Origin of the sequence: Kitasatospora sp. NPDC048715 (assembly GCF_043198905.1) — a bacterium.
GTDB classification, from domain to species: domain Bacteria; phylum Actinomycetota; class Actinomycetes; order Streptomycetales; family Streptomycetaceae; genus Kitasatospora; species Kitasatospora lactacystinica.
Window position 1 is genome coordinate 111,648 of record NZ_JBICVH010000009.1, and the last position, 55,795, is coordinate 167,442.

A 55,795-nucleotide genomic window follows, 5' to 3' on the forward strand; every position below is an offset into this window, starting at 1 on the left:
GTGGCGAGCCAGGGCGGCATCCCGGCCCGGCCGACCAGGTGGGCGTGCAGGTCGGACGGGCTCAGGTCGAGGTAGCGGACCGGCCGGCCGAGCAGCTCGCCCAGCAGTGCGGTGAGCTCCGGATAGCTGTAGGCCCGCCCGCCGGTGAGCGGGTAGGTGCCGCCGGCCAGCTCGGGACAGGTGAGCACCTCGGCCGCGGCGTCCCCGATGTCCCGGGCGTCCACGTAGTTGCACCGCGCCTGGCCCATCACGCCGTGCACCACCCCGGCGGCGGCGATGCCGGGCGCCAGGAGCAGCAGCTTCTGCATGAACGCGTACGGCCGCAGGACGGTGGTGGTGATGCCGCAGGAGCGCAGCCGCTCCTCGATCAGGTGGTGGCCGCGCGAGACGGCGACGGGGGAGTCCGGCTCGGCGGCGGGTGCGGAGACCTTGACGATGTGCTCCACGCCGCAGTCCACCGCGGCCTCGATCGCGTTCAGCTCGTACCGGACCTGCTGCGGGCCGTTGGCCATGGTGAGGAAGAGCTGGTGCGCACCGCGGAACGCCGTACGAAGGGAGGCCGGGTCGGCGGCGTCGGCCGGGAGGGTGGCGGTCCGGGCGAGCGTGTGCTCGTCGAGGCCGGCGGCCAACCGGGCGGGGTCGCGGCTGAGGGCGCGGCTCGGTGCGCCGAGGGCGGCGAGGCTGCGCAGGGTGGCGCCGCCGGTGGCGCCACCGGCGCCCATGATGACGATCATGACGTCTGCCTTTCGGGGTGGAGTGTGTTTTCGGGGCGGGGCGCGTTTCCGGGCTGGGACGCGGTTCCGGCTTGGGGTGCGGCGGGGAGTCGGTGCTGCGCCGTGCGGACCGGGCGGCTGCCGCGCCAGTGCCAGGTGGTGATGGTGGCGGCGATCGCCGAGGAGACCGGCAGGTCGATCGGCAGCCGGCGCGGCCAGGGGCTGTCGGCGAGGGCCGGGACGTGCGGCAGCCAGCGGGCGGCGGCGAGGCCGACCGCCAGGCCGAGGGCGGCGGCGACCAGGCCGAGGGCGGCGGCCGCGAGCGGGCGAGGGGTCCGGGCGGGCCGGGTGCGGACGGGGCGGCGGCGCAGCACGGCGCCGAGTGCGGCGGCCACCAGGGCGGAGGTGCCGCCGATGGTGGTGAGTGCGGCGGCCACCAGCTGCGGCTGGCCGGTGACGGCTCCGCCGGTCCCGGCCATGGCGGCGGGCATGACGTAGACGACCAGGACCTCGCGCCACAGGACGAAGGGCGGGGGAGCGCCCGGGGCCTTCTTGCTCATGGGGTCGGTTCTTCCTCTCGCTTTTGGTTAGGTGCCTAAGTATTTGTGCTTAGGTGCCTAACTATTGGGGCTGAAGGGAGGTGGACCGCCATTCGGCGGCCCGCCGGGGGGTGGATCAGTCCTCGGTGAGTGCGTCCATGCCCGCGACCACCCGGGCCAGCAGGTCCAGGAAGGTGGCGCGCTCCTCGACGGAGAGGCCCCCGACCAGTGCCTGCATCCGGGTGAAATGCGCGGGGGCCAGCTCCCGCAGCTTGTCGGCGCCCCGCGCGGTGAGGATCACCACGTTGCCGCGGCCGTCCTCGGCGGACGGCCGGCGGGCCACCAGGCCCTCCCGCTCCAGGCCGTCGACCAGGCCGGTCACGGTCGCCCGGGAGACGCCGAGACTCGCCGCGAGCTGGGAGGGCGACTTCTCGCCGCCGTGGTCCTCCAGGTCCGCCAGCAGTCGGTAGCGGCCGGTGGAGAGGCCGAAGCGGCCGAAGTGCACCTCGCCGGCCTGGCCGATCCTGGCGCCCGCCGCCATCAGCCGGGCCGCGACCAGGACCGCCTGCGGGTCGGCCGCGAGGCCGTAGCGGGCGATCTGGCGGCGGGCCTGATCGAGGCTGGGGGCCGTGGGGCCACCCTCGGGGTGCTGGGTCACAAGAAGTAATATGGTGCCTAACCTGATTCCCGGTCAAGTCGAACCACGGACTGATGGCTAAAGGCTGTCCCGTAACTGCTGGCCTGCTCCCGCGTTGGTCACGGCATGGGTGGGGTGATCTCGGCGAGCGATCCGATGTGGATCGAGCCGTTCTCGGGGTTGAGCGAGTCGCAGGTCCGCAAGCTGGTCGCGTTGGTACGCCGTCGTGGCGGTGGCGTCCAGCGCGGCCGGCCGTGGCGGCTACGCCTGGAGGACCGGGTGCTGTGGTCGCCGCTTACTGGCGGACCAACCTGACCTTGCGGCAGGTCGCCCCATTGTTCGGGATCTCGAAGTCCGCTGCGGACCGGGTGCTGGACCACCTCGCACCACTGCTGGCAATCCCGCCCGCCCGCCGGCCGCGGCGGGACACCGTACTGATCGTGGACGGCGCCCTGGTGCCCACCCGCGACCGAACGATCGCGGCCTCCGGCAAGAACTACCGGTACTCGACCAAGCAGCAGGTGGTGATCGACGCCAACAGCCGATTGGTCGTCGCCGTCGGCCTGTCCCTGCCGGGCAACCGCAACGACTGCCGGGCCTTCGCCGAGTCGGGCGTCGACCGTGCCTGCCGGGACGCGCCGGTCCTGGCGGGCGGCGGCTACCAGGGGACCGGCGCCCTGATTCCGCACCGGCGCCGTCGCGGACAGGAGCACCTCACGCCCGAGCGGGAAGCCGACAACGCCGTCCACCGCAGGGCCCGGGCCCGGGTCGAGCACGTCTTCTCCCGGATGAAGAACTGGAAGGTTCTTCGCGACTGCCGCCTGCGCGGAGCCGGCGTGCACCACGCGATGCCGGGCATCGCACGGCTCCACAACCGTGCGCTCAGCGGATGAGCTGGTCCCGCCGCACCGTGAACTCCTCAAGTCCGTTCGGCGTCGTGACGCCGTGCACTGAGGTGGAGACGGTGACAAACTCGTCATCCCCTGCCAGACCATGGCCCTGGGTGATCGCGCAGGCGACGGTGACCTCCACCGGATACGGAGTATCCGGGCCGAGCTCGCCCATCGCCGCGAAGATCGGGGCCTTGTCGAACAGCGACCAGCGCCGTCCCGCCGCATCCGTGAACTGAACCTCGACCACCCCGGGCCACGGCTCATCGTCCACCCAGCGGACCGCCTCACACTGCAGCTCAAGCACGAACGCCCCCACAGCTGACCAAGGTCATCAACAAGCGCCAGTATGCCGCGAGACGTCAGGCCCCGGTTACGGGACAACCTTTAGGCGGCACGGGGAGCGATCCTGGGCGGCGTCCAGTCGGCGTGCCGCAGGGCGGTCCGGACCATCGCGCCGGGCGGGGTGAGCCGGATCGCGGCGTTGCGCAGGCCGACCGCCAGCGGGTGGGCGAGCTGCTGGCCCATCCGGCCGGCCCGGCGGGCATCGCGGGCCACGGTCTGGCTGCGCGGGCGGCGGGCCGCGTCGTAACGCGCGAGCGCGCCCTCGACCGTCCGGGTCCCGGTGAGTGCCGCCGCCAGGGTCACCGCGTCCTCCAGCGCCTGGCAGGCGCCCTGGCCGAGGTGGGGCGTCATGGCGTGCGCCGCGTCGCCGAGCAGCGCGATCCGGCCCGATACGTAGGACGGCAGCGGCGTGGCCAGCTCGTTGACGTCGTGGTGCAGTACCGCCTCCGGCCGGGTCGCGGTCAGCAGCGAGGGGATCGGCTCGTGCCAGCGTGCGAAGCGGCGGCGGACCTCGGCCAGCGGGTCCCGGTAGCGGACCCCGGCCGGGGCGTTCAGGACCGCGTGCCACTCGGCGGTGCCGTCCGGGAAGGCGATGTGGCCGAACTCGGCGCCGTGGCCCCAGGTCAGCTCGAAGTCGGCCTTCAGGCCGTCGACCGGACGCTCGGTGATCGCCCGCAGCACCGTCGAACCGCTGTAGGCGGCGCCGGGGTGGTCGGGGAAGAGGCGGCGCCGGAGACGGCTGTTGACACCGTCGGCCGCCACCAGGAGGTCGGCCTCCAGGGTCGTGCCGCCGAAGCCGGCCCGGACCCGGAACGGCCGGGTGGTGTCCACCTCCGTCACCTCGGAGCCGACGATCAGGGTGGCGGCGGGCAGCGCCTCGCGCAGGACGCGGTGCAGGGCCGCGCGGCGGATCCCGACGATCGGGGCGCCCAGCTCGCGCTCCAGCGCCGCGCCGTCCATCGCGGCGAGCCGGCGGCCGTCCGGGGTCCGGGTGCCGCCGGTGTACTGGCGGCGGGCGGCCGCCTCGACGGCCTCGCCGACCCCCAGGGCCGCGAGCGCGCGCATCCCGTTGGCGGCCAGCGAGATGCCGGCGCCCGCATCCTCCAGGACGTCCGACCGCTCGACCACGGTCACGTCCCACCCCGCCAGCCGGAGCCCGATGGCGGACGCCAGCCCGCCGATGCCGCCCCCGACCACCACCGCGCTGTTGCTGCTCATGCCCGGTCCTTCCCGTGTCGTCGCGCTGTCTTCTACAGCTGTAGAAGGAGCGTACTACGGGGCTGTCGGTGGACGGAGGCGGGCCGGGGTGGTGGGCCGGGGTGGCGCGTTGGCCGCCCGGCCGCCCGGCCGCCCGGCTGGTTGGCCGTGGGGGTGGCGAGGGCCAGCGGTCGGCGGTGGGTGGCCGGAGGTCGGTGGTTGACGGCCGGCCCGGACCGAGGCGGTGCGCGGCGGGCGCCCCGGCCCCGGTAGAAAGGAGGGATGCGGCGAAACGAGGACCAGAAGCGGGACGATGCGGGGCGGCCGGACCGGCGCACGGTACTGGCAGACGCCGCGATCGGCGTGCTGGCGGACCTCGGCGTGCGCGGACTGACCCACCGGGCGGTCGACGCGGCGGCCGGGCTGCCGCTCGGGACCACCTCGGCCTACCTGCGGACCCGGCAGGCCCTGCTCACCGCGCTGGTGCGACGGCTGGTGGAGCTGGATCAGGGCGAGCTGCACGCCATGGGGGAGCAGGTGCCGGTCCGTTCGGCGGCGGAGCTGTCCGACGGGATCGCGGAGTTGGCGCGGCGCCGCCTGTCCGGGGGCGGGCGGCGGCGCTCGCTCGCCAGGTACGCCTGCGCGGTGGAGAGCGTCCGCGATCCCGAGCTGCGCGAGATCCTCGTCCCGCGGGAGAACGCCGGGCGCGCCGCCGTCCGTGACTTCCTCGCCGCTCAGGGCGTGGCCGACCCCGACGGGCGGACGGCCGTGCTGCTGGCCTGCATCGACGGCCTGGTCTTCGAGCACCTGGTGGGCGGCGGCGAGCCCGGGGCGGACGCGATCCAGGGGCTGGTGGCGGCCGCCCTGCGGGGAGCGGTCGCGAGCTGAGCCTCGCCGGCCCAGCTCGTGCGACTCGCCCTGTCCGCCCGGCCCGTGTCGGCCGGGCGGACAAGGCGGACAGGGCGGGGCCGCCGGGGGCGTGTCCGGCGGTCCGTCGCCCGATCAGGAATCGGGCCTGTGCGGGTTCCTCAGCTCGGAGGCGTAGCCGGCGAGCAGGATGCGCAGCGTGCGGTGGAAGCACTGCTCGGAGTCGAGACCCTCTCCGGTGGCGAAGGCCTGCGCGAGGTGGGGGTAGACCTCCAGGTCCAGGGCGGCGAACTGTTCGGGCCGGAGCTCGGCGCACTCGTGGTGGGGCGTCTCACCGGCCTCGCCCAGCGTGTGCCCGATGGTCCACCGGACGACGGAGTTGAGCACGTCGAGCGCGTCTCCGAGTGGGACGCCGTCCTTGTGGAGCACGGCGATGCCGCGCTCCAGCAGGGCGAGGGCGACCGGCGTGGCGACCGGCCGGGTGGCCAGCACGGTGAGTATGGCCGGATGGTCGAGCAGCAGTCGGCGCAGCTCGACGGCGAAGTCCCGGACCACCTCCGTCCACCGGCCGTCGGGCTCGCCGAACAGGCTTCCCGCCGACAGCTCCAGCAGGCGCTCCACCATGCCGTCGAGCAGGGCCGTCCTGCTGGGGACGTAGTAGTAGAGCGTCATCCCCTCGACGCCGAGCGCCGCACCGAGCTTGCGGTTGGAGAGCGCGGCGAGGCCGTGTTCGTCCACGTAGGCGAGTGCGGCGTCGATGACCTTCTCGCGGGTCAGCCCCGTCCGTGGGCGGGTGCGCCGGGTCGGCATCGGTTCCTCCTTCACCCCAATGGGCTCCACCGGGGCTGTGCGGTCCGGGCCTTGACGAGTCTTGCACTGCAAGAGAACCACATCCGACCTCGGCTTCTTGCGCTGCAAGAAGTCTCTGGGGAGGGTGTCGTGCAGCTTGTCGTCGTCATGGTCCGCAGGCTCAACGGGGACGTGGAGTGCGGAGGGTTCCGCAGGGCGTGGATCCCGGAGGGCCCGTCGCGGCCGGTCGCACAATAGCGGCGCTCCGAGGGAGGTGGTCGCCCGGGGCGTCCGAGCCTCTGTTCGGCTCCGCCGAACCCGGGCCGACCGACGACTTCGAGTGACATGGCATCAGGTCAATCAACCGTCAAGTTGGTTCATTCACAGAATATTTCGCGAGGAGTTCTGTGTCGGGTGGATGATTTACGCCGCTCTAAGGTCTTCCCACGGAGATCTCCGGCTGACAGGCTGGGGCCGCCCTTTCAGTACGGAGGAGGTTCCTTGTCCCGCATATCCACGCTGGCCGGAGCGGTCACCTGCGCTCTCGCACTTGTCACCGGCACCGCCGTCGCCGCGTCGGCGGCGCCCATCGACCAGGCCCCGGGTCTGGCCGAGGCGAAGGTCGACCCTGTCGCCTGGACGCCGTGCAACCCCGACCCGACCAAGCCGGACCCCGGCATCTACGACTGCGCCGTTTACCCCGTGCCGCTGGACTACGACAAGCCGAAGGGTGAGAAGGTCGGCATCGCCATGATGCGGCGGCGGGCGAGCGACCCGTCGAAGCGGATCGGCTCGCTGTTCCTCAACCCCGGCGGCCCGGGCGGCAGTGGTTACCTGTGGGCGACGACCGCCCGCTTCGGTGCCGAGGTGCAGTCGAAGTTCGACCTGGTCGGCTTCGACCCGCGCGGTGTGGCCCGGAGCAACCCGCTCAAGTGCTTCAAGACCCAGGAGGACGCCGACGCGGTCACCAACCGCATGGTCGGCGTGCCGGTCACCAAGGCCGAGATCAACGAGACGCTCGACGCGGACCAGGACTACACCGACGCCTGCAGCAAGAACGCCGGCCCGCTGATCGAGCACATGTCGACCATCAACGTGGTGCGCGACCTGGACCGGATGCGCCGCGCCGTCGGTGACTCCCAGCTCACCTTCGCCGGGTTCTCCTACGGCACCCTGATCGGTTCGACGTACGCCAACATGTACCCGAACAAGGTGCGCGCGATCATCGTCGACGGCAACGTCGACCCGGACCTGCGCCTGCACAACGGCCTGGAGTACGACCGCCAGCGGGCGAACGGCTTCGAGATCGCCCTGGACGAGTTCCTCAAGCGCTGCCAGGCCGCCGGCGCCCCGCGCTGCGCCTTCGGCGACGGCGACACCCGGGCCAAGTTCGACCAGCTCCGCGACCACCTGCGGACCAGCCCGATCACGCTGCCGAACGGCTCCAAGGTGACCCTGAGCACCTTCACCGGGGAGGTGGCCAGCGCCCTGTACTCGCAGGCCAAGCTGGCCCCGCTGGCCAAGTCGCTCCAGGCGACCTACCAGGTCTTCCAGAAGCCGGCCGGGAACGCCCTGCTGGCCCCGCAGGCGAACGTCTCGGACGAGGACGCCAACCTGCTCTCGGTGGACGTCCCGCGGGCGGCCCTGCGGGAGGCCCCGGTCGACTCCGAGTACACCGCGGACGACTCCTACCTGGCCGTCAACTGCCAGGACAAGCCGTACCCCTCCAACGACCGGGTGTTCGCGAACGCGGCCAAGGCCTGGGAGAAGGACATGCCGACCTTCGGTCGCTACCAGGCCTTCGACGCGCCGGCGTGCGCGAGCTGGCCGGCCCCGGCCCGGGACGCCGAGCGCTTCTCCGGCCCGTGGAACAAGAAGACCTCCAACACCGTGATGGTGATCGGCAACCTCTACGACCCGGCCACCCAGTACAAGTTCGCCCAGCGGATGCAGCAGGAGCTGAGCAACGCGGTGCTGGTCAGCGTCGACTCGATCGAGCACTGCGCCGTGGGTCGCAGCCAGGCGCTGAACAAGCTGGTCACCCGCTACCTGGTGGACGGCACCGCGCCGGCCGCCGGCCAGCTGCTGAAGCCGGACGCGGAGATCTTCCCGGCGGTCTGACGGAACGGCCCCCGGTGACCCGGGGGAGGAGTTGACGGTCGTGGTGGTCGGCGGTGCTGCCGGCCACCACGACCGTGCTTTACGGGCGATTTCCCGGAGCGCCCGGAAGGCCCGGGGAATGCGGCAGTGGATCGTCATCGAACCTCCGGTGGAGCGGATTCCTGCGAGTCTTCGGCGACCGTAGCCCATGCCACTGACAATCGGCTTCCGGTGCGACGGCGAAGGTCACGGCCGGTAAGGGCCACGGAAAATGACGTACTGTCACACTATTCAATAACCAATTCCCGCGCCCGGGTATCCGTGTTAGCGTGCGGGCCGCCGACTTCTCTCGAACTCGGGAAAGTGAGGGCGGGCCATGCAGGACGAATTCTCCCGACGGGGTTTCCTGGGCGGTGCCGGCGCGGCGGCCGCCGGGATCACCGTCGCTTCCACTGGCGCGGCGGCAGGCGCGGCGGCGGCCGGGGACGCGCACCGGGAGCTGCCGCAGGGGCGGTCGGTGCTGCCGGGCGATCCCCGGTACCGGACCCTCGCCCAGGGCTTCAACCAGCGGTGGAGCAGCACCCCCGCGTACATCCGGCTGGTGGGCAACGAGGCGGACGCGGTCGCCGAGCTGAACCGCGCGCTGGACGCCGGGCTACGGCCGACGGTCCGCGGCGGCGGGCACTGCTACGAGGGTTTCGTCGACAACGACGGGGGCGTCATCCTCGACCTCGGCACGATGCGCGGCGTCGCCGCCTCGACCGACAAGTTCGGCCGGCCCACGTACGGGGTCGAGGGCGGCGCGACCAACTGGGACGTCTGCACCACGCTGTTCCGCGAGTACGCCGTCGCCCTGCCCGCCGGGTCCTGCTACTCGGTCGGCGCGGGCGGGCACGTCTGCGGCGGCGGGTACGGCCTGCTCTCCCGACGACACGGGCTCACCGTGGACCACCTCGTCCAGGTCGACGTGGTCACCGTCCGGGGCGGTCGCGCGGTGGTGACGCAGGCGCACCGCGAGGACGCGCAGGGCTCGCCCGAGCAGGACCTCTTCTGGGCCCACACCGGCGGCGGGGGCGGGAACTTCGGGGTGGTGCTGCGGTACCACTTCGCCTCGGACGTGCCCCGGCCGCCGCCCCGGGTCTGGTTGAGCAGCGTGGCCTGGCCCTGGGCCGAACTGCTCGCCCGGCCCGAGGACTTCGAGACCCTGGTGGCCAACTTCGGCGCCTTCATGGCCGAGCACAGCGGCCCGCGGGAGCCGGTGTACCAGGGGCTGTTCGCGATCCTCAAGCTCACCCACCACTCCAACGGGAACGTCGTCCTGTTCAGCCAGTGGGACGGCGAGGACCCGGGCCCGCTCGACGCGTTCGTGGCGGCGGTCGAACGAGGGATGACGACGCGATCGACGGTGCAGACCCGGGCGGCCGGCGGGCTGTTCCTGCCCTACCCGGACAAGCGGCGCCAGATGCCCTGGTTCCAGGCGACCATGACGCTCAACCCCTCGGGCGACAACCAGCGCGGCAAGTACAAGTCGGCCTACCACCGCGAGCCGTTCGCACCGGAGCAGATCGCCGCCTTCCGGGACTGGTTGGTGCGCGACATCGAAGGGGCGGACCTCTCGAACACGCTGGTCCAGATCGACTCCTACGGTTGCCGGATCAACGCCCGCAGTCCCGAGGAGACGGCCGTCCCGCAGCGCGACTCGATCATGAAGCTGCAGTACCAGACGTACTGGACGGACCCGGCCGAGGACGAGAAGCACCTGGCCTACCTGAGCGGGCTGTACCGCGACGTCTACCGGGGGACGGGCGGGGTCCCGGAGGTCGACACCGCGACGGACGGCGCCTACGTCAACTACCCGGACAACGACCTGGGTACCGCCGACCAACCCGACCCTGCCTACCCGCGCCTCTATTACAAGGGCAACTATCCACGGCTGCAGCGCGCCAAGGCCCACTGGGACGGGAAGGAGGTGTTCCACCATGCCCAGTCCATCATCCCGGCCGAGTCCTGAGCAGTGAGCCCTGAGCAGTGAGCCCTGAGCAGTGGGCCCAGAGCCCAGAGTCCTGAGCCTTGAGCGCTGAGCCCGAAAGCCGGTGCCCCGAAGGCGTGGGGAGGCGCCCCCGCAACCCCACGCCCGTGACACGACCCGGGCCCGCTCCGCTACGCGGCCCGCTCCGTCTCCTCCTCGACGATCCGTCCGTCCCGGACCTCGATCACCCGGTCGGCGAGCCCCATCAGCGTCGGGTCGTGGGTGGCGACCAGCACCGTGACGCCCTCGCTGCGCACCACCGCGCGCAGCAGCTCCATGATCGAGCGGCCGGTCTCGGAGTCCAGCTGACCGGTCGGCTCGTCGGCGATGATCAGGCTGGGCTCGTTGGCCAGCGCACGGGCGATGGCGACGCGCTGCTGCTGGCCGCCGGACAGCTCGCCGGGGCGCTGGTTGGCGTGGTCGGCGAGCCCGACCAGGGCGAGCAGGGTGTGGGCGCGCTCCTCGCGTTCGGCGGCCGGGGCCTTGCGCAGTCGCATGGGCACGCCGACGTTCTCGGCGGCGGTGAGCATCGGGATCAGCCCGAAGGACTGGAAGACGAAGCCGATCCGCTCCCGCCGCAGGGCGAGTCGACCGTCCTCGTCCAGCCCGGCGAGGTCGATGCCGTCCAGCGCGATGCTGCCGCCGGTCGGCGTGTCCAGGCCGCCGACCAGGTTGAGCAGGGTGGTCTTGCCGGAGCCGGACCGGCCCTTGAGTGCGGCCAGTTCTCCGCGGCCGACGGTGAACGACACGCCGCGCAGGGCGTGCACGGTCCGCTCGCCGGTGCCGAAGCTGCGGCGGAGATCGGTCACGGCCACCATCGGCTGGGTGGTGGCGGTGTCGGCGGTGTCGGCGGTGGCGGCCTGATGCTGCGTCATGCGACGTCCCCCCTGTGGGCGTGGCGGCCCGGTTGTAGCCGGGTCCCGTCCGGGTCTACGGATATGTCTGTTCCGGTGGTTCACCTTCCCGGGCGGGAATCCGAGAAGAGGGCGTCCCGGGCCAAAAGGGCGCGCCGAAGCCGGAGTTGTGAAGTGTGCATGGCATTCAAGTGGGGGCATCCCCGGCCGGGATGCTATCAATGAAAGGAATTTGCTCACTGGTTACTTGATTCGCGCAAGTCCCTTCCGTTCCTGGATCGAATCTGACAGCATCGTCCGCTATCCGGCGACCGATTGCCGGTGATCAATGCGCCGGTGTGCTCGCGATGTGTCCGTCTGTGGCCGATTTGTACTCGGGCCGGATCGATGAGCGGGGCCCGGGGATGCAACCGGGGACGTAATCCGGGGGAGGAACTTGATGCTCGGCTTCGTCGTGCGCCGACTGCGCGGGCGAGTGCCGCTGGCTGCCGCTGTCCTGTTTGCGGTGCTGATCACCACGTCTGTGCTGACCGCCTTGGTGGCCTTCAACAGCAGCGTCGGTGAGGCCGGCCTGCGGCAGGCGCTCCAAGGGTCCGGTCACGCCCGGACCACGGTGGCGGTGACCGGTGAGCACGGGCTCGACCAGCGGTCCAAGGACGAGGCGGCGCTCGCCGCCTACCGGCAGAAGCTCTTCGGAGACCTGCCCGTCCACACCGACAGCCTGACGCGCAGCCGTTCCTACAGCCTGCCGGTCTCCGGCGCCGCTGCTGACGGCACACCCGTGACCGGCACGCCCGCGACCGGAACGCCCGCAACCGGCACGCCCGCGACCACCACGCCCGCGACGGGCAGCGGCGCGGGCAGCGCCCCCGGCGCCCCGCTCGACCTCACGGTCCTCGCCGACCTCGACCGCGGCCGGGTCCAACTGGTGGCCGGCGCCTGGCCGGGTGCCGCCACCGTGCCGGTGCAGTCCGCCGCCCCGGAGGCCGCCGTCCCGCAGAGCCTGCTGCGCCGGCTCGGTCTGACCGAGCAGGCCCTGCCCGCCGAGGTCCGGCTCGTCGACCGGAACGACGGCAAGCCGCTGACCGTCCGGATCACCGGCGTCTACCGGGCCACCGACCCGACCGCCCCGTACTGGCGGATCGACCCGGTCGGCGGCCACGAGATCGAGGTCGGCGGCTTCACCACCTTCGGCCCGATGATGGTCGACCGGAGCGCCTTCGCCACGGCCGGCCTGGTCCAGGGCGGCGTCGGCTGGTCGCTGGACGCCGACTTCTCCGGCGCCGACCGGGCCGCCGCGCAGGCCGTCGGCAACCGCGCCCAGCACCTCTCCGAGGAACTGCGCGGCACCGCCTCGCTCGGCGCGACGACCGACCTGCCGGACATCATGCGCGAGCTGTCCGACAGCATGGTGGTCGCCCGGTCCACCCTGCTGATCGGCGCCCTCCAGCTGGCGGTGCTCGCCGCGGCGGCCCTGCTGCTGGTCGTCCACCTGATCGCCGCGCGGCAGGAGTCCGAGAACGAGATCCTCGCCGCGCGCGGCGCCTCGGCCTTCAGGCTCGGCTCCTTCACCGCCCTGGAGTCGCTGCTGCTGGCCCTGCCCGCAGCGGTCTTCGCACCACTGCTGACCCCGTTCCTGGTCCGCGCGCTGGCCGGCCTCGGCAGTTCCCGCCAGGTCGCCCTGGACACCGGCATCAGCTGGTCGCTCTGGCCGGTGGCCGTGATCTGCGCGTTCGCCTGCATCCTGCTGGCCACCGTGCCCAGCGTGGTGCGCGGCGTCGGTGCCGCGCTGCGCCGCCGGGCCGGACGCCGTCAGGCCGTGGTCTCCGGCGTCGCCCGCAACGGCGGCGACCTCGCCGTGCTCGCCCTGGCCGTGCTCGCCTACCAGCAGCTCGACCAGTACGGCGGCGGGCTGTCCCCCGACTCCACCGGCCGGCTCGACGTGGACCTGCTGCTGGTCGCCACCCCGACCCTCGCACTGTGCGCCGGGACCCTGGTGGTGCTGCGGCTGCTCCCGCTCGTCGCCCGGATCGGCGCCCGCGCGGCGGCCCGCGGCCGCGGCCTCGGGCCCGCGATGGTCGGCTGGCAGCTGGCCCGCCGGCCCGGCCGCGCCACCGGACCCGTCCTGCTGCTCGTCATGGCCGTGGCCACCGGTGTCCTGGCGCTCGGTCAGCACGCCACCTGGACCTCCTCCCAGCGCGACCAGGCCGCCTTCGCCACAGGCGGGGGCCTGCGCATCTCCGGTTCGCACAACGCGCCGATGGGCCAGGGCGGCCGCTACGGCAGCCTTCCCGGCGGCGACCGACTGGTCGCGGTGGTGCGCGACGAGCAGCCGCTGCAGGGCGGTGCCGGCCAGCTGATGGCCGTGGACGCCGCCGCCTTCGCCGACCGCGTCCCGGTCCGCTCCGACCTGCTCGACGGCCACACCGGCAAGGAGGTCTTCGGCACGCTCGCGGCCCCGGCCCCCGTCGGCATCCCGCTGCCCGGCTCCCCGCTGCGGATCGACGCCGACATCGCGGTGAGCCAGCAGGACGCGACCAAGTGGATCAGCAGTGCGGTCCACCCCGAGGTCCGGCTGCTGCTGCGCGACCGCTTCGGTCTGGTCCACAAGGTCCCGTTCGGCGATCTCCCGCTGAAGGGCGATGTCCGCTCCTCGATCCGGCTCGACGCGCTGGTCGACGCCCCGGTGGGCTCGGTCGCCTCCCCGCTGACCGTGGTCGGCGCGACCGTCGCCTTCAGCGACCGCAGCGACGGCGAGGTCGCGGTGCGGAACCTGGCCGTCGCGGAGACCGCCGACGGACCCTCCACCGCCGTCGCGTTGCCGGCCGGCACCGGGTGGAACATCAAGCCCCCGGCCTCCCGCAACCCCGCGGACAACTCGCCGGTGGCCGCGCTCGCCTCCGAAGCGGCCGCCGCCGACAACCTGTTCACGGTCCGCTACCACTCCGCCCGCGGCATCGGCGACTCCGTGCGCGCCGTGCTGCTCCCGACCGGGTCGGCCCAGCCCGCCGCCGTCAACGGCGTCGCCACCCGCGACTACCTGAAGGCCGTCGGAGCCTCGGTCGGCGACACCCTCCAGGTGCCGCTCAGCGGGGTCGTCGTCCCGGTGAAGGTGACCGGCGCGATCGAGGCCATGCCGGTGGCCGGCCGGCGGGCGCTGGTGATGGACCTCGACTCGGCCGCCCGGATGCTGTCCGCCCAGGACCGCAACCTGCCGACCCGCACCGAGTGGTGGCTGCCCGCCACCGGGCCGGGCGACCGCGCCCCGGCCGAGGCCGCCGCCGCCCTGCGCGCCGCTCCCGGAAGCCAGGACCTCGCGCTCTACGACGAGGTCTCCGACGGGCTCCTCGGCGACCCGGTCGGCGCCGCCCCGCAGAGCGCGCTGATGGCCATCGCGATCGTCACCGCCGTGCTCGCCGCGATCGGCTTCGCCGCCGCGGTGGCCGGCTCCGCCCACGAGCGCTCCCGGGACTCCGCGCTGCTGCTCGCCCTGGGCGCCCCGCGCAAGCAGGTCACCCGCACCGTCGCCGCCGAGAACGCGGTGCTGGTCGGCCTCGGCGGGATCGTCGGCCTCGCCCTGGGCGCCCTGCTCGTCCGCCTGATCGTGCCCTTCGTGGTGCTGACCCCGGCCGCCCGCCGCCCGGTGCCCGAGGCCCTGGTCGAGCTGCCGTACGGTCAGGCGCTGCTGTTCGCGGCCGCGATCGCCGCCGTTCCGCTGCTGTCGGCCTTCCTGCTCGGGCGCCGGCGTCGAGACGTGGCTTCCCGGCTGCGCCACGTGGAGGAGATGTGACCACCAAGGCCGGCACCACCGTGCCCACCCCCGCGCCGGGGCCCGTGTCCGGGCCCGGGCGCGCCCACCGGCCCGCGCCCTGGGTCCGCACCCGGCTGCGCGCGATGCCGCTGGCCGCGCTGCTCACGGCGGCCCTCGCCTTCGTCACCGTGTTCCTGGCGGCGGCCTTCCCGCGGGTCGCGGACCGGAGCGCGGACACCGCGCTCCAGGAGTTCACCCGAAGCCTGGGCACCGGCGTCACCAACCTGGAGTTCACCGCCGAAACGGGCCGCGCGGACTCCGGGGCGGACCTCGACGCCATCCAGCGGAAGCTGGGCGAGCGGATCGGACGGGACCTCCCGCTGGGCTCGTCGGCCCAGGCCTACGGCACCCGGGTCAAGACCGGGCGTCAGATGTTCAACCCGGGGTACACCCGGCTCTCCGAAAGAGCCACCCCGGCGCTCGGCCTGTACTACCTGCACGGACTCGCCGACCGGGCGACCCTGACCGCGGGCACCTGGCCGGGCCCGGCCCCGGCCGACGGCCCGCTGCCGATCGTGCTGAGCCAGCAGGCCGCCGAGGCCGTCAACATCAAGGTCGGCGACGTCATCGAGAGCGGCACCGACGGACCCGTCGCGCTGCGCAGCACCGTGGTCGGCCTCTACCGGGTCAACGATCCCCAGGACCCGTTCTGGGAGGGGCTCGGCTGTCCGGCCAGGGCCTGCCTGGGCCTCAAGGGCGATGACGCCTGGTACTGGACCAGCGGCTTCGTCGACGGCGGCAGCCTGACCGCGCTGGCCCGCTGGGGTTCGAGCGGACAGAACTTCTGGCGGCTGCCCGTCGACCCCGACGCACTGCACGCCGACCAGCTCGACCGGACCCGCGCGACACTCGCCTCGTACATGGCCGGCCCCGGCATGACCGCGCTGATCGACTCGACCCTCCGGGCCGACCTGCACGCCACCTCGCTGATGCCGGACGTCCTCGCCCGGGCCGCCGACCGCTACCAGGCCGCCGGCCCGCTGGGCGCCATCGGGCCCGCCGGGGTCGCCGGCGTCGCGGTCGTGGTGCTCTGCCTGGCCGCGGCGCTCAGCACGGACCGGCGCACCGCCGAGATCCGCTTGCTCCAGGCCCGTGGCGGCTCGCGCGGCGGAGTGCTGCTGCGGCTGCTCGCCGAGGGCGCGGTGACGGTGCTGCCCCCCGCCGTGCTCGGCACGGCCCTCGCGCTGGTGCTGCTGCCCACTTCGCGCTGGGGCAACTCGGTGGTGCTCGCACTCGCCGTGACCCTGTTCGCGATCCTGGCCTTCCCGGCCCGGGCCGCGCTGCTCTGGGCGCGTCCGCGGGCGGCCGGCGGCTGGCGCCGGGTGATCGGCGAGCTCGCCGTGCTGGCCGTCACCGCCGCCGCCGTGGCCGAGGTCCGCCGTCGCGGCGTCGGCCACCCGGGCGGTGCGGTGGACCCGCTGCTGGTGGCCGCCCCGCTGCTGCTCGCCGTCTCCGGCGGCCTGCTGCTGGCCCGGATCGAGCCGGTCGTGGTCGGCTGGCTGGCGGCACTGGCCGGCCGCGGCCGCGGACTGGTCGGCTTCCTCGGTCTGGTCCGGGCGGCCCGCGACAACTCGGGGCGCCGCCGGCCCTCCGCACTGCCGCTGCTGGCCCTGCTGATCGCCGTCACGGCCACCGGTTTCGGCGCCACCGTGCTCACCGCGGTGGACCAGTCCCGCACCCGTGCCGCGCGCATCACCACCGGTGGCGACGTGTCCGTCAGCGTCCCGGTCTACGCGACCCTGCCGGAGGCCTTCACCAAGGCGGCCGGCGAACTGCCCGGCGTCCGGGCCGCCACCGGCGCCTGGATCGAGGAGCGGGCCACCTTCATCGGCGGCGACCGGGGCACCACCGACGCCATCCTGGTGGTGGTCGAGCCCGACGCCTACGCGGAGATCTCCCGCACGGCCGGGGTCGGCCAGTACGACCCGGCCGGGCTGGCCGCCGCTCCGGGCGGCAAGGACAGCCCGGTGCCCGCGCTGTTCAGCCGGGACCTGGCCGAGCGACTGGCCACGGGCGCGCCGCAGGTGCGCACGCCCGGCGGCAGCCAGATGGCCACCACCGTCGCCGGGATCGTCACCGCCACGCCCGCCCTGCCGGACCCCGGCAAGCCGTTCGTCGTGGTGCCGGCCGGCCCCGCCACGGAGCACCTGCCGGAGCTCAAGCGGGCGACCAAGGTGAACAAGTGGTTCGCGGTCGGCGACGTCGACCCGGTCCGGGTCCGCGCCCTGCTGATCGAGAGCGGCATCGGCGGCGGCGCGAATCTGGGGAAGCACGCCAAACTGGTCGACGAAGAGGCCAAGGCGGCGGGAAAGACCTCCGGTGGCCTGCCCCCCGGCTACGCGGTGCACAGCAGCCGCGACAAGATCGCCGAGCTGGCCGCCGACCCGGTGCAGCACGCGGCCGGACGGCTGTTCTGGTACTCGGGCCTCGCCGCCGCCGGGTTCGCCCTGCTGGCCGTGCTGCTGACGCTGCTGCGGGCCGCGCCGGACCGCACGGCGGTGCTCGCCCGGCTGCGCACCATGGGCCTGCGGCCCAGGCAGGGCCTGGCACTGATCGTCGCCGAGTCGCTGCCGCAGACCCTGGCGGCGGCCGTCGGCGGCGGCCTGGTCGCCCTGGCCGCGGTCGCCCTGCTCGGGGGCGCCTTCGACCTCTCGGCCCTGGTCGGAGCCACGGTCGCCGACACCCTGGCCCCGGCGGTGATGCCGGTGCTGCTGCCCACCGTCGGTCTGACCCTGGTGGTCTGCCTCGGTGTGGTGGTGGAGACGCTGGTCGCCGGCCGGCGCCAGATCGCCACCGAACTGCGCGCGGGGGAGCGGCAATGAGGCCGGGAACGGCGGCGGCCGCGAGCGCGGCCGTGCGGCCGGAGACAGCGGCGGCCGGCGGCGCGGCGGGAAGGCCGCGACCGGCGGCCGGGAGCGGTGAACGGGCCGTGACAGCGGCGCGGGTCGCCGGGACAGTGGAGAGCGGTGCGATGAAGCAGACAGTCGAGACAGGAGACGAGCGGTGATGAGCACTCCCCAGGAGCGGACGGTCGTCGAGGCCCCCAGCCTCCAGGAGCTCCAGCAGCGGGCCCTCGCCGCCGCCTCGCCCAAGGCGTACGGCGAGGGATCGGCCATCGTCTGCGACCGGCTGGTCCGGATCTTCAGCGCGGAGGGGGTCGAGGTCCAGGCGCTCCAGGGCCTGGAACTGACCATCCGCCAGGGCGACCTGGTCGCCCTGGTCGGCGCCTCGGGCAGTGGCAAGTCCACCCTGCTCACCATCCTCGCCGGGCTGGACGTGCCGACCGCCGGCACCGCCACCGTGGCCGGCTGCGACCTGCTGGAGATGTCGGTCAAGGAGCGGCTGCGCTACCGGCGCGAGGTGGTCGGCTTCATCTGGCAGCAGACCGCCCGCAACCTGCTGCCCTTCCTCACCGCCGCCGAGAACATCGCGCTGCCGATGCAGCTGCGCGGCCGCCGTTCCGGCGCCGGCGGGGCGAAGCAGCAGGCGGTCCGGGTGGCCGAGCTGATGGAGGCACTGGAGATCGGCGAGCTCGCCCACCGCAAGCCCAACGAGCTCTCCGGCGGCCAGCAGCAGCGGGTGGCGATCGCGGTGGCGATGGCCAACAACCCGCCGGTGCTGCTCGCCGACGAGCCCACCGGCGAGCTGGACTCGGAGACGGCCGGGATCATCTTCGAGTCCTTCCGCACCGTCAACCGCGAACTGGGCGCCACCGTCGTGATCGTCACCCACGACCCGATGGTCGCGGGCGAGGTCCGCCGCACGGTCGCGATCCGGGACGGGCGGACCGCCAGCGAGGTGCTGCGCCGCACCGTGACGGACGAGCACGGCGAGGAGTCGGTGAACGAGCGCGAGTACGTGATGCTGGACCGCAGCGGCCGGGTGCAGCTGCCGGTCAAGTTCCTGGAGTCGCTCGGCATGGAGCACCGGGTGGCGGTCGACCTCGCGGCCGACCACATCGAGGTCCGGCCGGACGACATCGCCGGGCACTGACCCGGGAGCGCGTTGCCGACCGGGGGCGCGCACTGATCGGAGCGCGCCCGCCCGGAACACATCCGCCCGGAGCGCGCCGGTCCCGGGAGGCGGTCGCCGCCTCCCGGGACGGTCAGCCGTCGCCGCCCATCCGCTGGAAGAGGCCGCTGCCCTCGGCCTCGGTACGGAGGTCGGGCGGTGCCTCCCGCGCGGCGCGATCGCCGCGTGAGGTGGCGGTGCAGAGGGCGAAGACGATCAGGGCACTGGCCGCCACGGCGAGGATGCCCAGCGCGGTCAGGACGCGTAGCCAGGTCAAGGTAGTGCCTCCTGGGGGACGGTGCGGCCCGCACTGACCTGCACGACGCCGCCGGGGATGTATCGGCAGGCCGGGCCGCACGGTCGAGTGCCCACGGACGGTTCTTCCCGCCGGATGGTGCACAAGAGGTCGCCCACGTGGGCGCTCGAAGCACTTTCAGGGCGTGTCACACCCCGTTGCGCGCCCCCACGGTGGCGGCCGCCCGTCCGGTCCCGCCGCTTATCTGGGCCCGCAGGGCGACGAGGTCCGGCTTCCCGAGCCCGTTCAGCGGGATCGCGGGCAGCAGCAGGAGTGTGTCGGGGGCGCATCGGTCGAGGCCGCGCGCCCGGCACCACCGGTGCAGCTGCTCGGCCGTCAGCCGCGAGCCGGGGGCGAGGGCGACGGCGGCGTGCACCCGCTCCAGACGGTCCGGGTCGGTGGTCGTGAACATCACCGCCTCCCGGACCTCCGGGTGGGTGCGCAGCGGCTCCTCGATCTCGCGGGGGAACACATTGTGCCCCTCGATGATCGCCATCGGGCTCCGCCGCCCGGCCACCGTCAGATAGCCGGCCGCGTCCAGGCTGCCCAGGTCGCCGGTGTGCAGCCAGCCGTCCCTGAACACCCGCTCGGTCAGCTCCGGGTCGCGCCAGTAGCCCGCCATGGCGGTCGGCGTGCGGACGCAGATCTCCCCGGTCCGGTCCGGCGGCAGCTCGGTGCCGTCCTCGTCCAGGATGCGCAGCCCGGTGTCCGGGTACGGCCGGCCGGCGGTGGTCAGCAGCCGCGGTGCCAGGTGCTCGTCCGGTCCCAGCCGGGCGACCGGCCCGCACTCCGTCAGGCTGTAGGTCTGGTGCAGCACCCGGCCCAGTCGCCGGGTCGCCTCGGCGAGGCGCCGCGGCGAGGCCGCGCAGCCGGTGTAGCCGACCCGGCGCAGGCTGCCGGTGTCGGTGCTGGGCAGCAGCGGGTGGTCCAGCAGCCGGTACAACAGGTGCGGCGGCAGGTACATCCGGGACACCCGGTGCCGCTCGACCGCCGCCAGCACGGCCCCGGCGTCGAAACCGTCCTGCATCACCACCGTGCCGCCCGCGGCCAGCGCCAGATCCGCCGTGGTGCCGCCGCCGTGGCAGAGCGGGGTGCACAGCAGGAAGACCGACCCGGACAGCAGCCGTGGGCGCGGCGGACGGGTGAAGCGGCGCAGCACCCCCTTCGGACGCCCGGTGGTGCCGCCGGTGAACCGCACCGCCATCACGTCCTCGGGCCGGTAACGGGGTTCGAACGGGGCGGGGGAGCGGGCCGCGGCGAGCTCCAGCAGGTCCGTGCCGAGCCCGAGCGGTGCCGGGCCCAGGGAGAGCAGAGCGGCCGAGGGCACGGCCCGGGCGATCCCTTCGGCCGCCGCCGCGCACCGGACCGGGTCGAAGACCAGCGCGGAGGTCCCGGCGAACTCCGCCAGCGCCACCTGCTCCGCGACCGGCCCGTCCGGGAACGGCATCGCGACCCGGCAGCCCAGCAGGTTCGCGGCGAGCCGCACCAGCAGCGCCTCCGGCCGGTTCCCGGCCAGCACCGTCACCCCGTCCCCGCGCCCGAGCCCGGCCCGCTCCAGTGCCCGGGCGGCGCGGTGGACCAGGTCCAGGCACTGCTGCGCGCTCCACGCCCCGTCCGCGGACCGGATCGCCACCCGGCCGGGATCGCGCGCCAGCCCGTCCAGCACCAGCGCGGTGTACGTCGGAGCCGCCTCCGCCATGGCCCGCCCTCCTGTCTGACGGCGTGTCAGCCTAGTGGATGTCCGGCCCCACGGATGCACTGCGGTCGACCGGGGCCCCACGGGCACCGGCGCGCGGGCGGGGGCGGGCCGTGGCCCCGGTGTCAGCCCAGCAGCCGCGACCAGGCACCGGCGCGCGGCCGGGGGCGGGGTTGTTGTTAGGGTTCCCGGTCGGACGTGAACGGGGGCTCGGGCTGGTGGGCGGCAGGGTGGACGCGGTCGTGGCGCCGTACGGAGTGGTCGATCTGCGGGGCGAGGCCGGGGCGGGCTTCGTCACCGCCTACCCGGCCGACGCCGTCGTGGTGGTGTCCGGGCTGCCCGGGGCCGGGAAGAGCACGCTGCTGCGCCGCTGGTCCGGGGCGGCGGTCCGGGCGGTGGACCCGCGGACGGTGCACGAGGCCTGCGAGGCGGTGATGCCCGCCGCCCTGCCGTACGCGGTGTACCGGCCGTGGGCCCGGCTGGAGCACTTCCGGCTGCTGCGCTCCTCGGTGCGCGGCGGGGGTCCGCTGCTGGTGCACGACTGCGGCAGCCGGGCCTGGATGCGGCTCTGGCTCGCCCGGGAGGCGGGCCGGCAGGGCCGCGAACTGCACCTGGTGCTGCTGGACGTCGGCGCCGCCACCGCGCTGGACGGTCAGCGGGCCCGCGGCCGGCGTGCCTCCGCCAGGGTCTTCGCCCGCCACCGCCGCGGCCTGGAGGGGCTGTTGGCCGCCTTCACCCGGCACGTGCGCTCCGACGGCCCGATGCCGACGCCGGAGGCCTCGTCCGTGCTGCTGCTGGACGCCGTCTCCCGCGCCCGCGCCGAGACGGTGCGCTTCGGGGCGGGCTGACCGTCGGCCGCGGGCGGGCCCGGCCGGCCGGGTGCCGCGGGCAGGGCCGCCCGGCCACCGGCCGCGAGCGGGCCCGTGACGGGCGAGAATCGGCCTACCCGGGGACCATGATCGCCGGATCGGCCCGCGGCCGCCCCCGGCACTGCCAGACTGGGGCCGGCAGAGTCCGTCACGGAGAGAGGTCACACCCCGCATGTCCAGCAGCGCCGTCGTCGAGAATCCGTGGTTCCGCAGGTTCAACCCGTCCGACTCCGCGCCCGCCCGGATCGTGATCTTCCCGCACGCCGGCGGCTCGGCCAGCTACTACCTGGAGTACGCCAACGCGCTGGCGCCGCACGCCGATGTGCTCGCCGTCCAGTACCCCGGCCGGCAGAACCGCATCGGCGAGCCGACGATCGGCTCGGTGACCGGACTCGCCGAGGAGCTCGCCCGGGAACTGCGGGAGTGGGCGGACCGGCCGCTGACCTTCTTCGGGCACAGCATGGGCGCGGCCGTCGCCTTCGAGACGGTCCGGTGCTTCGAGCGCGACGGCGTGAAGGGGCCCGACCGGCTGTTCGTCTCGGCCGGCCGCGCGCCCTCGCTGCCCCGCACGACCAGGATCCACCAGCTGCCGGACGACGAACTGCTCGCCGAGATCTCCGCGCTCGGCGGCACGGACGAGCGGGTCCTCGCCCTCTCCGCCCTGCGCGAGCTGATCCTGCCGAGCCTGCGGGCCGACTACACGGCCGTCGAGACCTACCGCAGCGCCCCGGACGCGACCGTGTCGCTGCCGATCACCGCCCTGGCGGGGGAGTCCGACGTGCACGCCACCGTCGACCAGGTCGGCCAGTGGGAGCGGCACACCACCGGCGCCTTCGACCTGCGGGTCTTCCGGGGCGGGCACTTCTACCTGGCCGACCGGACCGCGGACGTGGTGGAGGTGATCACCGCGCACCTGCGCGGCTGAGCCGGTCCGGGCGGGCACCCGGAGCGGCGGCCCACCCGCGGCGGCCCCGCGAAGGTCCTGCGGCGCCCTGCTGCGGCCCGGCGGCGCCGCGAACGGGCGCCGCGAACCGGACACCGGGCCGGCCCTCGAACCGACGTGCCCGAACCGGTGACCGGAGCGCTCCCGCTCGACTACTGTGCCTGGTTGACGGCCCATCAGCAGATCATCGGGAGGCAGCCGTGCGCCGGATCGCCGTTGTCGGAGCGGGCCAGGCCGGCCTCCAGCTCGCGCTCGGGCTGGTGGCGGACGGGTACCGGGTGACGCTGGTCGCCGAGCGCACCCCGGAGCAGCTGCGCGCCGGCCGGGTGCTGTCCACCCAGGCGATGTTCGGCCCCGCGCTGCGGATCGAGGCGGCCGCCGGGCTGGACCTCTGGGCGGATCGGGCGCCGTCCGTCTCCTCGGTGGAGGCGGTGCTGGCGGCGCCCCCGGGCGTGCGCGCGCTGGAGTACACCATGACGCTGGACGAGCCCGCCCAGTCGGTGGACCAGCGGCTCAAGCTGGCCGGCTGGCTGGAGCTGCTGGCCGAGCGCGGCGGCGAGATCGAGTACCGCACGCTGGACCGCGCCGGACTGCACGAGCTGGCCCGACGGCACGAGCTGACCGTGGTCGCCGCCGGGCGCGGCGCCCTGTCCGGGATCTTCGAGCGCGACGCCGTCCGCTCGCCCTTCGACCGGCCGCAGCGGGCCCTGTCCTGCCTGTACGCGCACGGAGTCGGCTCGCCGGACCCGGCCGCCGGCCCGAGGGCCCGGATGAACGCCCTGCCCGGCCTCGGCGAGCTGTACCTGCAACCGGCGCTCACCCTCTCCGGCCCCTGCGACATCCTGCTCTGGGAGGCGATCCCCGGCGGCCCGCTCGACGCGTTCGGCGACGCCCCGCCGCCGGACGTCCAACTGGCCCGGATCCGCGAGCTGTTGGGCGAGTACCTGCCCTGGGAGGCCGAGCTCTGGACGCAGGCCGAGCCGACCGACGCCGGGGCCGGGCTGTTCGGTGCCGTCACCCCGGTGGTCCGGCGTCCGGTGGCCGAACTCGGCTCGGGCGTGGAGGCCGTCCACGTGCTGGGCCTCGGCGACGCGGTGGTGGTGACCGACCCGATCACCGGCCAGGGCGCCAACAACGCCGCCCGGGCGGCCGAGGCCTGCCGCCGGGCGGTCGTCGAGCACGGCGACGCCCCGTACACGGCCGACTGGATGTGCCGCAGCGCGGAACGGTTCTGGCAGCAGCAGTCCCGCCACAGCGTGGAGTTCACGGCCGCGATGCTGACCGTCCCGGAGCACCTCCAGGCCGTGTTCGCGGCCGCCGCCGAGCACCCGGAGGTCGGCCGCCGGCTCGCCAACACCTACGCCGAGCCGAGCGACCACGCCGCCTGGCTGGCCACCCCCGAGCTCACCGCCGCCTACCTGGCCTCGGTCGGGTCGTAACCGAGGTCTGGTCGTAACCGAGGTCGGAGCGCAGCCGAGATCGGGAGGCGGCCGCACTCGGGCGCGGCGACCCGCACTTGCCGCCGGGCGGTCCGCGGGACGACGCTGGAGGGGAACGGCAACGAGCGCGGGAGGCGTCGCCCGTGGACGGACAGGAGCCCGCGGGCCGGTCCGCCGTCGGCCACCGGAGCGTGCCGCACACGGCCGACCTGCAGGTCGAGGCCTGGGCACCGACGGCCGAGGGCTGCATCGGCGAACTGGTGCGCGCCGTCGTCGCCGGCTTCGCCGACCTCGGCGGCGCCCGGATCGTCGGCGAGCGGAACTGCACCGTCCTCGCGGTGAGCGACCCGGACCTGCTCGCGGGCGTCCTGGAGGAGGTCGTCTACCGGATGGACGCCGACGGCGAACTGCCGGTGGCGGTGGCGATCGGGCCGATCGAGGGCCTGGACGGCGCCCGCCGGGTGACGGTCCGCTTCCGGATGGCCGACGCCGCCACGGCCACCCTGGTCGGCGCCGTACCGAAGGCCGTCGCACTGCACGACCTGGACCTGAGCGCCGGACCGGACGGCTGGACCTGCCGGGTCACCGTGGACGTCTGAGCCCGGCCCCGAGCGAAGCGGACCGGACCTGCGGGAGCGGGGTGAGCGAGGTGGAGATCGTACTGGTCGAGGCGGGCCGGAACCGCTGGCGGATCGAGCCGCGGCCGCCGATGCGGGTGCCCGGCGTGGTGTTCGCGACCGCCGCGCTGCTGCCGCAGGCCGCCGGGGACAAGGCCCTGGAGCAGGTGGCGAACGTGGCGACGCTGCCCGGGATCGTCCGCGCCTCCTACGCGATGCCCGACGTGCACTGGGGCTACGGCTTCCCGATCGGCGGGGTCGCCGCCACCGACGTCGAACGGGGCGGGGTGGTCTCGCCCGGCGGGGTGGGCTTCGACATCTCCTGCGGGGTCCGGCTGCTGGCGGCCGGCATCGGCCGGGACGAACTCGACCGCGAACGGCTCGACCGCCTGATGGACCTGCTGGACCGCACCGTCCCGCGCGGCCTGGGCCGGGGCGGCCTGTGGCGGCTGTCCGGGGCGGAGGAACTGGACGAACTCCTGCTCGGCGGCGCCCGCTACGCCGTCGAGCACGGCCACGGCGTGCCCCGCGACCTGGAACGCTGCGAGGACCGCGGCGTGCTGGCCGGTGCGGCCCCCGGCGAGGTGAGCACCCGGGCGGTCGAGCGCGGGCTGCAGCAGGTCGGCAGCCTCGGCTCGGCCAACCACTTCCTGGAGGTGCAGGCCGTCGACCGGGTGCACGACCCGGGGACCGCCGCCGCCTTCGGACTGCGGCCCGGCCAGGTCTGCGTCATGATCCACTGCGGCTCGCGCGGCCTCGGCCACCAGATCTGCACCGACCACGTCCGCGCCATGGACCGAGAACTGCACCGCTACCGGATCGAGGTCCCCGACCGCCAGCTCGCCTGCACCCCGGTCGACTCCCCGCGCGGCCGCGCCTACCTGGGCGCCATGACCGCCGCCGCCAACTACGGCCGGGCCAACCGGCAGCTGCTCTCGGAGTCGGCCCGCCGCGCCTTCGCCACGGTGCTCGGGGCCGGACTGGAACTGGTCTACGACGTCTCGCACAACCTCGCCAAGCTGGAGACCCACGAGGTGGACGGCGAGCTCCGGACGCTGTGCGTGCACCGCAAGGGCGCCACCCGGGCCCTGCCGCCCGGCGACCCCGACCTGCCCGCCGACCTGATGGAGGCAGGGCAGCCCGTGCTGGTGCCCGGCACCATGGGCACCGCCTCGTACGTCATGGTCGGCCTGCCCGGCAACGAGGCCTTCCGCTCCGCCTGCCACGGCGCCGGGCGGGTGCTGAGCCGCCACCAGGCGCTGCGCACCGTGCGCGGCGAGCGGCTGAAGAGCGAGCTGGAGGCACGGGGCATCGCGGTGCGGCCGGCCTCCTGGCGGGCACTGGCCGAGGAGACGCCCGAGGCGTACAAGGACGTCGACGCGGTGGCCGCCGTCACGGAGGCCGCCGGGCTCGCCCGCCAGGTCGCCCGGCTGGTGCCGTTGGGCGTGTGCAAGGGGTGAGCCCGGGGGAGCGAGGGGTGAGTTCGCCGCACCGGTCCGGGCGCGTCCCTCGACTCGCCGGGCCGGGCGCGCTTTGATGTCGGACGCATCCGTCACCGTCACCGTCACCGGAGCGCGCCCGTCACGGGAGCGCGTCCGTCACAGGAGGTGGTCATGCCGGGGAACCCGGAGCCAGCCGTCGACCGCCGGGGCACCGGCGACGGCCCCGTGATCGAACTGCGCTCGCTCACCAAACGCTACGGCGGCACGGTCGGCATCGAACGGCTGGACGTGTCGGTCGAGGCCGGCGAGGTGTTCGGCCTGCTCGGCCCCAACGGCGCCGGGAAGACCACCACGCTGCGCTGCCTGGTCGGCCTGCTCAGCCCCAGCGACGGGCAGGTGCGGGTGCTCGGCCTTGACCCGGTGGCCGACCACGGCCGGCTCGCCCCCTCGATCGGCTACCTGCCCGGCGAACTGCGGCTCTACCCCGAGCTCACCGGACAGCAGACCCTCGACCTGCTCGCCGCCCTCCAGGGCGCGCCGGTACCGCGCCAGCAGGAGCTGTGCGATCGCCTCAAGCTCTCCCGCGCCGACCTGGCCCGGCCGGTGGGGCAGTACTCGCGCGGCATGAAGCAGAAGCTCGGGCTCGTCCAGTCGCTCCAGCACCGGCCGCCGGTGGTGGTGCTGGACGAACCGAGCGAGGGACTCGACCCGCTGGTCCAGGAGACCTTCTACGAACTGCTCGCCGAGGAGACCGCCGCCGGGCGGACCGTCCTGCTCTCCAGCCACGTGCTGCCCGAGGTGCAGCGGACCTGCGGCCGGGTCGCCATCGTCCGCCACGGCCGGCTGGTCACCGTCCGCTCGGTGGCCGAACTGCGCCAGGCCCGGGCCCGCCGGGTCCGGCTGCTCCTCGACGACGGGCGCGGCGCCAGGCCGCTCGGCAGCGCGGAGCGCTGGTCCCCGCGCTGGGACGGCCCCCGGGTCGAGCTGCTGGTGCCACCGGACGAGGTGGTCGCCGCGGTGCGCGACCTGCTCGCCGAACAGCCGGTGGCCGACCTGACGGTGGAGGAGGCGGGCCTGGACGAGGCCTTCCTCGACCTCTACCGGTCCGTCGGGGCCGAGGAGCACGCGAACGGCGGCAGCCCGCAGGAACCGGAGGAGCGGCCGTGAACCCGGGCACCGTCAACCGCCGCCTCCCGCTGGTCTGGCTCGCCCTGCACCGGCGCCGCCGGATGCTGCTCTCCCTGCTGTTCGGCATGGTCGTCTTCGAGACCCTGATCGTGGTGATCGCCGGGACCGTCCCGACCGGCGACCTGTTCGGCGAACGCCGCACCCCGCCCGGCGCGTTCAAGGCCTTCAGCGGCTCCAACGGCGACGTCTCCATCGCCAGCTACCCCGGTCTGCTCGGCGCCGGACTCACCCACCCGTTCTGGATCGCCCTCCAGCTGACCGTGATCGGCTCGCTCGGCGCCGCCGCCGTCGCGGCCGACGTCGAGTCCGGGACCATCGAGCTGCTGATGACCCGCCCGGTCTCCCGCCGCCGGCTGCTCGCCGAACGGGCCGGCGCCCTGATCGCCGCCACGGTGCTGCTCAACGCCGCCGCCACGCTGACCCTCGCGCTCGGGGTGGCGGCCTCCGCCCCCCTGCGTGCCGCCGTCCCGCTGAGCGCGGTGTTCACCGCCGGACTGCTCGGCTGCGCCCTCGCGTTCTGCCTGACCGGGCCGGTGCTGGCGGTCTCCGCGATCAGCCGGCGGCGGGCCCACGTGATCGGCGCGGCCGTCGCGTTCGGCGCGGTCGGCTTCGCGCTCAACTTCGTCGCGCTGGCCTGGTCCCCGGCCAGGCCGCTGCGCTACCTCAGCCCGTTCCACTACTACGCGCCGGGCGACGTGCTCGGCCACGGCGGAGTGCCGTGGGCGGCCTTCGGCGTCCTGCTCGGGGTGGGGCTGCTCGGGCTGGCGGCGGCCTTCCGGCTGCTGGAACGCCGGGACCTGGCGGCCTGAGGCGGGCCGCCCGGCCGGCCTCGGGCGCGGGTCGTCCATCCGCGCAAGGTGGCGTGAACCGCCGATCCGAATGCGGCCTCGGCCGTGCCGGCGTCGAGGGCCCCGGCCAGTTCGAGAGTCACCGGCCCGTGCAGGGTGGCCCGGATCGACAGGGCGATCGACGTTGCCTCGCCGACGAGGACGGCCGCCTCCACCGCCGGTCCTCGCGTCGAAGCGGGCGTCAGCGGGGCCGAGGACGGCGGTCGGCCCGCAGACGCCCCGCTCCGTCCGAGCCCGCGTCCTGGAGCGTGTCGTCCGTGCTCATGACCTGGGGTACCGCGACCAGGAGCTCGTAGAGGAAGTCGTGGAAGCCTTCCGCGGTCGGCGCCGTGTGGTTCAGCGGGTACACCCCGAACTGCAGGTAGTGCACGGTCTTGCGCATCATCTGGGCCGGTGAGCAGACGGAGACGAGCGTGCCGAAATCCCCGTCCTTGAAGTACGAGGAGGCGACGAAGCACTCGTCCGCGGAACCGTAGACGCCGGCGTCGCCCTTGTACCGCTCGTTGAGGTCATCGCCGTGGACGGCCGAGGACGGGATGCCGAGCTTTCCCAGGAAGTCCCCGCCCGCCCGGCTGAGGCTGCTCTCGTCCTCGACCCCGAGGTGCCGGTGGCGGCTGCCGGGCACGTAGATCTCCACCGGTCGACCGGTGTCCGCGTACTCCTGGAAGAGCTCGTGGCCGCGGCGCAGCCGGGCCGCGAACTCCTCGCCGGGCACGGCCCGGTCGACCAGCGGGTGCTGGGCCGCGACCTCGATCAGCACGCCCGGCAGGTGCTGCCGTTCCCGCATGAAGGCCTGGGCCGCGGAGAGCCGGTCACGCCACCGGTTCGCCGCGGCGGGGGAGAGGGCCACCGTGTCCCACAGGTCCATCGCAGTCCGCCTCACGAGATCGTCCTCACTTCGCCGCGCTCCCCGACGATGGCCCAGGTCCGATCGAAGTGCTTCCAGCAGGCGTCGATCAGACCGAAGTCCTGGGTCCCGCGGAGTTCCAGGGACGGGGTCTCCGGGGCCCTCGCCGGTGGCAGGGTCAGGGTGACCCATCCCCAGTCCCGGTCGCAGAGAATCATCGTGGACCGCAAGTGGGTGGTGAAGAAGCCGATTTCGACCGATCCGGCGGTCGTGCTGCGTGCCCCGGCCTCGCGGACGATCGCCCGCAGCCGTGCCTCGACCTCACGCACCTCGGCCGTGATCGGCGAGCGCTGGTCCCACAGCGACTCGGACTCGTCGACGTCGGCGAGGAACTGCCCGTCGGGGAGCGGTACCAGGACGCGGATCCGCGCGCCGGCGGCGAGCGCCTTCGTCAGGTAGGGCGTCTGGATCTCGATCAGCCGCTTGCCGCTGGTGGACATGATCCCGATCGACGAGGCCTTCCCGAGGTTCTCGCTCAGGGCGTTGCCGGCCTGCCCGTCCACGCTGATCCGGACCACCCCGATCTGCGTTCCGGGGGCCACCAGGTTCTGCCACTCGGCGGAGAAGGTGTGAGCGATCGAGTTGCCCTTGACCCAGCCGGGCTGGGGATTGTGCCGGACCGCCAGCCGCAGCGACCGGGTGACGTCGTTCCTCAGGTCCGCGGTCGTGCGCCAGGGCTTCCAGAGGCGTTCGGTCCGTACCTTCTCGCGGAAGGCCGCGAGCCGCTCCGTGTCCTCCGGTGTCGGCTGCCAGCTGTCGGTGTGCAGCTCGACGGGGTTGGCGTGGACGAAGACCAGGATCGGTTTCCCCAGGGAGCGGGCGTGGTCGTACTCCCGCTCCGTGAAACCGACTTCGCCTCCGGTGAGGTCGCCGTAGCGCGCCCCGAGGATGAGGACGAGGTAGTCGCAGTCGTTGATCACCCGCTCGACGACCTCCCAGGCGCCCTCCGAGCGGGCGTCGAAGAGCTCCATGCCGGAGGGGATGTACCCCTCCTTGACGAGTTCGTCGATGACGGCTTCGCGGTGACGCTTGAGGTCAAGGCTGGTCGAGCTCACGAACACCTGGTAGCGGCGCTCGTCCTGGCCGATCGTCGCCGGGGGTGCCGCGCCGGTCGGCCCCGGTGCGCCGGCGTGCGGGTCGGTCTCCGCCGTCCCGTAGTAGTTGAAGTTGTTCGTCACCGAGCTGCGCGGTCCGATGGCATTGCCGGCCACATCGGCGCCGGCCCCGACCCCGCCGCCGCGGACCTCCACGTGCTCTGCCGGCCGCTCGGGTTCGGACGGATCCTGCTTCCCGCGCCGCCGGAAGCGAGACCCCGGCATCAGCCGGCCACCTCGCCGCCCTGGCCCAGCGCGTTGCCGGCGACGTCGCCCCCGGCGGCCACCGAGCCCTCGCCCTGGGCGAGGACGGCCCTGGTCGGACCGGCCACGGAGCGCGGGGCCCGGGGCGCTCCGCTGACCCTGCTGTCGGCGCCGATCGCGTTGCCGGTCACGCTTCCTCCGGCGGCGACCGCGCCGCGCCCGTCGGCCCGGACGGCTGCGCCTGCGGCCTGCCCGTCCCGTCGCAGCGCGTACACCGAGGCGACGAGCCCGGCGAGCCCGACGACCGCTCCGACGACGGCACTCGCGAGCTCGGCCCCGGCGGCGTCCCCGAGTGCCGCCCACAGTGCGAGTGCGATTGCAACGCCGGTACTGGCCAAGGCCGTTGACCAAAAGAGCAGACGCATTTTCGATGCCCCCTCACACCGACAAACCGGTAGGACCTTGGTACCCGGCTATTGGTCGCACCACGCGCCGGTCGCCCGGCCGGTCTCCCGTCCGGGGCCCCCGGCGGTGCAGGGCGCACCGCCCGTCCTGGGCACGGGCGTTCTCGCCGACCAGTCCCGCAACGCCGACGCGTTCGCCCGGCACGGCCTCGGCGGCGCGTTGGACCTCACGGCAACGCGCGGTGAGATCGCCGACGCCATGACGGCCGTTCTCGGCGACTCCCGCCGCGCGGCGGCCGTGAACGCCGCCGCCGGCGAGCTGTCGCGGCTGCCGCCGCTCGACGTGGCGGGACTACGGGACGGTGCGTCACTCACGAGCTCTCGATCGCCGGGGACCGGACGGTCGGTGCGGCGGCGAAGGGTCCGTCCAGGGCGGCCCACTGCAGGAGCAGGATGGTCTTGCCGTCGGTGATGCGTCCGTCGCGGACCATGGCGAGGGCGTCGGCGAAGGGCAGTTCGAGCACCTCGATGTCCTCGCCGTCCTCCTCCAGTCCGCCACCGGCTCCGGTGCGGTCGGCCGGGGTGTAGGGGGCGGCGTAGAAGTGCAGGCGCTCGGTGACGGAGCCGGGGCTCATGTAGGCGTCGAGGACGTGGGTGAGCGGGCCGAGCGTGACGCCGAGTTCCTCGGCGCTCTCGCGCCGGACGGCGGCGAGCGGGTCGTCGCCGTCGAGCAGCCCGGCGGCGGCCTCGACGAGCATGCCGTCCGGGTGGTCGTTGACGTACGCCGGGTAGCGGAACTGGCGGGTGAGCAGCACCCGGCCGCGCTCGGTGTCGTACGGCAGGACGACCGCGCCGTTTCCGCGGTCGTAGGTCTCGCGCTGCTGGGTGACCCAGCGTCCGTCGCGGCGCCGGTGGTCGAAGGTGGTGCGGCGCAGGACGTGCCAGCCCTGTGAGGTGAGTTCCACGTCGCGCACCACGACGTCGGGGTTGCGGGTCAGGTCGCGTCCGGCGCGGTCGAGGCCGGTGCGGCCGCGGTGGTCCGGGATGTCGGTCCCGGGGCGGGGGGTCACGCCGCCCCCCTGCGGGACGAGCATGGGCTTCTCGGTCATGGCGCGCTACGATACACGCAGAAACGTGCAAGAACAGGAGAGAATACGGATGCTGGCTGCCGAGAGACGTGACCACCTGCTGGGCCTGCTCGCCCGCGAGGGCAAGATCGTGGCCAAGGACGTCGCCGCGGACCTCGGCATCTCCGAGGACAGCGTGCGCCGCGACCTGCGCGACCTGGCCGCCGAGGGACTCTGCCAGCGCGTCTACGGCGGGGCCCTGCCCGTCTCCCCGGCCGTCGCGGACTACGCGGCCCGGCAATCGGTCACGCCGGACGGCAAACGGCTGGTCGCCGCGGTCGCCGCCGCGCTCGTCCGGCCGGGCGGCGCCCTGATCCTGGACGGCGGCACCACCGCGCTCGCCGTCGCCCACGCCCTCCCGCCGGACCTGGCCTGCACCGTGATCACCCACAGCCCGACGATCGCGGCCGCGCTGCTCGACCACCCCCGGGCCGAGGTCTTCCTGCTCGGCGGCCGCCTCTTCAAGCACTCGGCGGTCACCTGCGGCGCCGCCGCCGTCGAGGCCGCCCAGAACGTCTCGGCCGACCTGTGCCTGCTCGGCGTCACCGGCGTGCACCCCGAAGCCGGACTGACCACCGGCGACGCGGACGAGGCCGCGATGAAACGCGCCCTGGCCGCACGGGCCGCGGACACCTACGTCCTCGCCTCGTCCGAGAAGATCGGCACCGCCTCCCGGTTCCGTGTCCTGCCCTGGGAGGACATCAGCGGACTGATCACCGACGCCGATCCCGGCCACCCGGTCCTCGGTCAACTCGCGACGCGCGGCGTGGAGATCCTGGCGGCCGGCTGACGGCTACGGCGCGAACACCGGATCGCATGCTCGGCCGAGGGCCGGAGGAGTCCGCAGGGGCGTGCACGTTCGTTCGCGTTCGTTCACGTTCGTTTCGCGCTTTATCAACGCAGGGCGAGGACCTGGCCGGGCAGGAGGAGGTCGGGGTCGTCACCGATGACCTCGCGGTTCAGCTCGTGGAGGGCCGGCCAGTCGTCCGGGACGCCGAGGGTCTGGGCAATACCGCTGAGGGTGTCGCCGGGTCGCACGGTCCAGGTGTCCGAATCGTCGCCGTTCACGTCGTCCGAGGAAGCGTCGTCGGCGCGGAGCAGGGGCGCGGCGGAGTGGGGCCGTGCCTGCGTCGGGCGGTGGTCACGGGCGGCGTGCTCGACGGTGTGGTCGCCGCCGTGGGCGGCACGCCTTCCGCAGGCCGGCCACGGGGCGAGGCCGCGGCGAGCGGCGAGGTTCTCGGCCACGGCGATCTGCTGCTCGCGGGTGGCCTGGTCGGCGCGGGGCGCGTAGCCGAGGCCTCCGTTGGAGCGCCAGGTCCCCGCGTCGAACTGCAGTCCGCCGTAGTAGCCGTTCCCGGTGGCGGCGTTCCAGCGCCCTCCGCTCTCGCACCGGGCGAGGGCGTCCCAGTCCACGCCCGCCCGGACTCCCGTGGCCGCGCCCGCGGCGGACGACGCCGTGGCGCTGCCGACAACTCCGGCGAGAGCGAGCAGGGGAAGCAGGAGGGCGAGGGCCAGGCGACGGACCACGGACAGCGGTGACATGAAAGCTCCGCACCTTCGGGAACAGGGACCGGGCATCGGAATGCCCTCTCCACCCATGCACAAGGCGGGGCGCCGACAGTTGCAGACAGGACGGGATCTCCTCCGGGCGGCGGTTCGACACCACCCGAACGCCACCTCGGCCGTGGCGCGGAGCCGTGCCGCGGGTCGCGGTCCTCGCGCTCACGGTGCCGCAGGTCCGATGCTCCGACCGCGTACCTCCACCGGGTGGGCAGTCACATCGCCCGTACCGGTCGGGAGGTGGCCGAACGTCAGGGTTCGGGGAGCCGACCGGCCACCCGGGCCACCATCAACGGTCCCGGTGCGAGGCGGCGGTCGCGGGCCGGTTCTTCCGGTTGGCGTGTGCGGTCGGGGTGGTGGAGACGGCGCGAGGGCCTGTGCTCGCGCGTATCGCGCGGGCGCAGGCCCTCGTGGGTCACTCCGGTGGTCCCTGTCCGGCCCCCGGGGTGAGGGGGGAAGCCGGTGTGTCGGCTTAGTACCAGTGGTGGGACTGCCAGAAGTTCCAGGCGGCGTTCGGGCTGCCGTAGCGGGTGTTCATGTAGTCCAGCGCCCACTTGATCTGGGTGGAGGGGTTGGTCTTCCAGTCCGCGCCGGCCGAGGCCATCTTGGAGGCCGGCAGGGCCTGGCCCAGTCCGTAGGAGCCGGAGCTCGGGTTGGTCGCGGTCACGTTCCAGCCCGACTCGTGGGAGATGATCTGGCTGAACGAGGCCAGCTGGTCCGCCGGGACGATCTGGGCGGCGATGGCCTGCGGGGAGGCCTCGGCGGCGGAGGCGACGGCGGGGACCACGGCGGCACCCAGGGCGGTCACACCGGCGGCGCCGGCGAGAATCGCGGCAGAGGTACGCATACGGAGCTTGAAAGCGGGCATGTAGAGCAAGACCTCGTTCGGGTTGGGCCGGTGTCACGCCCCGTGTCGACCGTGGCCGGACAGGGGCCGAGCGGTCGCGGGGTGTGACGCGGCGGGAAGCCGTCCACCGGCGGGACAGGAGCCGGTGTGGCTGGCGACGAATGCCAAGTTGCCAGACCGGATCGGCCCCCGCCAAGACCCCCTCGCTACGATCCGCCGTCGTAGCCGCGCGCCCGGCTCCGATTCCAAGGAACCGCCGCCCCGCACGCCCCGACCCCTCCCCGCCTGCGCGAACACCTTCCACCCCGTGGCGCAGGACGGGCAAAACGGACACTGCTAGCCGTCGTCGTTCATCGCATCCGTGTGTGAGCGCCCTCACCGGCCGGGATCCGACGGCATCGCTGACGGGCCCACCACCGTCACACCGGGTCACCACCGACCGGCCGCCGTTGAGACCCCCGCCACACCCCCCCAGACGCGGGCGGCAGTCCGACGAAGGCAGCCACGGGTGGCGGCCCCGGACGGCCGGCAGCGCGGTCCAGCGGCGGACCGACTCGGCGGCCGTGGCCACCGCCAGACCGGCACCGAGGGCGCACAGGACGCCCGGGACGTGGCCCCGTTCGCCGGCCCGCAGGGCCGGGCAGCCAGCAGGCGGCGGCGGTCAGCGGCCGGGCGACGGCCTTGAGGCGGCCCGGTCCAACGGCCGGGAGAAGCGGGCCCGGCTGGTGCTGCTCGGCCCCGGTTGACCATCCGGGTCCTGCTCGCCGACGACCAGCGCATGGTCCGTACCGGCTTCCGCTACGTCCTCGACGCCGAACCCGGCATCGAGGCCCTGCCCCTCGCCGCCGCCCGCGGCGAGGCCATGGTCTCCCCACAGGTCACCGTCCGCCTGCTGCTGGAGCGGCGGGCCGCCGGGTCACGCCCAGGTGCGGGCCGCGGCCAGCAGGTGCTCGCGGACCAGGGCCACGTGCGGGTTGGCCGAGCCGGCCGGGCGGCGGACCAGGTACGCGGTGTTGATCGGCGGATCGGCCGGCTCGTGGAGCAACCGCAGGGCGCCGGAAGCGAGTTCGGCCCGGCACAGGTAGCCGGGCAGTACGCTCCAGCCCGCGCCCGCGGTCACCGCCGCGAGCACCGCCCGCAGGTCCGGCACGGTGACCGCGGCCCGGGCGTGCAGCCGCCGGTCGAAGACGTGCCGCCAGTAGCGGCGGGCGATCGGCAGGTCCTCGGCGTAGCTGAGCAGCGGGACCTCGGCCAGCGCGCCGGGCAGCTCCCGGCCGGCCAGCCGCTCGGCCCAGAGCGGTGCCGCGACCAGGACGAACTCCTCGTCGGCGAGCGGTTCGGCGAGCAGCGTCCGGCCGGGCGGCCGCCGGGTGGCGACCACGAGGTCGTGCTGTCCGGCCCGCAGTTCCGCCAGCAGGGGGTCGGTCAGCCCGCTGGTGACCCGCAGCTGGACGCCCTCCGCGACGAGCGGGGCCAGCTCCGCCAGCAGGACGGCGCCGAGGAACTCGGCCGGCCCGGCGAGGTGGACCGGCTCCGGCACGCCGTCACCGCGCCCGTCGGTGAGGCCCGCGAGCCGGTCCAGCGGCCCGGCCAGCCGGGTGGCGAGGTCGTCGGCGTACGGCAGCGGGCTGACCCCGCGCGCCCGGCGCTCGAACAGTTCCCGGCCGAGCCGCTGCTCCAGCGCCCGGATCTGCGCGGTCACCGTGGACTGGGACAGGCCCAGCAGATGCGCGGCCGCGGTGAAGGAGCCCGCCCGGTGCACGGCGAGGAAGGTCCGCAGCTGGTTGAGGTCCAGCGGGCCGGAGCCGGTGGTCGGCCGATCGCTCATGCCGGCGAGCCTACGGGATTCCGATGGCCGGCCGGCGGGTTCGACGGTCCGGGTGAGGTATCGGAATTCCGATGCCCGGTATCGCGTGGCCCATTGGTTCCCGCAGGCAGGGCGCGTCTAGCGTCGACGGTGTGAGCGCCGCGGCGGACCGTCGCGGCGAGGACCGCGGCACCCCTGGAGGCACACCCCATGGCCGACATCCTGTTCGTCGTGACCGGCTCGAAGGTCTGGACGCTGAACGACGGCACCGAGCATCCGACCGGCTTCTGGGCGGAGGAGGCGGTCGTCCCGTACCGCGCCTTCACCGGGGCGGGCCACCGGGTCGCGGTCGCCACCCCGGGCGGCGTCGTCCCGGTCGCGGACCGGGCCAGCCTGACCGACCCCGAGCTGGCCGAGGAACTGGCGAAGATCGCCGAGTTCCGGCAGCCGCTGGTGCTGGCCGAGGTCGACCCGGCCGACTACGACGTCGTGTTCTACCCCGGCGGCCACGGCCCGATGGAGGACCTGGCGGTCGACGCCGACTCCGGTCGGCTGCTCACCCGGGCGCTCGCCTCGGGACGCCCGCTGGGCGTGGTCTGCCACGGCCCGGCCGCGCTGCTCGCGGCACGGGCCGAGGACGGCGGCTCGCCGTTCGCCGGGTACCGGGTGACCGGCTTCACCAACGCCGAGGAGGTCCAGGCCGGGCTGGCCGACCGGGCGCCGTGGCTGCTCCAGGACCGGCTGGTCGCGCTGGGCGTGGACTTCGAGGAGGGCGAGCCCTGGGCGCCGCACGCGGTGGTCGACCGCAACCTGGTGACCGGCCAGAACCCGGCCTCCTCGGCCCTGGTGGCCGCCGGGCTGCTGAAGCTGCTGGCGGAGTCGGCGAAGTAACGGCCGGTGTAGGGCTTGGGCGGGGCCCGGTGCGGCGGTGCCGCGGTGCGGCGCCCGACGCTGCCGGGCGGGCTCCCGTCGTGCCGTGCCTCCGTCGTGCCGTGCCGCCGTCAGCGGAGGTCGTAGGCGGTGAGGGGGTGGCCCGCCCAGATCCGGTGTGTGGCCTGTTCCGGGTAGCGGACGGTCCGCGAGCGGGCGTCCAGGACCCGGGTGAGCTGCCCGTCCGGTTCGAAGGCGGGCCACCCCGGGTCGCCGGTGGTCGCGAACCGGACCCAGGCCCGCCGCAGTTCCGCCGAGACCCGGACCGCCTCCGGCGGGGGCCGGTCGCCGAGGGACTGCCGTGCCAGCGGGCTGTCCAGGCTGCCGAAGGCGAGCGGCACGTCCAGGCCGTGGCAGGCGCCGAAGGCGCCGTCGAGAGCGGGCGCGGGCAGGGCGAGCTCGAAGAGGTACGAGGTGCCGCCGGCGGCCGCGTTGGCCTCGGCGAGTCGGACGGACGGCACCCGGAACAGGGCGTCGGAGCCGACGGTTTCCAGGAGTTCGGAGGGTGTCGCCCCCGGGAGGGCGGCCCGGTAGGCGTCCGGGCCGCCCGGCGGGGCGAACAGCTCAAGCATCAGCCGGGCCTCCTCCTCGGTGAAGCCGCCGTGCCGGCCGCTGAGCACGCTGAACAGCCGGAACTCGTCCCGGGTGTGACCGACCAGCAGGTCCACGCCGGCGGTGAGCGCCGACCAGGGCGAGCCCGGCAGGACCTCGCCGTCGACCACCGGGACGGTGGCGATGCCGCTGTGCGCCAGCCGGCCCCAGCGCGCGAGGCGGGCCGGCAGCGCGGCGCCCAGGTCGGTGACCGCCGAGGCCAGGCGCCAGGGGTGCACCCCGGCCAGTGCGGCGGCGGTGGGGGCCGTGCCGAGCAGCTTCGCGAGTTCGGCGGTGACCTCGGCGGCCAGCGCGGGAGTGCAGTGGTTGCCCGGCACCGAGTGGGCGACGGCCCGCCGGAACAGGCCGCGGGCCCGGTCCGTCGAGAGCAGGGCGGCGACCGAGCCGGCGCCCGCGGACTGCCCGGCGACGGTCACCCGGGCCGGGTCCCCGCCGAAGCGGGCGATGTTGCGCCGGACCCAGTGCAGGGCGGCGATCTGGTCCAGGAAGGCGCGGTTGGCGGGGGCGCCCGCCAGCAGCGCGAAGCCCTCGGCGCCGACCCGGTAGTTGATGCTCACCACGACCAGCCCGGCGGTGGCCAGGGCGGTCGGGTCGTACAGCGGGTCGCCGGCGGTCCCGGAGATGAACCCGCCGCCGTGGATCCAGACCAGCACCGGCAGTCCGGCCGCGCCCGGATCGGGCGTGCAGACGTCGAGCGTCAGCCAGTCGGTGTCCTCGGACGCTCCGGATGCTCCGGACGTCCTGGCGGGCATCGGCCCGGACTGCGGGACGACGGGTCCGAAGGAGGTGGCCTCGCGGACGCCGTCCCAGGACTCGGGCTCGACGGGGGCGGCGAAGCGGAGGGCCCCGACGGGCGGTCGGGCGTAGCGGATGCCTCGGAAGACCGCGAGCTCCCGGCCCCCCGGCCGCGCGTGCTCCTGCTGCTGTTCCTGTCGCTGTTCCCGGCCGCGGCGCGCTGCCCAGCGGCCGCGGACGAGTCCCTCGGTGGTGCGGATGACGGGCTGTTCCGGCATGTGGGCGCTCCTCCCTCGGAAGGCTTCCCACGTTATAGGTCAGCTGTATTATGTCAAGCGTATGAAAAAGACTCCGCAGCGCGCGGAGCGAGGACGAGGAGCCGCCGCCGATGCCGAAGCAGGTCGACCACCGGGAACGCCGGGAGACGATCGCCCGCGCGCTGTGGCGGGTCGTGGAACGGCGCGGCGTCACCCACCTGACGATGCGCGAGGTCGCGCAGGAGGCCGGCATCTCGCTCGGGCAGCTCCAGCACTACTTCGGCTCCCGGGCGCAGATGCTCTCCTTCGCGATGGACTTCGCCGGCGAGCAGAGCGCGCAGCGGGTCGGCCTGGCGATGGGAGCGCTCGGCGGGCGGCCGCATCCGCGCGACGTGCTGCGGGTGATGCTGGTCGAGCTGCTGCCCCTGCACGCCGACGCGCGGGCGACCAGCCGGATGGGCGCCGCCTACGTGCTGGAGGCGCTGCACGACGAGGAGGTCCACGCTCGGGCGCGCGGCGGCCTGCTCCAGGGGCGGGCGACGGTCGAGCAGGTGGTCCGGCAGGCGATCGCCGACGGGCAGCTGGCGCCCGACCGCGATCCGGTGGTGGAGACGGACCTGCTGCTCGCGCTCACCGGGTTCGCCACGCTGCTGGAGCTGGACGTGGTCGGGCCCGACGCCGTGCGCGCGGCCGTGGACCGGCACCTGGACCGGCTGTTCGCGGCGCCGGGAGACGTGGGCGGGGACGTCGACGGCAGGTGACGTGGCAGGCTACCCGGGTACCACAGCCGCCCGCGACCAGGAGCCCAGCCCATGGACCGACCCGCCACCCTCCGACCCGCCGCCCCCCGACCCGCCGCCCTCGGGCTCGACGCCACCGCCTCCGGGCACCCGGCGGGCATCCTGGACGCCGCCGAGCGGGCCGAACGCCGGGGCATGGACCGGCTGGTGGTGGCCGAGACCGCGTACGACCCGTTCCTCCAGCTGGCCCGCGCGGCCGACCGGACCGAGTCGATCGAGCTGGCCACCGGCATCGCGGTGGCCTTCGCCCGGACCCCGATGACCCTCGCCTACCAGGCCTGGGGACTGCACGCGGCCTCCGGCGGACGCGCCGTCATCGGGCTGGGCTCGCAGGTCAAGCCGCACATCGAGAAGCGCTTCGGCATGCCCTGGGACCGTCCGGCCGCCCGGATGCGCGAGTACGTGCACGCGGTGCGGGCGATCTGGCACAGCTGGCAGACCGGCGAACGGCTGCGCTTCCGGGGCGAGTTCTACACCCACACGGTGATGACGCCGGTGTTCTCCCCGGACCCGGTCCCGTCCGGCGTGCCGCGCATCCTGCTGGCGGGCGTCGGGCCGCTGATGACCCGGACCGCCGGGGCGGTGGCCGACGGCTTCCTGAGCCACCCGTTCTCCTCCACCGCCTACCTGACCGAGCAGGTGCTGCCGGGCCTGACCGAGGAGCGGGCCCGGGCCGAGGCGGAGGGCGCCGCATGGACGGAGCGGCCGTTCGAGATCGTCGGCAGCGTGCTCACCGCCACCGGCCGCACCGAGGAGGAGCTGGCGGCCAACCGGGCCGCCACCCGTGAGCGGCTCGCGTTCTACGCCTCCACGCCGGCCTACCGTCCGGTGCTGGCGCAGCACGGCTGGGAGGGGCTCCAGGAGGAGCTGCACACCCACTCGGTGCGCGGCCGCTGGGCGGAGATGGCCGCGCTGATCGACGACGAGGTGTTCGACGCCTTCGCGGTCTGCGGCCCGGTCGAGGAGGTCGCCCGGGAGATCCACCGCCGGTACGCGGGTCTGGTCACCCGGCTGTCCGTCAGCCTGCCCGAGGACGCGGACCCGGAGCTCGGCCTGGACGTCCTGGCGGCAGTGCGGGCGCTGGGCCGACCGGAAGCGGACGCCGGATGATCGTGATGCGCGGCCGACCGGACAAGGGGTGACGAAGTCCGGGCAGATTCGTGCAACGCGTTTCCGGTGGTGAGGAGGCGCGGCATGATCGCGGTGGCAGGCCGGGTCGTCCGGTGGACGGGTCGCCCTGGCCTGCCGCGTTGTGGGGCCTGTCGCGCCGTACGGACCGTTGCGCCGTCCGGCCTGTCATGCCTCGGCCACCCGTTGCCGACCATGGGGGTGCCCGCGTGCCCGTGTCCGACGACCACCCGGCCGACTACGACCTGGCGGAGTGCTGGGACCCCGTCGCGAACCAGTACGTCGACGCCCTGGCCGACCTGGACGAGTTCCTGCGCGTCTGCGCCGAGCTGACCGGATTCGACGTCCCCGAACTGCGCTCCACCGGCATGGCGGACGAGCACCACCGCACCACGCTGGCCCACCAGGTGCGCGACGAGCACGCCCTGGTCCACCTCTGGTACGTCGGCGCCTGGCCCGGCGAGGCACCCTCCTCCGCCCGGGCCCACGACCAGGGACTGGTCTGGCGGACCTTCCACGCCGTCCCGCCCGGCTCCGCCGCCCCCGGCCACGGCAGCTGGGCCGAGGCCCCCCGAAGCGCCGTGGTACCGGACAACGGCGGTGAGCGCCGATGAGCGCCCGCTGGGACGCCGTCGTGGTCGGCGCGGGCTTCGCCGGGACCCTCGTCGCCCACCGCCTCGGTGCGCAGGGCTGGCGGGTCCTCGTCCTGGAAGCCGGACGGGCCGCGCCCACCGGCGCCGAGACCGCCACCGCCCACCGCGCGGCCGGCGGCGGACCGCCCACCTCGCCCTACCCGCACAGCCCCGAAGCCCCGTCACCCGACGTCACCGACCTCGCCGGAAACCCGGACGGCGGCTTCACCGCCACCGGCCACCTCCGCCAGGACGGGCCGCTGCCCTACGCCAGCGGCTACCTGCGCGCCAACGGCGGCACCGGACTGCTCTGGACCGGGCTCACCCCGCGCATGCACCCCGAGGACTTCCGCACCGGAGACCTCGGCCACGGCCGCAACTGGCCGATCGGCTACCACGACCTGGAACCCCACTACCGCGACGCCGAACGGGAACTCGGCGTCGCCGCCGACGCCGAGGAGCAGCGCCGCGCCGTCGGACTGCCCATCCCGGACGGCTACGACTTCCCGATGCGAGCCGTTCCGGCGAGCCACCTCGACCGGCAACTGGCCCGCGCCCTCGACGGACGGACCGTCCGCGACCCCGCCGCGCCCGGCTCCGCCCGGCTCGCCGTCACCGCCACCCCGCACGCCCGCAACGGCGTGCCGACCAGGCCCGGATCCGCCGACGGGCCCCTCTGCGCGGGCAGCGCCAGCTGCGTCCCCGCCTGCCCCACCGGCGCCAAGTACACCCCGCTGCGCACCCAGGCCCGCTGGGCGGCCGGGGTCGAACTGCGCACGGAGGCCGTCGTCAGCCGGGTGCTGGCCGACCCGGAGACCGGGCGGGCCGGAGGAGTCGAGTACCTCGCGGGCGGGACGGCCCACCGGGTGGAGGCGGACCTGGTCGTCCTCGCCGCGCACGCGATCGAGAACGCCCGGCTGCTGCTCCTGTCCGGCCTGGCCAACCGCAGCGACCAGGTCGGCCGGAACCTGATGGACCACCCGGCCCTGCTCACCTGGGGGCTGATGCCCCGCCCGGTCGGCCCCTACCGCGGACCCGGCTCCACCAGCGGCCTGGAGGCGTTCCGCTTCGGCCCCGGGCGGGAGCGCCGGGCGCCGTTCCGGATCGAGATCGGCAACTGGGGCTGGTCCTGGGCGGGCGGCGCGCCGGAGGCCGAGGCGGCGGCGCTGCTCGCGGCGGGCCTGCGCGGCAAGGAGCTCCGCGACCGCCTCGGCGACCGGCTGGGCCGTCAGTTCTCGCTCCAGTTCGAGCTGGAGCAGCCCGCAGACCCCGCCAACCGGGTCACCCTCGACCCGGACCGGCGCGACCCGCTCGGTCTGCCGGGCCCGGCCATCCGCTACGACCTCTCGGAGTACGTCCGCGAGGGGATGACCTCCGCCCGGGCCGTCTCCGACCAGCTGTTCGCCCTGCTCGGCGCCGAGGACCACACCGCCTATCCGGCGGCCGGATGGCCGGGACGGCTCGAACACCGGGGAAGCGTCCACGGCTACCGCGGCGCCGGCCACGCCGGAGGCACCCACATCATGGGCGACTCGCCCGCGACCTCGGTGGTCGACCACTGGCAGCGCTGCTGGGAGCACCCCAACCTGTACGCCGTCGGCTGCGGCTCGATGCCCTCCCTGGGCACCTCCAACCCCTCGCTCACCATGGCCGCCCTCGCGCTGCGCAGCGCCGAGCGGATGCACCACGACCTGCTGGAGCTGCACCGCCCGGCGGCCGTGGCACCACCGGCCGCACCCTGAACCCTCGTACCGCCCCCGCCGTTTCCCCCGTCTTCCCGTCTTCCCGTCTCTCCCGTCCTCGGAGTCCTCATGACCGGCCTGCCGCTTCCGCCCGTACCGGAGCCGTACCACCTGCCCTTCCACTACGGTGCGCTGCACAACATCGGCGTCGACTACCTGGTCGACCGCGCGCGGGCGCGCGAACTGCTCGCCAAGCGCCACCCCGGGCTGAACGTCGCCGCCTTCGACGGCGGGGCCTGCGTCTCGCTCAACTACCAGCTCTACTTCGCCCAGTATCCGAACGGCGGCGGCATCACCCAGGAGCTGGAGATCAACCTGATCGCCCACCCGCTCTTCGCCGAGGAGCGGATGCCGGTGGTCAACTACGGCCAGTACGCCCGGGGGTACGACCAGACCAAGCTGCTCGGCATCGCCCGGCTGCACGTCCTCTGCGACAACCCGCTCGCCATCGACGCCGGGCGCCGGCTGTACGCCGAGCCCAAGCACCCGGGCTGGTTCGAGACCACCCTGCCCTCCCTCAACGCGCCCGACGTGCGCGAACGCTGGACGGTCTCCTGCCGTCGGGCCGGCCTCGGGCAGGACGGACTGATCCGCCACGACGAGGAACTCCTCGCCCTGGACGTGAACCTGGTCGGCCTCACCCCCGAGTCCGTCAACAACACGCCGATCACCGGCTACGGCACCGACGACGAGGGCAAGCTGCTGGCCGGGCCGCTCAACGTCTACCAGCCCTACCGCTACTACGCCCTGGACGACCGCACCGCCGACCGCGTCCGGCTCGATCTCGGCAACCCTGCGGAGGAGTCGGCCCGCGACCTCGCCCACCTGATCGCCGACGCCCCGGCGGCCGGGGTCTGGACCTACCAGTCCCCGCCGGTCGCCGCCCACAACCGGGCCTACTACATCCGATGACGGCCCCGGCCTTCTCCCCGGTCTTCGCCCCGGGCGGCACCGCCGTGCGACGGGACGTCGCCCACGGCAGGGTCTGGTCGGCCATGCCGTACACCGTGCTCGCGGACGACGGCGCGAGCCTGACCCTCACCGCCCGCCCGGGGACGGAGACCCTGGCCCCGGCCGGCTGGACCGCCGCCGCCCGCGCGGGGGACGACGCCGCGCGGCTGGACTGCATCGAGGACCTCGCCGCCGGCCGGTGGGAACTCGACGACTGGACCTGGCGCGACACCGTGGTGCTCAGCCGCTTCACCGCCGGAGCGCCGTTCAGCGTCCACCGCTTCCTGACGCCCGACGGCCGGCCGCTGTACTGGTACGTCAACTTCGAGCGCCCGTACCGGCGGACGGCCATCGGCCTCGACACCCTCGACCTCTTCCTGGACCTGGTGATCACCCCCGATCTCTCGACGTACAGCTGGAAGGACGAGGACGAGTACGCCCACGCCCGGCGCCTCGGCGTCATCGACGAGGCCACCCATCGGTGGATGGACCGGGCGCGGGACCTCGCCCTCGCCCAGCTCCTGGACCGCGCCGGCCCGTTCGCCCCCGACCCGGCGCTCTGGGAGCTGCCGCCCGCAGGCCCGCTGCCCACCCTCCCGGACACCGCCCTCAGCACCCCCGTCGAAGCGGAATGAAGGCTGGTCACCCGGCGCCGACCTGCTAGGGTCGCGCCCCTGTGCGAACGACAGCCAAGGGGGCGGACGTGACGGTGACGGCGGACACGACGGACGACGTGGAGGCCCTCAAGCACCTGCACGACGGCGGCGACTACCGGCGGCTCGCCGAACGGACCTCGAACCCCGAGGTCCTGCGCCGACTGGCGATCGGGGAGTACCCGTTCGTCTGGCACGCGATCGCCCGCAACCCGGCCGCCCCCACCGACCTGCTGGCCGCACTGGCCGGGCGCCGGCAGCTGGTGTGGAACGACAACCGCCTCCTTGAGCTGCTCGCGGCCCACCCCGCCCTCATGGGCGAGGCCCTGGAGGCCCTGGTCGATCTCGTGGGCGACCGCCTGCGGGAGGGCGACCGGCCGTACGCGGCCGTCCTGGAGCTGGCCGGCAGGCCGGAGCTGCCGGCCGAACGGCTGCACCGGCTCGGCCGCCTCCCGGGGGCCTCGGCCAGGCTGCGCCGGGGGATCAGCCGGGTGCTGGCGGAGCGTCCGGACCGGTGAGCGCGGCCGGGACCGGGCCGGGCGCGGCGGCCGTGGGAGCCCGTGACCAGCGTCCGGCGAGTACGGTGCCGACGATCAGCTGGAGCTGGTGGTAGAGCATCAACGGCAGCACCAGCAGCCCGGCTTGCGCGCCGAACAGGACGGTGGCCATCGGCAGGCCGTTGGCCAGGCTCTTCTGCGAACCGCAGAGCACCGCCGCGATGGTGGCCGACCGGTCGAGCCCCAGCAGCCGCGCGCCGAGCCCGGTGGCCGCGAGGGCGGCGGCGAGCAGGGCGAGCAGCACCGCGAGCAGCCCGAGCAGCGCGAGGGGGGTGGCCAGGCCCCAGATGCCCTGGGACACCGCCGCGCTGAACGCCGTGTAGACGACCAGCAGGATCGAGCCGCGATCCACCGGGGTGAGCACCCGTTTGTGCCGGGACAGCGGACCGCCGAGCCACGGCCGCAGCAACTGCCCGAGCAGGAACGGTGCGAGCAGCTGCAGCCCGATCCGCAGCAGTCCGTCGGCGGACAGCGCGGTGTGCGATCCCAGCAGCCAGGCCGCCAGCAGGGGTGTGAGCACCAGCCCCGCCAGGCTGGAGTAGGTGCCCGCGCAGATCGCCGCCGGCACGTTGCCCCCGGCGGCGCCGGTGAGCGCCACCGAGGACTGCACCGTGGAAGGCGCCAGACAGAGGAACAGCACCCCGGTGTGCAACTGCCCGGTCAGTGGGACGGGCGTGAGCAGTGCGGTGGCCACGCCGAGCAGGGGGAAGAGGACGAAGGTGGCAGCCAGTACCAGCCCGTGCAGCCGCAGGTGCCGCAGCCCGGCCAGCGTCTCACGGGTGGAGAGCCTGGCACCGTAGAGGAAGAACAGCACTGCCACCGCGAGGTCGCAGGCCACCCCGGCGACTCGCGCCGAGGTGCCGGAGGCCGGGAACAGCGCGGCCAGTCCGACGGTGCCGGCCAGCGCCGCCATGTACGGGTCCAGCCAGCGCGGCAGCAGCCGCCGGGAGCGGGGACCGGGAGCGCGTTGCGGCTGCGTCCGTTCCCCGGGCGCCTGGTCCCGGCGCCCCCGGGCCGCGCGCCCTGGTGTGTGCCCCGATACCGGGTGCCCCTGCGCCGCGTGCCCCCCGGCCGTGCGCGCCCGGAGCCCTGGTGGCTGCTCCGGGCGCGCCGGACGGTCGGTCACGGGCCGCCTTCCGCCATCGGGCGGACCGAGGGCCTGGAGGAGGAACCGGGCCCGAGCAGTCCGCCGACCAGCGAGCCGGCGCCGTCGTGGTCGCTCCCCGCTGAGCCGCTGCCGTTCTGGAGGTTGGCCGTCCGGTCGATCTCCAGCCAGGAGTCGGCGTTCGAGTTGTCCACGACCGTGATCAGCCCGCCGCCGGCCGCCGCGGGCGACGCGGCTCCCGTGAGCAGGGCGCAGGCTCCGGCCAGCCCCAGCGCGGTGGCCCGCAGGGCCGCGGCCGGCGAGGGCGGGGCGGCCCCGCGCAGCCCGGTCCTCATGCCGTCACCGCCATCAGCCCGCTGGAGCGCGAGATGTTCCGCTCCAGCAGCTCGGTGGACTCCCGCACGCCGACCTGCTCGCGCCCCCCGGCCGGGGCCGGCAGCCGCCCGTCGGCGCTCTTCAGCCCGGCCAGCGCCTCGTCCATCGCCCGGTGCGCGGCGAACAGGCACGGCGTGCTGTAGATGGCCACGTCCACCCCCAGCTCCGACAGCTCCGAGAGCGACAGCCGGGGCGACTTCCCGCCCGCGATCTGGTTGAACAGCAGGGGCTTGTCGCCGACCGCCTGGCGGATCCGGCGGATCCACTCCTCGCTGCGCACACCGTCCACCAGCACCACGTCGGCGTCGGTGGCGGCGAGCGCCCGGGCCCGGCGCAGGATGTCGTCCTCCTCGGTGGCGTCGGTGCGGGCGACCACCACCAGGTCCGTCCGGTTGGCGAGGACGAGCTCCAGCTTCTCCAGGTACTCCTCCAGCGGCAGCACCAGCTTGCCGTCCGCGTGCCCGCAGCGGCGCGGCCGCTTCTGGTCCTCCAGGATCACGCCCGACGCGCCGATCCGTTCGAGCCTGCGCACGACGTGGCAGGCCACCTCCGGATCGACGTACCCGTCGTCGATGTCGACCAGCAGGTGGTGCCGGGGGAAGGCCCCGCGCAGCCGCTCGACGAATCCCACCATGTCGGGCCAGGCGATGAAACCGATGTCGGGCAGCCCGTAGTAGGAGGCCGCGAAGCCGAAGCCGGAGACGAACATGCCGTCGTAGTGCTCGGCCGCGATGGAGGCCGAGTACATGTCGTGGACGCCGATCAGGGGCGTCGTCCCCGGGCCCGCGATCTCCGCGCGAAGCCGCTGTCCGGGGCTGTCCGATGCCGTGTTTCCGTAGTACAAGGCCTACTCCTTGCTAGGGATGACTTTGCCTGAACTTGGTTTTCATCAGACCGAACTGAGGTGTCATCACTATGCGCCCTTTAATGTTCCGTGGGCAAATCTTTAAGAGAGGTTCCCTCGTTAGAGTGAATGCAGGAAGGCAATAGGAAAGCCTGCAAATCTGGTGATCCGACAAACGAGCCGGCGCGTCGGCACGATGGAGGGCGGCCGGGGTGACGTCACGGCCGTCGAGAAGGCGGAGAAGGCGGAGAAGGCGGAGGAGGTGGAGAGAGCGGAGTCCTGGAAAGCGTGGAAAGCGGCCGGGGCCCGCCCGGTGGGGGCGGGCCCCGGCGAGGGGTCGGGCGCTCAGGCGCTCGGGACCGGGGGGACGGCGCGGCGTTCGCGCAGCGTCCGGAGCATCCGGCGGGTGGCCTTGGTCGCGACCGGGGGCAGGAGTTCGAGGGCGAGCCGGCGCGGCGTGGAGCGCTGGACCGGGGCCTTGACCTGGTAGTTGAGGCGCAGCACCTTGGTGTCGGCGATGGTGTCCTCGTCGACGGTGTACCCCTCGGCCCACCAGTCGCGCTCCTTCAGGACCGCCCGGACGGCCGCCGCGTCTCCCCAGGTGCCGTAGAACTTCATCGGGGTGAGCAGGACCGGCCGCAGTCCGCCGGTGAAGACCGCCTCCCAGACCGCGGCGGAGACGCCCGGAGTGTGCTCGGAGCGGTAGTCGTCCAGGGCGACCACGCCGTTCTCGGCGAGCGCGGCGCGGGCCACGGCGATGTCCCCGGCGACGTGTTCGTAGAGGTGGGAGGCGTCGACGTGGACGAAGCGGCAGCTGTGCGCCCGGACGCGGCCGTCGGCCAGCACCGAGGTCGGGGCCTGCACTATCTCGGGCAGTTCGCCGTGGAAGGCGAGGTAATTGGCCTCGAAGGCGCTGCGGGTGAGGGTCCTGCGGTAGGACATGTTCATCTCGGCGGCGTTCTCGGCGTCGCCCGCCTCGGAGTCGAACAGGTCGCAGACCGTCAGCCGCTCGCCCGGCCGCAGGTGGTCGCCGAGCAGGACGGCGCTGCGGCCGAGGTAGCTGCCGAGCTCCAGGACGTCGCCGGTGACGCCGGCCGCGCTCTGGGCGGACAGCAGGTGGCCGAAGGCGGCCCGGTCGAGGCTGAAGAACCAGCCGGGAATGTCGTCCCGCTTCAGCGGCGCGGAGTGGACTGCGGCCTCGACCGCGGTCTCGGAATCGGGCACGGCGGCCTCCAGGGGGACGGCGGGGCGCGGTGGCGGATCACGCCCGCGGAGGGGGGACGCCGAGGACGTGAGGCGGATCATCATAGCGACGCCGGGGCCGGGGGGAACCAGGTGCGGAACAGCCTGAATTCGGATTTTCGCTCTGCCGTTCGGCAGGGGCGTGCGCCTTCGGTTTTGCTCTGGATTCGCCTGGTCGGCCTAGCGTTCCGAGGACTGCTGCTCCGTCGGTGCGTCGGGGGCCTCCGACGACTCCGCCCCGGCCGCCCGATCCAGCTCCGCGACGGTCTCGGACAGCCAGGCCCGCTCGGCCGCCGTGGAGGCCCGGGCGACGAGCAGCATCCCGCGCCGGAAGGGGTTCGGCTCGCGCTCGGCGGTCACCGGCTGCCCCGTCCCGTCGTAGAAGAAGCTGCTCGGAGTGTCCAGGAAGGCCAGTCGGCGGCGGAGCACGGCGGCCTGCCGGGGCGGGTCGGCGAGATGGTGCAGGAACGTGGTGACGGTGAAGAAGCGGATCTGGTCGGTGATCTCGGCCTGCTCCGGGTCGGCCAGTCGGCGCAGCAGTTCGGCCCGCCCCCGCGCCGTCAGCTCCAGCGTCTGCCGCGGTGCGGCGCCGCTGCCCGGTTCGGTGCGGCGGTGCAGCAGTCCGGCCTTCTCCAGCCGGGCGATGGCGGGGTAGAGCGCGCCGTCGCTCACCGGTCGGACATGACCGGTCAGTCCGGTGATCCGGGACTTGAGCTCGTAGCCGTGAAGCGGCTGGTCGTACAGGAAGCCGAGGATCGCGAGCGTCAACACGGCTGGAGCCCTTCGGTCGGAGTGCGCCCTGTGGAGCCGTCATGTTACCTCTTGTCGATGTGCCTCGAAACGATGTATCTCTATTCGAGGCAGGTCGAGAGGGCCGCAGCCGATCGAGGGGAGCCGAGGCGGGCCAGGGCCGCGCCGGGGCGAGCCGGGGGCGGCCCGGTCACGCACGAGCAGCACAGGGGAAGGGAGAAGGGCATGCGCGGCCAGTTGCGCCGGCTCACGGCATTGGCGGTACCCGTCTACGCGGAGCTGCTGTCCGGGGTGATCGCCTCGGTGATCGGGGCCCTCTGGGTGGCCGGTCTCGGCGGGGCCGCGGTCGCCGCCGTCACCCTGGCCGGCACCGTCGAGAACCTGCTGCTCGGCCTGGTCCTGGTGGTCGCCTCCGGCACCAGCGTCAGGCTCTCCCACGCCCTCGGAGCGGGCGACCACGCCGAAGCCGCCCGGACCACTCGCGCGGCCTGGCGGCTCTGTGCCGCCGTCAGTGCGGCGCTCGCCGTCCCCGGCTTCCTGCTGCGCGACCGGCTGGCAGGCGCCTTCCTGGACGGCGAAGCCGCCGAACAGGCCGCCGGCTACCTCGCCGTCGCGTTCCCGGCCTTCGCGCTCTTCGTCGGCCAGCGCGTCGCCGACGAGCTGTTCAAGGGCGCGGGCGACACCCGCACCCCGATGCGGCTCGCCCTGCTCTCCAACGCGCTGCTGCTCCTCCTCGACCCCCTGCTGATCCTCGGCCCGGGGCCGCTGCCCGCCCTCGGCGTGCCGGGCGCCGCCCTGGCCCTGGTCCTCTCCCGGGCGATCGCCCTCGCCGTCACCCTGCGAGTGCGGCGAGGGCGGCGACTGAGGCAGCCGGTGGGACGCACGGAGCCGCAGCCGCAGGACCCCGGCGGCACCGGGGGAGCGGGCGCGGCGGCGGTACGGATCCTGCGCGCGGGCGCACCTTTCGGTCTGGACTTCACCGCCCGGATGGCCGTCGGAACCGCCCAACTCGGCCTGGTCGCGGGCTTCGGCGTCGCCGCGGTGGCCGGCTACGGCCTCGGCTACCGCGTCCTGCTCGTCGTCACCATGGCCTTCTACGCGCTGCGCCAGGCCGCCGCGATCGAGGCGGCACGGCTGACCGGCGCGGGAGAGGGCGCCGCGCTGCACACCCTGCGCCGCGCCACCGGACGCCTCGCCGCGCTGCTCGGTGGGGTGGCGGCGGTGCTTGCCGTCACCCTCGCCGTGCCGCTGACCGCGCTCTTCACCGAGGACCGGGCGGTGGCCGCGCAGTCCGTCGGCTTCCTGCGCTCGGCGGCCCTCTACCTGCTGCCGTACGCACTGGTGGTGGCGGTCGGCGGAGTGCACCAGGCGGCGGGCGCCGGGCGCCCGCTGGTGGTCTCCGTCCTGCTCGGTCTCGGGGCCCAACTCACCGCCTCGGCGGCCCTGTCCGGGCCGCTGGGGGTGTCGGGGGTGTGGCTCGGGCCGGCGGTGGGCGCGGCCGTGCAGCTCGCGCTGCTCGCCGCACTGACACGGTCACGGAGTCCGCGCGGGGCCGCAGCGGGCCTGTGCCAGAGTGGGGGCCATGGCCCTCACCCCGGACGGGCGGCCGATCCCGCCCCCGCACGCCGATGAACGCGCAATGCTGGAGAGCTGGTTGGACTTCCAGCGGGCCACGCTCGTCCGCAAGGTCGACGGGCTCGACGACCGGCAGGTGCGGCTGGCGTCCGTCCCGCCGTCCACGATGACCCTGCTGGGGCTGGTTCAGCATGTCACCGAGGTCGAACGCAACTGGTATCAACGGGTGTTCGCCGGGCAGGACGCCCCGCCGGTGTACGGCGTGGACAACGCCGACGGCTACGGGCTGGACCCGGTGCGCGGGATGGCCGAGGCGCTGGTGGACTGGAGGAGGGAGATCGACCGGGGCCGGGAACTGACCGCGGACCAGCCGCTGGACGCGGCCGGCCCGCTCTCCCCGCAGGCCGCCGCGGTGATCGGCGCGGACAGCGTCTCGCTGCGCTGGATCCTGGTGCACCTGATCGAGGAGTACGCCCGCCACAACGGCCACGCCGACCTGCTCCGGGAGTGCGTCGACGGCGTCACCGGGGTCTGAACCGAACCTGGGCCCGAACCGAACCTGGGCCCGAACCGGACCCGGGCCTGAACCGAACCGGAGGGTGGACCGGTCCGGAGTGTGACGGCAAGGGCGTTGCTCACCGCCGGCCGGTGGCCTCCGGCCGCGCGCCCGACGCCGGACCGGCGGCCGGATCGGCGGCCCCACCGGCCGTCGGTCCAGCCGCCCGTCCGGGCAGCCGCGCGGCGAGCAGCGTCCCCGCGCCGGCCACCGCCGCCATGGTCAGCGCGGACGGCGCGAGCGCCGCGCCGGGGTCCGTGCGGCCGGCGGCGGTGGTGGCCAGGGCGATGCCCAGGGCCGGGCCGGTGTTCAGGACGGTCTGCTGCAGGCCGCCCGCGACCCCGGCCCGGGCGGCGGGCACACCCCGGACCACCATCGTGGTGGCGGTGGCCATCACCGCACCGAAGCCGGTGCCGAGCAGCGCGAAGCAGCCGCCGATCGCGAGCGTCCCGGAACCGGTGCCGAGCCCCGCGGTGAGCAGCGCCCCCGCGGTGATCATTGCCATCCCCGGCAGCACCACCGCCCGTTCGCCGTGACGCTTCGCCAGCCGGGCGGAGCCGGGCGCCGCGAGGATCATCGCCACGGCGAGCGGCATCGCCCGCAGGGCGCTCTGCAGGGGGTCGAGCCCGAGCACGTCCTGGAGGTAGTAGGCGGCCGGGAAGAGTGCGCCCTGGAGGGCGGCGGAGGCGGCGAGCAGGACGACGAGCGGCGGCGCGACGGCCGTGGAGCGGAGCAGCGCGGGCGGCAGCAGGGGGTCGGGGGTCCGGCGTTCGTGCCGGACCAGGAGGAGGGCGAGGACTCCGGCCGCGGCGAGGCAGAGCAGCGGGACGGCCGGCCGGCCGATGTCCGGCAGCGTCACCAGGCTCTCCACCAGGAAGGCCAGCGCGAGTGCGAGCAGGGCCGCGCCGGGCAGGTCGAGCCCGCTGCCGTGCTCGCTGCCGGGCCCGCTGCCGTGCCTGCTGCCGCGCCCGGCGGCCGGGGACCGGGTGCTGGGCGATCCGGCCCCGGCGGGCACCGCGAGCGCCGCCAGGAGGGCGGCCGCGGCGGGCAGCAGGCCCAGCAGGAAGACCGACCGCCAGCCGAGGTGCGCGGTCAGCGCCCCGCCGACCAGTGGCCCCGCCGCCGCCGCGAGCCCGATGGCGGCGGTGCGGATGGCGATCGGACCGGCCAGGCGGTCGGCGGGCCAGGCGGTCCGGAGCATGCCCAGGGTGGCCGGTTGCAGCAGCGCGCCGGCCGCGCCCTGCAGGACGCGCAGGGCGACGACCCAGCCGATGCCGGGCGCCACGGCGATCCCGAGCGAGGCGGCGGCGAAGCCGGTCACGCCGAGCGCGAAGACCCGCCGGTGCCCGTACCGGTCGCCGAGGCGGCCGGCGAAGACCAGCAGGGCGGCGACGGTGACCAGGTAGCCGGTGCCGGCCCACTGGACGGCGGCGACGGAGGTGTGCAGGTCGTGCTGGAGGGCCGGTCGGGCGACGGTCAGCGCGGTGCCGTCGACGGCGACCAGGACGGCGCCGGTGATGCTCGCGGCCAGGACGAGCCCCCGGCGGTGCCGCGGGTTCACCGCGCGGCCGGGCCGAGGTGGGCGTCCAGCGTCGCGCGCAGCAGCGGCTCGATGGAATCGTCGCCGGTGATGAGCCGCAGGCTGCCCCAGGTGCGCAGCTGGGCGAGGCCGTGCAGGTTGGACCAGAGGGCGGCGGTGGCGGCGGCCGGATCGTCGGAGCGCGGGTGCACCTCGGAGACCAGGCCGACGAAGGTCAGGAAGAGCGGCAGGGTGGTGCGGCGCAGTTCGGCACCGCTGCCCTCCAGCAGGTCGTGACGGAACATCAGCTCGAACATGCCGGGGTTGGCGGCCGCGAAGCCGAGGTAGGCGCGGGCGAGCGCGTCGAGGCGGGTGCGGGCGTCGGCGCCGGTGGTGGCGGTGAGGGCGTCGGCTCCCGCGAGGGTGTCGGTGAGCCTGCCGAAGCCCTGCTGGGCGATGGCGGCGAGCAGCTCGCGGTGGGTGGGGAAGTAGCGGCGGGGCGCGCCGTGCGAGACCCCGGCGCGGCGGGCGATCTCGCGCAGGCCGAGCGCCTGGACGCCGCCCTCGGCCACCAACTCGACGCCGGCGGCCACCAGTCGGGCCCGTAGGTCCTGTTCCTGTTCGGTCATGAAGACACTGTCTACCAGGTGGTCGTAGACAGTGTCTACTCGCGTTCGCGGGAGCGCCCCGGGCAGAATCGACCCCATGGACGAAGGCGGCGAGCCGGCCTGCTGGCTGGACCGGGTGTGCCCGGAGTGCGGACGGCTGCGCGGGCGGCCCGGGCCGGGGCCCTGCGAGAACTGCGGCGCCGACGGTGAAGCCGACGGGGAGAGCCGGGGCGGCCCGCCGGACGCGGCGGAGCCCCCGGAGGCCTGACCCGGGCGCCGCACGGACCGGGGTGGCGAGCCGGCCGGACGGCCCCGGGTGGGGCGGCCCGCGGGAGGCAGCAGCCGCTACTGCTGCGGCGGCTGGTCGCGGAACTGGTTCTTGAGCTGCTCCTGGGCGGCGTCCACCTGACCGCTGTACTTGCCCTCGGTGCGCTGGTCGACGGTGTCGCCCGCCTTGTCGACGGCTTTGTCGCCCTGCTCCTCGTGGCCCTTCAGCAGGTTCTTGAGCTTATCCATCATGGACATCTGGTCACACTCCTGGATGAGACGCCCCCACCCCTCCAATATCACCGTGCACGCCACGACCCGCATCTCGCAAGGTCTGCGTAAAGGCTTGGCAACGGGATTCCGGTCATGTCAAATCATGACCCTCATGACCTTCACGGCCCGTCGGATGGAGCTCCCTTGATGCTGCGCACCCGTCGCCCCACCTCCCCGCTCGACCGCTCCGACCCGGAGGACCCCGCCACCTCCGCAGGGCGCCCGCGAACCGCGGTCACCCGGCGTGGCGCGGGCGCCGCCCTGACCGTCGCCGCGCTGGTCGCCCCGCTGCTGCTGGCCGGCGCCGGCAGCGCCTCGGCCGACCCGGACCCGGCGCGCAAGGGCGCCAAGCTGGCCTCCCGGCTGGTCGAGGCGAGCAGTGCCCGGGACGCGCGGGCCACGCTGGCCGCGCTCCAGTTGATCGCGGACCGCAACGGCGGTACCCGGGTGGCCGGTTCGAAGGGGCACGACCAGTCCGCGCAGTACGTCTACGAGCAGGCGCGCCGGGCCGGGCTCAAGGTGTCCAAGCAGGAGTTCGTGTACACCTTCTTCGAGGCCCGCTCCGAGCGCCTCGACGTGGTCTCCCCGAAGGCCGAATCGGTGCCGGTGATCGCCATGACGTACTCGGTGGGCGGCCCGGAGGCGGGCCTGACCGCGGACCTGGCGGTCGCCCCGGTCGGCGCCACCACCGGCTGCACGCCCGCCGACTACCCGTCGGGCGCCTTCACCGGCAAGATCGCCCTGATCCGGCGCGGCGGATGCTCCTTCGCCGAGAAGCAGGCCGCCGCGGCCGCCGTCGGCGCGACCGGGGCGATCATCTACAACAACACCGAGGGCACCCTGAACGGGACGCTCAGCGAGCCGACGGCGGGGCGGATCCCGACCGGCGGGATCACCCAGGCCGCGGGCCAGGCCCTGGCCGCCCAGGCCGCCGCCGGGCCCGTCCGGGTGACCCTGGACATCCGGACCTTCATGGAGCAGCGCAGGACCTGGAACGTCATCGCCGAGACCCGCGGCGGCGACCCGGACCACACCGTGATGGTCGGCGCGCACCTCGACTCCGTCCCCGAGGGGCCGGGCATCAACGACAACGGCTCCGGCACGGCCGGCGTCCTGGAGGTCGCGAAGAACCTCAGCGTCCACCCGGTGAAGAACAAGGTCAGGTTCGCCTGGTGGTCGGCCGAGGAGTTCGGCCTCAAGGGCGCCGAGGCGTACGTGAACTCCCTCTCCGACGCGGAGAAGAAGAAGATCGGCCTCTACCTCAACTTCGACATGATCGCGTCCCCCAACTACGCGCAGTTCGTCTACAACGGCTCGGGCAGCGCCGGCGGCGACGCGGGCCCCGAGGGCTCGGCGCAGCTGGAACGGGACATCAACGGCTACCTGGACGGCCGGGGTCTGCCGCACGACCCGACCCTCTTCGACGGCCGCTCCGACTACGGTCCGTTCATCGACGCGGGCATCCCGGCCGGCGGCACCGACACCGGCGCCGAGAAGGTCAAGTCCCCGGAGCAGGCGGCCCGTTACGGCGGCACCGCCGGCGCCGCGTACGACGGGTGCTACCACAAGGCCTGCGACAACCTGGGCAACATCGACATGGGCGTCTTCGACGTCA

The 55,795-nt window shown here is 74.4% G+C and carries 51 protein-coding genes and 1 pseudogene (2 of these 52 only partly in view); 27 read left to right on the forward strand and 25 right to left on the reverse strand.

Going from position 1 to position 55,795, the window contains the following annotated elements:
- From ACGFSC_RS18325 to ACGFSC_RS18335, 3 genes are all read right to left on the reverse strand, one after another.
- On the reverse strand, nt 1-734 hold the 5' portion of the coding sequence (locus tag ACGFSC_RS18325; RefSeq protein ID WP_359903739.1) for an NmrA family NAD(P)-binding protein. Its footprint begins 133 nt before the window's first position; the window shows 734 of its 867 coding nt (coding positions 1-734); it begins with the start codon at nt 732-734; its stop codon lies beyond the left edge, outside the window.
- A complete protein-coding gene (locus ACGFSC_RS18330) occupies nt 731-1,273 on the reverse strand; it encodes a hypothetical protein (RefSeq protein ID WP_359903742.1) in 543 nt (180 codons plus the stop codon). The genes ACGFSC_RS18325 and ACGFSC_RS18330 overlap by 4 nt, the downstream gene beginning before the upstream one ends.
- Nucleotides 1,274-1,388: 115 nt before the next feature.
- On the reverse strand, nt 1,389-1,910 hold the full coding sequence (locus ACGFSC_RS18335) for a MarR family transcriptional regulator (protein WP_359903745.1): 522 nt from the start codon (nt 1,908-1,910) through the stop codon (nt 1,389-1,391).
- A 105-nt stretch (nt 1,911-2,015) separates the two neighbouring features.
- Here ACGFSC_RS18335 and ACGFSC_RS18340 point away from each other — a divergent pair.
- A pseudogene (locus ACGFSC_RS18340) lies at nt 2,016-2,782 on the forward strand (transposase).
- Here the strand turns inward: ACGFSC_RS18340 and ACGFSC_RS18345 are convergent.
- Entirely contained in the window at nt 2,772-3,086 is a 315-nt protein-coding gene (locus ACGFSC_RS18345) for a hypothetical protein (RefSeq protein WP_359903748.1), read from the reverse strand. The pseudogene ACGFSC_RS18340 and the gene ACGFSC_RS18345 sit on opposite strands and share 11 nt — an antisense overlap.
- An 80-nt stretch (nt 3,087-3,166) precedes the next feature.
- Nucleotides 3,167-4,342, reverse strand: coding sequence for an FAD-dependent monooxygenase (locus ACGFSC_RS18350; RefSeq protein WP_359903751.1), 1,176 nt, complete (start codon nt 4,340-4,342; stop codon nt 3,167-3,169).
- 261 nt (nt 4,343-4,603) lie between these two features.
- Between ACGFSC_RS18350 and ACGFSC_RS18355 the strand changes: the two genes are divergently transcribed.
- Entirely contained in the window at nt 4,604-5,209 is a 606-nt protein-coding gene (locus ACGFSC_RS18355) for a TetR family transcriptional regulator C-terminal domain-containing protein (protein WP_359903754.1), read from the forward strand.
- A gap of 114 nt (nt 5,210-5,323) precedes the next feature.
- Here ACGFSC_RS18355 and ACGFSC_RS18360 read toward each other — a convergent pair whose 3' ends face one another.
- A complete protein-coding gene (locus tag ACGFSC_RS18360) occupies nt 5,324-5,998 on the reverse strand; it encodes a TetR/AcrR family transcriptional regulator C-terminal domain-containing protein (RefSeq protein ID WP_359903756.1) in 675 nt (224 codons plus the stop codon).
- A 480-nt stretch (nt 5,999-6,478) separates the two neighbouring features.
- On the opposite strand from ACGFSC_RS18360, the gene ACGFSC_RS18365 reads away from it, so the two are divergent.
- Nucleotides 6,479-8,098, forward strand: a complete 1,620-nt coding sequence (locus ACGFSC_RS18365) for an alpha/beta hydrolase (RefSeq protein ID WP_359903759.1) — start codon at nt 6,479-6,481, stop codon at nt 8,096-8,098.
- Between the two features lie 355 nt (nt 8,099-8,453).
- Complete coding sequence (locus ACGFSC_RS18370; RefSeq protein WP_359903762.1) at nt 8,454-10,088, forward strand: FAD-binding protein; 1,635 nt, start codon at nt 8,454-8,456, stop codon at nt 10,086-10,088.
- Nucleotides 10,089-10,237: 149 nt separating this feature from the next.
- Here the strand turns inward: ACGFSC_RS18370 and ACGFSC_RS18375 are convergent, their stop codons facing one another.
- Entirely contained in the window at nt 10,238-10,981 is a 744-nt protein-coding gene (locus ACGFSC_RS18375; protein WP_359903764.1) for an ABC transporter ATP-binding protein, read from the reverse strand.
- Between the two features lie 418 nt (nt 10,982-11,399).
- Between ACGFSC_RS18375 and ACGFSC_RS18380 the strand changes: the two genes are divergently transcribed.
- The 3 genes from ACGFSC_RS18380 to ACGFSC_RS18390 all read left to right on the forward strand — a co-directional run bounded on the left by ACGFSC_RS18380 (nt 11,400) and on the right by ACGFSC_RS18390 (nt 18,764).
- Entirely contained in the window at nt 11,400-14,750 is a 3,351-nt protein-coding gene (locus tag ACGFSC_RS18380; RefSeq protein WP_359903767.1) for an ABC transporter permease, read from the forward strand.
- On the forward strand, nt 14,747-17,593 hold the full coding sequence (locus ACGFSC_RS18385) for a hypothetical protein (RefSeq protein ID WP_359903770.1): 2,847 nt from the start codon (nt 14,747-14,749) through the stop codon (nt 17,591-17,593). The genes ACGFSC_RS18380 and ACGFSC_RS18385 overlap by 4 nt, the downstream gene beginning before the upstream one ends.
- Nucleotides 17,594-17,777: 184 nt before the next feature.
- Entirely contained in the window at nt 17,778-18,764 is a 987-nt protein-coding gene (locus tag ACGFSC_RS18390) for an ABC transporter ATP-binding protein (RefSeq protein ID WP_359903773.1), read from the forward strand.
- Between the two features lie 112 nt (nt 18,765-18,876).
- Here ACGFSC_RS18390 and ACGFSC_RS18395 read toward each other — a convergent pair whose 3' ends face one another.
- Both ACGFSC_RS18395 and ACGFSC_RS18400 read right to left on the reverse strand, forming a co-directional pair.
- A complete protein-coding gene (locus ACGFSC_RS18395) occupies nt 18,877-19,059 on the reverse strand; it encodes a hypothetical protein (RefSeq protein WP_359903776.1) in 183 nt (60 codons plus the stop codon).
- A gap of 166 nt (nt 19,060-19,225) precedes the next feature.
- Nucleotides 19,226-20,776, reverse strand: a complete 1,551-nt coding sequence (locus tag ACGFSC_RS18400) for an AMP-binding protein (protein WP_359903779.1) — start codon at nt 20,774-20,776, stop codon at nt 19,226-19,228.
- Between the two features lie 239 nt (nt 20,777-21,015).
- Between ACGFSC_RS18400 and ACGFSC_RS18405 the strand changes: the two genes are divergently transcribed.
- The 7 genes from ACGFSC_RS18405 (at nt 21,016) to ACGFSC_RS18435 (ending at nt 28,080) form a co-directional block, all read left to right on the forward strand.
- Nucleotides 21,016-21,621 (forward strand): AAA family ATPase, encoded by a 606-nt coding sequence (locus ACGFSC_RS18405; protein WP_359903782.1) that lies wholly within the window; start codon nt 21,016-21,018, stop codon nt 21,619-21,621.
- A gap of 193 nt (nt 21,622-21,814) precedes the next feature.
- On the forward strand, nt 21,815-22,567 hold the full coding sequence (locus tag ACGFSC_RS18410; RefSeq protein ID WP_359903785.1) for an alpha/beta fold hydrolase: 753 nt from the start codon (nt 21,815-21,817) through the stop codon (nt 22,565-22,567).
- Nucleotides 22,568-22,785: 218 nt separating this feature from the next.
- Nucleotides 22,786-24,024 carry a styrene monooxygenase/indole monooxygenase family protein gene (locus ACGFSC_RS18415; protein ID WP_359903788.1) on the forward strand — a complete coding sequence of 413 codons (1,239 nt, stop codon included), beginning with the start codon at nt 22,786-22,788 and terminating at the stop codon, nt 24,022-24,024.
- 143 nt (nt 24,025-24,167) lie between these two features.
- On the forward strand, nt 24,168-24,623 hold the full coding sequence (locus ACGFSC_RS18420; protein ID WP_359903791.1) for an archease: 456 nt from the start codon (nt 24,168-24,170) through the stop codon (nt 24,621-24,623).
- Nucleotides 24,624-24,673: 50 nt separating this feature from the next.
- Complete coding sequence (locus tag ACGFSC_RS18425) at nt 24,674-26,101, forward strand: RtcB family protein (protein WP_359903794.1); 1,428 nt, start codon at nt 24,674-24,676, stop codon at nt 26,099-26,101.
- Nucleotides 26,102-26,254: 153 nt separating this feature from the next.
- Complete coding sequence (locus ACGFSC_RS18430) at nt 26,255-27,250, forward strand: ABC transporter ATP-binding protein (RefSeq protein WP_359903797.1); 996 nt, start codon at nt 26,255-26,257, stop codon at nt 27,248-27,250.
- The gene (locus ACGFSC_RS18435; protein ID WP_359903800.1) at nt 27,247-28,080 is read left to right on the forward strand and encodes an ABC transporter permease subunit; all 834 of its coding nucleotides are present in this window, start codon (nt 27,247-27,249) and stop codon (nt 28,078-28,080) included. The genes ACGFSC_RS18430 and ACGFSC_RS18435 overlap by 4 nt, the downstream gene beginning before the upstream one ends.
- A 220-nt stretch (nt 28,081-28,300) precedes the next feature.
- On the opposite strand, the gene ACGFSC_RS18440 is transcribed toward ACGFSC_RS18435, so the two are convergent.
- The 4 genes from ACGFSC_RS18440 to ACGFSC_RS18455 form a co-directional block, all read right to left on the reverse strand.
- Nucleotides 28,301-28,987, reverse strand: coding sequence for a hypothetical protein (locus ACGFSC_RS18440; RefSeq protein WP_359903803.1), 687 nt, complete (start codon nt 28,985-28,987; stop codon nt 28,301-28,303).
- Nucleotides 28,988-28,998: 11 nt separating this feature from the next.
- Nucleotides 28,999-30,345 carry a DUF4062 domain-containing protein gene (locus tag ACGFSC_RS18445; RefSeq protein WP_359903805.1) on the reverse strand — a complete coding sequence of 449 codons (1,347 nt, stop codon included), beginning with the start codon at nt 30,343-30,345 and terminating at the stop codon, nt 28,999-29,001.
- Complete coding sequence (locus ACGFSC_RS18450) at nt 30,345-30,722, reverse strand: hypothetical protein (RefSeq protein ID WP_359903808.1); 378 nt, start codon at nt 30,720-30,722, stop codon at nt 30,345-30,347. The genes ACGFSC_RS18445 and ACGFSC_RS18450 overlap by 1 nt, the downstream gene beginning before the upstream one ends.
- Before the next feature lie 377 nt (nt 30,723-31,099).
- Nucleotides 31,100-31,798 carry an NUDIX domain-containing protein gene (locus tag ACGFSC_RS18455; protein WP_359903819.1) on the reverse strand — a complete coding sequence of 233 codons (699 nt, stop codon included), beginning with the start codon at nt 31,796-31,798 and terminating at the stop codon, nt 31,100-31,102.
- An 88-nt stretch (nt 31,799-31,886) separates the two neighbouring features.
- Here ACGFSC_RS18455 and ACGFSC_RS18460 point away from each other — a divergent pair, with 88 nt between their 5' ends.
- Nucleotides 31,887-32,645 (forward strand): DeoR/GlpR family DNA-binding transcription regulator, encoded by a 759-nt coding sequence (locus ACGFSC_RS18460; RefSeq protein WP_359903811.1) that lies wholly within the window; start codon nt 31,887-31,889, stop codon nt 32,643-32,645.
- Between the two features lie 104 nt (nt 32,646-32,749).
- Here ACGFSC_RS18460 and ACGFSC_RS18465 read toward each other — a convergent pair whose 3' ends face one another.
- The 3 genes from ACGFSC_RS18465 to ACGFSC_RS18475 all read right to left on the reverse strand — a co-directional run bounded on the left by ACGFSC_RS18465 (nt 32,750) and on the right by ACGFSC_RS18475 (nt 36,090).
- The gene (locus ACGFSC_RS18465) at nt 32,750-33,397 is read right to left on the reverse strand and encodes a transglycosylase family protein (RefSeq protein WP_359903814.1); all 648 of its coding nucleotides are present in this window, start codon (nt 33,395-33,397) and stop codon (nt 32,750-32,752) included.
- Nucleotides 33,398-33,887: 490 nt separating this feature from the next.
- The gene (locus ACGFSC_RS18470) at nt 33,888-34,262 is read right to left on the reverse strand and encodes a transglycosylase SLT domain-containing protein (RefSeq protein WP_392863032.1); all 375 of its coding nucleotides are present in this window, start codon (nt 34,260-34,262) and stop codon (nt 33,888-33,890) included.
- 916 nt (nt 34,263-35,178) lie between these two features.
- Nucleotides 35,179-36,090: a LysR family transcriptional regulator gene (locus ACGFSC_RS18475; RefSeq protein WP_359903276.1), complete on the reverse strand. Its 912-nt coding sequence runs from the start codon at nt 36,088-36,090 to the stop codon at nt 35,179-35,181.
- Nucleotides 36,091-36,279: 189 nt separating this feature from the next.
- On the opposite strand from ACGFSC_RS18475, the gene ACGFSC_RS18480 reads away from it, so the two are divergent.
- On the forward strand, nt 36,280-36,960 hold the full coding sequence (locus ACGFSC_RS18480; protein WP_359903273.1) for a type 1 glutamine amidotransferase domain-containing protein: 681 nt from the start codon (nt 36,280-36,282) through the stop codon (nt 36,958-36,960).
- Nucleotides 36,961-37,070: 110 nt separating this feature from the next.
- Here ACGFSC_RS18480 and ACGFSC_RS18485 read toward each other — a convergent pair whose 3' ends face one another.
- Nucleotides 37,071-38,624 (reverse strand): carboxylesterase family protein, encoded by a 1,554-nt coding sequence (locus ACGFSC_RS18485; RefSeq protein WP_359903271.1) that lies wholly within the window; start codon nt 38,622-38,624, stop codon nt 37,071-37,073.
- 110 nt (nt 38,625-38,734) lie between these two features.
- Here ACGFSC_RS18485 and ACGFSC_RS18490 point away from each other — a divergent pair, with 110 nt between their 5' ends.
- The 7 genes from ACGFSC_RS18490 to ACGFSC_RS18520 all read left to right on the forward strand — a co-directional run bounded on the left by ACGFSC_RS18490 (nt 38,735) and on the right by ACGFSC_RS18520 (nt 45,027).
- Nucleotides 38,735-39,364: a TetR family transcriptional regulator C-terminal domain-containing protein gene (locus ACGFSC_RS18490; protein ID WP_359903268.1), complete on the forward strand. Its 630-nt coding sequence runs from the start codon at nt 38,735-38,737 to the stop codon at nt 39,362-39,364.
- Between the two features lie 51 nt (nt 39,365-39,415).
- Nucleotides 39,416-40,513 carry a TIGR03617 family F420-dependent LLM class oxidoreductase gene (locus ACGFSC_RS18495; protein WP_359903265.1) on the forward strand — a complete coding sequence of 366 codons (1,098 nt, stop codon included), beginning with the start codon at nt 39,416-39,418 and terminating at the stop codon, nt 40,511-40,513.
- A 227-nt stretch (nt 40,514-40,740) separates the two neighbouring features.
- Nucleotides 40,741-41,145, forward strand: a complete 405-nt coding sequence (locus ACGFSC_RS18500) for a hypothetical protein (protein WP_359903262.1) — start codon at nt 40,741-40,743, stop codon at nt 41,143-41,145.
- Complete coding sequence (locus ACGFSC_RS18505; protein ID WP_359903259.1) at nt 41,142-42,905, forward strand: GMC family oxidoreductase; 1,764 nt, start codon at nt 41,142-41,144, stop codon at nt 42,903-42,905. The genes ACGFSC_RS18500 and ACGFSC_RS18505 overlap by 4 nt, the downstream gene beginning before the upstream one ends.
- Nucleotides 42,906-42,974: 69 nt before the next feature.
- Nucleotides 42,975-43,817 carry a hypothetical protein gene (locus tag ACGFSC_RS18510; protein WP_359903256.1) on the forward strand — a complete coding sequence of 281 codons (843 nt, stop codon included), beginning with the start codon at nt 42,975-42,977 and terminating at the stop codon, nt 43,815-43,817.
- Nucleotides 43,814-44,491, forward strand: a complete 678-nt coding sequence (locus ACGFSC_RS18515) for a DUF402 domain-containing protein (protein WP_359903253.1) — start codon at nt 43,814-43,816, stop codon at nt 44,489-44,491. The genes ACGFSC_RS18510 and ACGFSC_RS18515 overlap by 4 nt, the downstream gene beginning before the upstream one ends.
- A 68-nt stretch (nt 44,492-44,559) precedes the next feature.
- Nucleotides 44,560-45,027 (forward strand): hypothetical protein, encoded by a 468-nt coding sequence (locus ACGFSC_RS18520; RefSeq protein WP_359903250.1) that lies wholly within the window; start codon nt 44,560-44,562, stop codon nt 45,025-45,027.
- On the opposite strand, the gene ACGFSC_RS18525 is transcribed toward ACGFSC_RS18520, so the two are convergent.
- The 5 genes from ACGFSC_RS18525 to ACGFSC_RS18545 form a co-directional block, all read right to left on the reverse strand.
- Nucleotides 44,993-45,979, reverse strand: a complete 987-nt coding sequence (locus ACGFSC_RS18525) for a bile acid:sodium symporter family protein (protein ID WP_359903247.1) — start codon at nt 45,977-45,979, stop codon at nt 44,993-44,995. The genes ACGFSC_RS18520 and ACGFSC_RS18525 overlap by 35 nt on opposite strands.
- 209 nt (nt 45,980-46,188) lie before the next feature.
- Nucleotides 46,189-46,506 carry a hypothetical protein gene (locus ACGFSC_RS18530; RefSeq protein WP_359903244.1) on the reverse strand — a complete coding sequence of 106 codons (318 nt, stop codon included), beginning with the start codon at nt 46,504-46,506 and terminating at the stop codon, nt 46,189-46,191.
- A complete protein-coding gene (locus tag ACGFSC_RS18535; protein WP_359903241.1) occupies nt 46,503-47,390 on the reverse strand; it encodes an isocitrate lyase/PEP mutase family protein in 888 nt (295 codons plus the stop codon). Before ACGFSC_RS18535 ends, ACGFSC_RS18530 begins: the two co-directional genes overlap by 4 nt.
- Nucleotides 47,391-47,735: 345 nt before the next feature.
- The gene (locus ACGFSC_RS18540; protein WP_359903238.1) at nt 47,736-48,614 is read right to left on the reverse strand and encodes a class I SAM-dependent methyltransferase; all 879 of its coding nucleotides are present in this window, start codon (nt 48,612-48,614) and stop codon (nt 47,736-47,738) included.
- A 198-nt stretch (nt 48,615-48,812) separates the two neighbouring features.
- Entirely contained in the window at nt 48,813-49,403 is a 591-nt protein-coding gene (locus tag ACGFSC_RS18545; RefSeq protein ID WP_359903235.1) for a PadR family transcriptional regulator, read from the reverse strand.
- 204 nt (nt 49,404-49,607) lie between these two features.
- On the opposite strand from ACGFSC_RS18545, the gene ACGFSC_RS18550 reads away from it, so the two are divergent.
- Together ACGFSC_RS18550 and ACGFSC_RS18555 are read left to right on the forward strand one after the other, a co-directional pair.
- Entirely contained in the window at nt 49,608-51,014 is a 1,407-nt protein-coding gene (locus tag ACGFSC_RS18550; protein WP_359903232.1) for an MATE family efflux transporter, read from the forward strand.
- Nucleotides 50,965-51,492 (forward strand): DinB family protein, encoded by a 528-nt coding sequence (locus ACGFSC_RS18555; protein WP_359903229.1) that lies wholly within the window; start codon nt 50,965-50,967, stop codon nt 51,490-51,492. The genes ACGFSC_RS18550 and ACGFSC_RS18555 overlap by 50 nt, the downstream gene beginning before the upstream one ends.
- 100 nt (nt 51,493-51,592) lie before the next feature.
- On the opposite strand, the gene ACGFSC_RS18560 is transcribed toward ACGFSC_RS18555, so the two are convergent.
- Together ACGFSC_RS18560 and ACGFSC_RS18565 are read right to left on the reverse strand one after the other, a co-directional pair.
- Complete coding sequence (locus tag ACGFSC_RS18560) at nt 51,593-53,074, reverse strand: MFS transporter (RefSeq protein WP_359903226.1); 1,482 nt, start codon at nt 53,072-53,074, stop codon at nt 51,593-51,595.
- On the reverse strand, nt 53,071-53,661 hold the full coding sequence (locus ACGFSC_RS18565) for a TetR/AcrR family transcriptional regulator (RefSeq protein ID WP_359903224.1): 591 nt from the start codon (nt 53,659-53,661) through the stop codon (nt 53,071-53,073). Before ACGFSC_RS18565 ends, ACGFSC_RS18560 begins: the two co-directional genes overlap by 4 nt.
- Before the next feature lie 76 nt (nt 53,662-53,737).
- Between ACGFSC_RS18565 and ACGFSC_RS18570 the strand changes: the two genes are divergently transcribed.
- Entirely contained in the window at nt 53,738-53,908 is a 171-nt protein-coding gene (locus ACGFSC_RS18570) for a hypothetical protein (RefSeq protein WP_359903222.1), read from the forward strand.
- A gap of 77 nt (nt 53,909-53,985) precedes the next feature.
- Here ACGFSC_RS18570 and ACGFSC_RS18575 read toward each other — a convergent pair whose 3' ends face one another.
- A complete protein-coding gene (locus tag ACGFSC_RS18575) occupies nt 53,986-54,165 on the reverse strand; it encodes an antitoxin (RefSeq protein WP_359903219.1) in 180 nt (59 codons plus the stop codon).
- 162 nt (nt 54,166-54,327) lie between these two features.
- Between ACGFSC_RS18575 and ACGFSC_RS18580 the strand changes: the two genes are divergently transcribed.
- On the forward strand, nt 54,328-55,795 hold the 5' portion of the coding sequence (locus ACGFSC_RS18580) for a M28 family peptidase (RefSeq protein WP_359903216.1). It continues 164 nt past the right edge of the window; only the first 1,468 of its 1,632 coding nucleotides appear in the window; it begins with the start codon at nt 54,328-54,330; the stop codon falls past the right edge of the window.

Bases quoted from the DNA above. Each gene is read 5' to 3' on its own strand.
- ACGFSC_RS18330 (WP_359903742.1), bottom strand. From the start codon at position 1,273: ATGAGCAAGAAGGCCCCGGGCGCTCCCCCGCCCTTCGTCCTGTGGCGC.
- ACGFSC_RS18350 (WP_359903751.1), bottom strand. From the start codon at position 4,342: ATGAGCAGCAACAGCGCGGTGGTGGTCGGGGGCGGCATCGGCGGGCTG.
- ACGFSC_RS18355 (WP_359903754.1), top strand. From the start codon at position 4,604: ATGCGGCGAAACGAGGACCAGAAGCGGGACGATGCGGGGCGGCCGGAC.
- ACGFSC_RS18360 (WP_359903756.1), bottom strand. From the start codon at position 5,998: ATGCCGACCCGGCGCACCCGCCCACGGACGGGGCTGACCCGCGAGAAG.
- ACGFSC_RS18370 (WP_359903762.1), top strand. From the start codon at position 8,454: ATGCAGGACGAATTCTCCCGACGGGGTTTCCTGGGCGGTGCCGGCGCG.
- ACGFSC_RS18375 (WP_359903764.1), bottom strand. From the start codon at position 10,981: ATGACGCAGCATCAGGCCGCCACCGCCGACACCGCCGACACCGCCACC.
- ACGFSC_RS18380 (WP_359903767.1), top strand. From the start codon at position 11,400: ATGCTCGGCTTCGTCGTGCGCCGACTGCGCGGGCGAGTGCCGCTGGCT.
- ACGFSC_RS18390 (WP_359903773.1), top strand. From the start codon at position 17,778: ATGAGCACTCCCCAGGAGCGGACGGTCGTCGAGGCCCCCAGCCTCCAG.
- ACGFSC_RS18400 (WP_359903779.1), bottom strand. From the start codon at position 20,776: ATGGCGGAGGCGGCTCCGACGTACACCGCGCTGGTGCTGGACGGGCTG.
- ACGFSC_RS18410 (WP_359903785.1), top strand. From the start codon at position 21,815: ATGTCCAGCAGCGCCGTCGTCGAGAATCCGTGGTTCCGCAGGTTCAAC.
- ACGFSC_RS18430 (WP_359903797.1), top strand. From the start codon at position 26,255: ATGCCGGGGAACCCGGAGCCAGCCGTCGACCGCCGGGGCACCGGCGAC.
- ACGFSC_RS18440 (WP_359903803.1), bottom strand. From the start codon at position 28,987: ATGGACCTGTGGGACACGGTGGCCCTCTCCCCCGCCGCGGCGAACCGG.
- ACGFSC_RS18445 (WP_359903805.1), bottom strand. From the start codon at position 30,345: ATGCCGGGGTCTCGCTTCCGGCGGCGCGGGAAGCAGGATCCGTCCGAA.
- ACGFSC_RS18460 (WP_359903811.1), top strand. From the start codon at position 31,887: ATGCTGGCTGCCGAGAGACGTGACCACCTGCTGGGCCTGCTCGCCCGC.
- ACGFSC_RS18465 (WP_359903814.1), bottom strand. From the start codon at position 33,397: ATGTCACCGCTGTCCGTGGTCCGTCGCCTGGCCCTCGCCCTCCTGCTT.
- ACGFSC_RS18470 (WP_392863032.1), bottom strand. From the start codon at position 34,262: ATGCGTACCTCTGCCGCGATTCTCGCCGGCGCCGCCGGTGTGACCGCC.
- ACGFSC_RS18475 (WP_359903276.1), bottom strand. From the start codon at position 36,090: ATGAGCGATCGGCCGACCACCGGCTCCGGCCCGCTGGACCTCAACCAG.
- ACGFSC_RS18480 (WP_359903273.1), top strand. From the start codon at position 36,280: ATGGCCGACATCCTGTTCGTCGTGACCGGCTCGAAGGTCTGGACGCTG.
- ACGFSC_RS18485 (WP_359903271.1), bottom strand. From the start codon at position 38,624: ATGCCGGAACAGCCCGTCATCCGCACCACCGAGGGACTCGTCCGCGGC.
- ACGFSC_RS18490 (WP_359903268.1), top strand. From the start codon at position 38,735: ATGCCGAAGCAGGTCGACCACCGGGAACGCCGGGAGACGATCGCCCGC.
- ACGFSC_RS18495 (WP_359903265.1), top strand. From the start codon at position 39,416: ATGGACCGACCCGCCACCCTCCGACCCGCCGCCCCCCGACCCGCCGCC.
- ACGFSC_RS18505 (WP_359903259.1), top strand. From the start codon at position 41,142: ATGAGCGCCCGCTGGGACGCCGTCGTGGTCGGCGCGGGCTTCGCCGGG.
- ACGFSC_RS18510 (WP_359903256.1), top strand. From the start codon at position 42,975: ATGACCGGCCTGCCGCTTCCGCCCGTACCGGAGCCGTACCACCTGCCC.
- ACGFSC_RS18515 (WP_359903253.1), top strand. From the start codon at position 43,814: ATGACGGCCCCGGCCTTCTCCCCGGTCTTCGCCCCGGGCGGCACCGCC.
- ACGFSC_RS18525 (WP_359903247.1), bottom strand. From the start codon at position 45,979: ATGGCGGCGCTGGCCGGCACCGTCGGACTGGCCGCGCTGTTCCCGGCC.
- ACGFSC_RS18530 (WP_359903244.1), bottom strand. From the start codon at position 46,506: ATGAGGACCGGGCTGCGCGGGGCCGCCCCGCCCTCGCCGGCCGCGGCC.
- ACGFSC_RS18550 (WP_359903232.1), top strand. From the start codon at position 49,608: ATGCGCGGCCAGTTGCGCCGGCTCACGGCATTGGCGGTACCCGTCTAC.
- ACGFSC_RS18555 (WP_359903229.1), top strand. From the start codon at position 50,965: ATGGCCCTCACCCCGGACGGGCGGCCGATCCCGCCCCCGCACGCCGAT.
- ACGFSC_RS18565 (WP_359903224.1), bottom strand. From the start codon at position 53,661: ATGACCGAACAGGAACAGGACCTACGGGCCCGACTGGTGGCCGCCGGC.
- ACGFSC_RS18570 (WP_359903222.1), top strand. From the start codon at position 53,738: ATGGACGAAGGCGGCGAGCCGGCCTGCTGGCTGGACCGGGTGTGCCCG.
- ACGFSC_RS18575 (WP_359903219.1), bottom strand. From the start codon at position 54,165: ATGTCCATGATGGATAAGCTCAAGAACCTGCTGAAGGGCCACGAGGAG.